The sequence below is a fragment of the Pseudomonas sp. NPDC087615 genome (genome assembly GCF_044743445.1).
GTDB lineage: Bacteria > Pseudomonadota > Gammaproteobacteria > Pseudomonadales > Pseudomonadaceae > Aquipseudomonas > Aquipseudomonas baetica_A.
In genome coordinates, this window is the sequence record NZ_JBIUWM010000044.1 from 1 (window position 1) to 45,968 (window position 45,968).

General features: G+C 59.8%; 46 protein-coding genes, 2 pseudogenes and 1 riboswitch. Of the genes and pseudogenes, 25 read left to right on the forward strand and 23 right to left on the reverse strand.

Annotation, left to right across the window (positions count from 1 at the left end):
* Positions 1-535: pseudogene (locus ACIOU6_RS20200) on the forward strand (calcium-binding protein); the annotation flags it as partial.
* A gap of 96 nt (positions 536-631) precedes the next feature.
* Here the strand turns inward: ACIOU6_RS20200 and ACIOU6_RS20205 are convergent.
* From ACIOU6_RS20205 to ACIOU6_RS20225, 5 genes are all read right to left on the reverse strand, one after another.
* Positions 632-3,364 carry a LuxR C-terminal-related transcriptional regulator gene (locus ACIOU6_RS20205; protein WP_401138718.1) on the reverse strand — a complete coding sequence of 911 codons (2,733 nt, stop codon included), beginning with the start codon at positions 3,362-3,364 and terminating at the stop codon, positions 632-634.
* Positions 3,365-3,539: 175 nt separating this feature from the next.
* On the reverse strand, positions 3,540-4,904 hold the full coding sequence (locus tag ACIOU6_RS20210) for a DUF1329 domain-containing protein (RefSeq protein ID WP_221731528.1): 1,365 nt from the start codon (positions 4,902-4,904) through the stop codon (positions 3,540-3,542).
* A gap of 27 nt (positions 4,905-4,931) precedes the next feature.
* The gene (locus tag ACIOU6_RS20215; RefSeq protein ID WP_221731529.1) at positions 4,932-6,821 is read right to left on the reverse strand and encodes a DUF1302 domain-containing protein; all 1,890 of its coding nucleotides are present in this window, start codon (positions 6,819-6,821) and stop codon (positions 4,932-4,934) included.
* Positions 6,822-7,158: 337 nt separating this feature from the next.
* Complete coding sequence (locus ACIOU6_RS20220) at positions 7,159-8,841, reverse strand: fatty acid--CoA ligase (RefSeq protein ID WP_401138719.1); 1,683 nt, start codon at positions 8,839-8,841, stop codon at positions 7,159-7,161.
* Positions 8,842-8,986: 145 nt separating this feature from the next.
* Positions 8,987-10,171 carry an MFS transporter gene (locus tag ACIOU6_RS20225; protein WP_401138720.1) on the reverse strand — a complete coding sequence of 395 codons (1,185 nt, stop codon included), beginning with the start codon at positions 10,169-10,171 and terminating at the stop codon, positions 8,987-8,989.
* Between the two features lie 85 nt (positions 10,172-10,256).
* Between ACIOU6_RS20225 and ACIOU6_RS20230 the strand changes: the two genes are divergently transcribed.
* Positions 10,257-11,021 carry a helix-turn-helix domain-containing protein gene (locus ACIOU6_RS20230; RefSeq protein WP_221731602.1) on the forward strand — a complete coding sequence of 255 codons (765 nt, stop codon included), beginning with the start codon at positions 10,257-10,259 and terminating at the stop codon, positions 11,019-11,021.
* Between the two features lie 117 nt (positions 11,022-11,138).
* Here ACIOU6_RS20230 and ACIOU6_RS20235 read toward each other — a convergent pair whose 3' ends face one another.
* A complete protein-coding gene (locus tag ACIOU6_RS20235; protein WP_221731532.1) occupies positions 11,139-11,768 on the reverse strand; it encodes a LysE family translocator in 630 nt (209 codons plus the stop codon).
* Positions 11,769-11,859: 91 nt separating this feature from the next.
* Here ACIOU6_RS20235 and ACIOU6_RS20240 point away from each other — a divergent pair, with 91 nt between their 5' ends.
* From ACIOU6_RS20240 to ACIOU6_RS20250, 3 genes are all read left to right on the forward strand, one after another.
* On the forward strand, positions 11,860-12,825 hold the full coding sequence (locus ACIOU6_RS20240) for a 2-hydroxyacid dehydrogenase (RefSeq protein WP_221731533.1): 966 nt from the start codon (positions 11,860-11,862) through the stop codon (positions 12,823-12,825).
* A 32-nt stretch (positions 12,826-12,857) separates the two neighbouring features.
* Positions 12,858-13,856: a class I SAM-dependent methyltransferase gene (locus tag ACIOU6_RS20245; protein ID WP_221731534.1), complete on the forward strand. Its 999-nt coding sequence runs from the start codon at positions 12,858-12,860 to the stop codon at positions 13,854-13,856.
* Positions 13,857-13,896: 40 nt separating this feature from the next.
* Positions 13,897-14,019: riboswitch (yybP-ykoY riboswitch) on the forward strand.
* An 88-nt stretch (positions 14,020-14,107) separates the two neighbouring features.
* The gene (locus ACIOU6_RS20250; RefSeq protein ID WP_221731535.1) at positions 14,108-14,692 is read left to right on the forward strand and encodes a TMEM165/GDT1 family protein; all 585 of its coding nucleotides are present in this window, start codon (positions 14,108-14,110) and stop codon (positions 14,690-14,692) included.
* A 122-nt stretch (positions 14,693-14,814) separates the two neighbouring features.
* On the opposite strand, the gene ACIOU6_RS20255 is transcribed toward ACIOU6_RS20250, so the two are convergent.
* Entirely contained in the window at positions 14,815-15,633 is an 819-nt protein-coding gene (locus tag ACIOU6_RS20255) for a M48 family metallopeptidase (protein ID WP_221731536.1), read from the reverse strand.
* A 1,350-nt stretch (positions 15,634-16,983) separates the two neighbouring features.
* Between ACIOU6_RS20255 and ACIOU6_RS20260 the strand changes: the two are divergent.
* Together ACIOU6_RS20260 and ACIOU6_RS20265 are read left to right on the forward strand one after the other, a co-directional pair.
* Positions 16,984-17,181: pseudogene (locus ACIOU6_RS20260) on the forward strand (HAMP domain-containing protein); the annotation flags it as partial.
* Between the two features lie 111 nt (positions 17,182-17,292).
* The gene (locus tag ACIOU6_RS20265) at positions 17,293-18,036 is read left to right on the forward strand and encodes a methyl-accepting chemotaxis protein (RefSeq protein ID WP_401138739.1); all 744 of its coding nucleotides are present in this window, start codon (positions 17,293-17,295) and stop codon (positions 18,034-18,036) included.
* A gap of 111 nt (positions 18,037-18,147) precedes the next feature.
* Here the strand turns inward: ACIOU6_RS20265 and ACIOU6_RS20270 are convergent, their stop codons facing one another.
* From ACIOU6_RS20270 to ACIOU6_RS20280, 3 genes are read right to left on the reverse strand one after another with little or no spacing between them, the layout of a single operon-like run.
* A complete protein-coding gene (locus ACIOU6_RS20270; RefSeq protein ID WP_401138721.1) occupies positions 18,148-18,771 on the reverse strand; it encodes an SOS response-associated peptidase in 624 nt (207 codons plus the stop codon).
* Between the two features lie 36 nt (positions 18,772-18,807).
* A complete protein-coding gene (locus ACIOU6_RS20275; protein WP_221731539.1) occupies positions 18,808-19,068 on the reverse strand; it encodes a putative signal transducing protein in 261 nt (86 codons plus the stop codon).
* Positions 19,069-19,077: 9 nt separating this feature from the next.
* Positions 19,078-19,260, reverse strand: a complete 183-nt coding sequence (locus ACIOU6_RS20280; protein WP_221731540.1) for a CPXCG motif-containing cysteine-rich protein — start codon at positions 19,258-19,260, stop codon at positions 19,078-19,080.
* 139 nt (positions 19,261-19,399) lie between these two features.
* On the opposite strand from ACIOU6_RS20280, the gene ACIOU6_RS20285 reads away from it, so the two are divergent.
* Positions 19,400-20,566, forward strand: a complete 1,167-nt coding sequence (locus ACIOU6_RS20285; protein WP_401138722.1) for a 1-acyl-sn-glycerol-3-phosphate acyltransferase — start codon at positions 19,400-19,402, stop codon at positions 20,564-20,566.
* A gap of 61 nt (positions 20,567-20,627) precedes the next feature.
* Here the strand turns inward: ACIOU6_RS20285 and ACIOU6_RS20290 are convergent, their stop codons facing one another.
* Positions 20,628-20,906: a hypothetical protein gene (locus tag ACIOU6_RS20290; protein ID WP_221731542.1), complete on the reverse strand. Its 279-nt coding sequence runs from the start codon at positions 20,904-20,906 to the stop codon at positions 20,628-20,630.
* A gap of 194 nt (positions 20,907-21,100) precedes the next feature.
* Between ACIOU6_RS20290 and ACIOU6_RS20295 the strand changes: the two genes are divergently transcribed.
* Positions 21,101-21,307 (forward strand): hypothetical protein, encoded by a 207-nt coding sequence (locus ACIOU6_RS20295; protein WP_016770662.1) that lies wholly within the window; start codon positions 21,101-21,103, stop codon positions 21,305-21,307.
* 191 nt (positions 21,308-21,498) lie between these two features.
* Here the strand turns inward: ACIOU6_RS20295 and ACIOU6_RS20300 are convergent, their stop codons facing one another.
* On the reverse strand, positions 21,499-22,083 hold the full coding sequence (locus tag ACIOU6_RS20300; protein ID WP_221731543.1) for a YajG family lipoprotein: 585 nt from the start codon (positions 22,081-22,083) through the stop codon (positions 21,499-21,501).
* Between the two features lie 204 nt (positions 22,084-22,287).
* Between ACIOU6_RS20300 and ACIOU6_RS20305 the strand changes: the two genes are divergently transcribed.
* Entirely contained in the window at positions 22,288-22,521 is a 234-nt protein-coding gene (locus ACIOU6_RS20305) for a hypothetical protein (RefSeq protein ID WP_221731544.1), read from the forward strand.
* A gap of 705 nt (positions 22,522-23,226) precedes the next feature.
* Positions 23,227-24,735 carry a malate dehydrogenase (quinone) gene (mqo, locus tag ACIOU6_RS20310; RefSeq protein ID WP_221731545.1) on the forward strand — a complete coding sequence of 503 codons (1,509 nt, stop codon included), beginning with the start codon at positions 23,227-23,229 and terminating at the stop codon, positions 24,733-24,735.
* A 64-nt stretch (positions 24,736-24,799) separates the two neighbouring features.
* Here the strand turns inward: mqo and ACIOU6_RS20315 are convergent, their stop codons facing one another.
* From ACIOU6_RS20315 to ACIOU6_RS20325, 3 genes are all read right to left on the reverse strand, one after another.
* Positions 24,800-25,087, reverse strand: coding sequence for a PA4642 family protein (locus ACIOU6_RS20315; RefSeq protein ID WP_221731546.1), 288 nt, complete (start codon positions 25,085-25,087; stop codon positions 24,800-24,802).
* A gap of 63 nt (positions 25,088-25,150) precedes the next feature.
* On the reverse strand, positions 25,151-25,630 hold the full coding sequence (locus ACIOU6_RS20320) for a hypothetical protein (RefSeq protein ID WP_401138723.1): 480 nt from the start codon (positions 25,628-25,630) through the stop codon (positions 25,151-25,153).
* 180 nt (positions 25,631-25,810) lie between these two features.
* Entirely contained in the window at positions 25,811-26,368 is a 558-nt protein-coding gene (locus tag ACIOU6_RS20325) for a hypoxanthine-guanine phosphoribosyltransferase (protein WP_221731548.1), read from the reverse strand.
* Between the two features lie 165 nt (positions 26,369-26,533).
* On the opposite strand from ACIOU6_RS20325, the gene upp reads away from it, so the two are divergent.
* Positions 26,534-27,172 carry a uracil phosphoribosyltransferase gene (gene upp, locus ACIOU6_RS20330; protein WP_007912842.1) on the forward strand — a complete coding sequence of 213 codons (639 nt, stop codon included), beginning with the start codon at positions 26,534-26,536 and terminating at the stop codon, positions 27,170-27,172.
* Between the two features lie 2 nt (positions 27,173-27,174).
* Positions 27,175-28,449, forward strand: coding sequence for a uracil-xanthine permease family protein (locus tag ACIOU6_RS20335; protein ID WP_401138724.1), 1,275 nt, complete (start codon positions 27,175-27,177; stop codon positions 28,447-28,449).
* A gap of 126 nt (positions 28,450-28,575) precedes the next feature.
* Here ACIOU6_RS20335 and hemH read toward each other — a convergent pair whose 3' ends face one another.
* Entirely contained in the window at positions 28,576-29,601 is a 1,026-nt protein-coding gene (gene hemH / locus ACIOU6_RS20340) for a ferrochelatase (RefSeq protein WP_401138725.1), read from the reverse strand.
* A gap of 13 nt (positions 29,602-29,614) precedes the next feature.
* Positions 29,615-30,517: a TIGR01777 family oxidoreductase gene (locus tag ACIOU6_RS20345; protein WP_401138726.1), complete on the reverse strand. Its 903-nt coding sequence runs from the start codon at positions 30,515-30,517 to the stop codon at positions 29,615-29,617.
* Between the two features lie 202 nt (positions 30,518-30,719).
* On the opposite strand from ACIOU6_RS20345, the gene ACIOU6_RS20350 reads away from it, so the two are divergent.
* The 12 genes from ACIOU6_RS20350 to ACIOU6_RS20405 all read left to right on the forward strand — a co-directional run bounded on the left by ACIOU6_RS20350 (position 30,720) and on the right by ACIOU6_RS20405 (position 40,746).
* The gene (locus ACIOU6_RS20350; protein ID WP_401138727.1) at positions 30,720-31,706 is read left to right on the forward strand and encodes an NAD(P)/FAD-dependent oxidoreductase; all 987 of its coding nucleotides are present in this window, start codon (positions 30,720-30,722) and stop codon (positions 31,704-31,706) included.
* Entirely contained in the window at positions 31,703-31,918 is a 216-nt protein-coding gene (locus ACIOU6_RS20355; RefSeq protein ID WP_221731553.1) for a TIGR02450 family Trp-rich protein, read from the forward strand. The genes ACIOU6_RS20350 and ACIOU6_RS20355 overlap by 4 nt, the downstream gene beginning before the upstream one ends.
* A 113-nt stretch (positions 31,919-32,031) precedes the next feature.
* Complete coding sequence (locus ACIOU6_RS20360; RefSeq protein ID WP_401138728.1) at positions 32,032-32,994, forward strand: YbgA family protein; 963 nt, start codon at positions 32,032-32,034, stop codon at positions 32,992-32,994.
* Positions 32,994-33,935, forward strand: a complete 942-nt coding sequence (locus ACIOU6_RS20365; RefSeq protein ID WP_221731555.1) for a MerR family transcriptional regulator — start codon at positions 32,994-32,996, stop codon at positions 33,933-33,935. Before ACIOU6_RS20360 ends, ACIOU6_RS20365 begins: the two co-directional genes overlap by 1 nt.
* A gap of 20 nt (positions 33,936-33,955) precedes the next feature.
* Positions 33,956-35,401, forward strand: coding sequence for a deoxyribodipyrimidine photo-lyase (phrB, locus tag ACIOU6_RS20370; protein WP_401138740.1), 1,446 nt, complete (start codon positions 33,956-33,958; stop codon positions 35,399-35,401).
* Positions 35,394-35,816: a nuclear transport factor 2 family protein gene (locus tag ACIOU6_RS20375; protein ID WP_401138729.1), complete on the forward strand. Its 423-nt coding sequence runs from the start codon at positions 35,394-35,396 to the stop codon at positions 35,814-35,816. The genes phrB and ACIOU6_RS20375 overlap by 8 nt, the downstream gene beginning before the upstream one ends.
* A complete protein-coding gene (locus ACIOU6_RS20380) occupies positions 35,813-36,595 on the forward strand; it encodes an SDR family NAD(P)-dependent oxidoreductase (protein WP_401138730.1) in 783 nt (260 codons plus the stop codon). The genes ACIOU6_RS20375 and ACIOU6_RS20380 overlap by 4 nt, the downstream gene beginning before the upstream one ends.
* Positions 36,592-37,839 (forward strand): NAD(P)/FAD-dependent oxidoreductase, encoded by a 1,248-nt coding sequence (locus ACIOU6_RS20385; RefSeq protein ID WP_401138731.1) that lies wholly within the window; start codon positions 36,592-36,594, stop codon positions 37,837-37,839. The genes ACIOU6_RS20380 and ACIOU6_RS20385 overlap by 4 nt, the downstream gene beginning before the upstream one ends.
* Positions 37,836-38,651, forward strand: coding sequence for a DUF1365 domain-containing protein (locus ACIOU6_RS20390; RefSeq protein WP_221731559.1), 816 nt, complete (start codon positions 37,836-37,838; stop codon positions 38,649-38,651). The genes ACIOU6_RS20385 and ACIOU6_RS20390 overlap by 4 nt, the downstream gene beginning before the upstream one ends.
* On the forward strand, positions 38,638-39,903 hold the full coding sequence (locus ACIOU6_RS20395) for a class I SAM-dependent methyltransferase (protein ID WP_401138732.1): 1,266 nt from the start codon (positions 38,638-38,640) through the stop codon (positions 39,901-39,903). The genes ACIOU6_RS20390 and ACIOU6_RS20395 overlap by 14 nt, the downstream gene beginning before the upstream one ends.
* On the forward strand, positions 39,896-40,387 hold the full coding sequence (locus ACIOU6_RS20400; RefSeq protein WP_401138733.1) for a DUF2878 domain-containing protein: 492 nt from the start codon (positions 39,896-39,898) through the stop codon (positions 40,385-40,387). The genes ACIOU6_RS20395 and ACIOU6_RS20400 overlap by 8 nt, the downstream gene beginning before the upstream one ends.
* Before the next feature lie 53 nt (positions 40,388-40,440).
* Entirely contained in the window at positions 40,441-40,746 is a 306-nt protein-coding gene (locus ACIOU6_RS20405) for a YkgJ family cysteine cluster protein (protein WP_221731562.1), read from the forward strand.
* 143 nt (positions 40,747-40,889) lie between these two features.
* On the opposite strand, the gene ACIOU6_RS20410 is transcribed toward ACIOU6_RS20405, so the two are convergent.
* From ACIOU6_RS20410 to hemA, 6 genes are all read right to left on the reverse strand, one after another.
* Complete coding sequence (locus tag ACIOU6_RS20410) at positions 40,890-41,408, reverse strand: acyloxyacyl hydrolase (RefSeq protein WP_221731563.1); 519 nt, start codon at positions 41,406-41,408, stop codon at positions 40,890-40,892.
* A 111-nt stretch (positions 41,409-41,519) separates the two neighbouring features.
* Positions 41,520-42,311: a glutamate racemase gene (gene murI / locus ACIOU6_RS20415; protein ID WP_401138734.1), complete on the reverse strand. Its 792-nt coding sequence runs from the start codon at positions 42,309-42,311 to the stop codon at positions 41,520-41,522.
* Entirely contained in the window at positions 42,304-43,059 is a 756-nt protein-coding gene (locus ACIOU6_RS20420; RefSeq protein ID WP_401138735.1) for a molybdopterin-synthase adenylyltransferase MoeB, read from the reverse strand. The genes murI and ACIOU6_RS20420 overlap by 8 nt, the downstream gene beginning before the upstream one ends.
* Complete coding sequence (gene prmC / locus ACIOU6_RS20425; protein WP_221731566.1) at positions 43,053-43,883, reverse strand: peptide chain release factor N(5)-glutamine methyltransferase; 831 nt, start codon at positions 43,881-43,883, stop codon at positions 43,053-43,055. The genes ACIOU6_RS20420 and prmC overlap by 7 nt, the downstream gene beginning before the upstream one ends.
* Positions 43,884-44,966 (reverse strand): peptide chain release factor 1, encoded by a 1,083-nt coding sequence (prfA, locus tag ACIOU6_RS20430; RefSeq protein ID WP_221731567.1) that lies wholly within the window; start codon positions 44,964-44,966, stop codon positions 43,884-43,886.
* On the reverse strand, positions 44,963-45,968 hold a 1,006-nt coding region (hemA, locus tag ACIOU6_RS20435), incomplete at its 5' end, for a glutamyl-tRNA reductase (RefSeq protein WP_401138736.1). The genes hemA and prfA, both read right to left, overlap by 4 nt.

The window sequence follows — 45,968 nt, forward strand, 5'->3', positions numbered from 1 at the left end:
CGAGACCAGCACCCTGATCAACGAAATCGACACCGTTCGCTCCTCGATCAATTACAGCCTGGGTGCCAATCTGGAAAACCTCGTGTTGACCGGCAGTGCCAACCTGTTGGGCTACGGCAACGCCCTGAACAACGTCCTTGCCGGCAATGATGGCAACAACGTTCTCAATGGCGGAGCCGGCAACGACACCTTAATAGGTGGCCGAGGCGTGGACATGCTCACCGGTGGCTCCGGAGCTGATACGTTTGTCTTCAACGACATTAGCGAAGTGGGTAAAGGCTCCCAACGTGACGTCATCTATGACTTCAACAGCCTGCAGGGCGACAAGATCGACCTGTCGGCATTTGACGCCAATCTCGGCACTGCCGGCCTTGATTCCTTCACCTTTATCGGTTCGGGCGACTTCACGGGCGCCGGTCAACTGCGTTTTATCGATCAGGTGCTCTCGGGCAACGTCTCCGGCAATGCCGGTGCGGACTTCGAGATTCATCTGGTCGGTGTGAACACGTTCTCCGCCCAGGACCTAGTGGCCTGAGTGAGATGAAATAACCGTTCTGCGCAATGCAGAATGGTGCAAAGAAAACGCCCCGAATTTATCGGGGCGTTTTCTTATGCAACGTGTACCCCATCGTTATCCCAGCACACCCAATTCTTTGGCCCGCGCCACCGCCTGCGTGCGTCGTTCCACCCCCAGCTTGCTGTTGATATGGCTGGCATGGGTTTTAACGGTATGCAGCGAAATGAACAGCTGTTCGCTGATTTCCTGATTCGAACAGCCTTGGGCGATCAGGCGCAGTACCGCCAGCTCCCGACTACTGAGCTGTTCGGCAGTGCAAAACTCGACAGCTGGGCGGACTGCAGCAGGCGGTATGTACTCGAGCAATTGTTGCCCAGACAACGAGGGTGAAGTCTGCAATTGCCCGCGCAACCAGTCTGCATGCCCTTTCACCAACACATCGAACGGTTGCAGCACGCCCCCCGCCGCCGCGTCCAGCGCCTGACTCAATGCCTTGCGTGCTTCTGGCTCTCGACCACCCGCTATTAGCAACGCCACTTTCTGCGTCAACGCCATCACGCTGAGCAATTGCCGCCCGGTTTGCTGTCCATTCTCATGCAGCACATTCAACCGACCTTCGGCGAGCATCGGCTGCCCTTTGATCACATCAAGCAACGCCTGTTGCAGCTCAACATGCAACGGCAACTGTGGATGAAATTCCGGCGGAGCCGCGGCGCGTTCACCCGTGTAAGTCTGGCCCAGTCGCGCCAGCCAGGCTTCAGCCAGATCAGTACGCCCCTGCGCCAGCCACAGTTCACATTTGACCAGCGTGATCATCGCCAGATAGTAGATGGGCGGTACGTCCCAGATGTGCATCAGGCGTTCGGCTTCGGCGAGTTCGGCGAAGGCTTTGGCGAATTCGCCGCTCGCGCCGTCCAGGCGTGCGATCACGCAGTGACCGATCAACACGCTGATATCACGACAGGCGCGCGCCTCGCCAATACCAGCCAGTAACCGCGCGCGCGCGGCCTGTGGCTGCAAGCGCATCGCCAGCAGAAAACCTTCGTACAGCGTCAGCCGTGCGCGCACCGCGTACAAGCGTTGCGGTGACAGGCCGCGCAGGCGCTCCAGGCCCTGGTGCACTTCATCCAATGCCCGCAGGATTTCGCCGCGCGCCTGCAACACGCGGGCTCGGTCGTAATGCGCCAAGGCTTCGAAGAGGGGATTGCCGACGCGTTGCGCCAGCTCAAGGGATTCGCGGTTCAGGCCACGGGCACGCCAAAGATCGCCGTCAGCGATTGCCAGATTGGACAGCGTCGACAAACACATCAGCCGTTGGCCATAACGCTTGGCCGGCAGGCTCTCCAGCGCTTCGGTGCAATACCTGAGGGTTAACTCACGATGGCCGCGGCCACGGGCAATGATTCCGCTCAGCGCCAGCCATTGCGCCAGCATCGACTTTTGCGCCGTGGCGGACGGGGCCGGCAGGAAACGACTCAAGTGGCTGGACAATTCTTCGGCCGCGTCGAGCTGACAGGCCAGCCCAAGCGCCCAGCTGTAAAGGACGATCAAGCGCGGTGTGCTGATCAGCAGACTATCGGGCAAGTCCATTTTCCAGCGCAGCAGCATGCCGACGTTTTGCTCGGCCAGCAGTTGTTCTTCTGAAAGGTTCTGTACCAGATTCGCCGCCACATCGAGGTGACCGGCGCGCAAGGCCTGTTCCACCGCTTCGTCGAGCAGGCCCTGGGCATTGAACCAGCGACAGGCACGCAGGTGCAGCGTGGCGGTCGGCACCATCGCCTGGGCAATCGGCCGGCTGCGCAACAGATCAGAAAACAAATGGTGATAGCGATACCAATGCCCGTGCTCATCCAGCGGCACCAGAAACACCTGATGCGCCAGCAGGAAACGCAGGATCTCGGCACTGTCATGGGCTTCACGCACCGCATCGCAGAGTTCGCTGCAAAAGCGTTCCTGCGGGGCAGTGTCGTAGAGAAACGCCTGCACTTCGGTGGGCAGACAATCGATGACTTCTTCGAGCAGATAGTCGCGGATCAGCCCTTCCCCGCCGTTCAGTGCCTGAGGCAAAGCGGCATCGCCGCCGGCTTCGGACACCGCCAGTAGCCAGAAACGCAATCCCGCCACCCAGCCTTCACTGCGCAGGATCAGATTCTCCAAGGCTTCGCCGCGCAATGAAGTGCTGTGGCGATCAAGTAACGTCAGGGCTTCGTCGTGGGTCAGGCGCAGATCCTGCTCATGCAGTTCAAGCAATTGCCGGGACAGGCGCAAGCGCGCCAGATGCCAGTCCGGGCGCTGCCGACTGGTGACCATCACCAGCAAGCCGTCGGGCAGGTGATTGAGGAAAAACTGCAGGCAACGGTCCAGGACCGGCCCTTGGGCGAGATGGTAATCGTCGAGCACCAACAACAATGGGCTCAGCGGATCGAGGTGCAACGCCAGCTCATCGAGCAGACCGTCGAGCCACTCTTCGAAGGCGAAGGGCTGATGGCGTTGACGCATTTTCAGCAGGCCGAGGGCGCGACTGCCCAATTGCGGAAAATAGTCCTGCAAGCCTTCGAGCAGGCGCTCGAGAAACCGCCCAGGGTCACTGTCGCGAGGGCTCAAACCCAGCCACAGACTTTGCCAGTGCGCAGGTAGGCTCTGACAGAACTCCACCGCCAACGAGCTTTTGCCGAACCCGGCGGGAGCGCTGACCAGCAACAGCCGTCCACCGAGCCCGGCTTGCAGGCGCTCGCAAAGGCGTGGTCGCAACACGTAGCCATCAGGCAACGGCGGGCGAAAAAAACGCCCGGCCAGTGCCGCGACAGCAACGCTTGCGGGGCCCGGAAGTGGGGACAGATCAGTCATGGCCGGCTCTTGTTCGAATTGCAGTTGGCGGCGTTGCAGATGTCCGCAGACTAGCCTTAAACGATCCGGTTATGAAGGTTGCTGCTACAAATGGCTACAAAAAAGCTACAGACAAAAAAACGCCCCGAACCAGTCGGGGCGTTTTCACGAGGATGCGGCCTCGCTTTACAACGGTTTAGCGAACGCCTTCCTGGCGCAAAGCAGCAGGGGTGAAGTCGCTGGTGGTGGCGGTGAAGCCGAAGTCATAGGCCTGTTTCTCTTCGTTCTTCATGCCCAGCGCCAGATAGCGGCCGGATTGCAGGTCGTAGAGCGTTTCCAGCGCGTACCACGGCACTTGCTTGTCGTAGTAGTTCTCGGCATGCGCCTCGGCTACACGCCACAGTTGGCCACGACCATCGTAATGGTCGATGACGGCTGCTTGCCAGGTGTCTTCATCGATGTAGAAGTCACGCTTGGCGTAGATGTGGCGCTGACCTTCCTTGAGAGTCGCCACTACGTGCCAGACGCGACGCAACTCGTAACGCGCCAGATCCTGGTTGATATGGCCAGCCTTGATGATGTCGGTGTATTTCAGTTTCGGATCGTCGAGCTTGTAGCTGTCGGAGGCGATGTACATCTCTTTCTTGCCTTCGAGTTTCCAGTCGTAGCGATCCGGCGCACCGTTGTACATATCGAGGTTGTCGGAGGTACGCAGACCATCCGCCGCAGTACCCGGGCCGTCATAGGACACTTGTGGCGCGCGACGCACACGACGCTGACCGGCGTTGTAGACCCACGCCGAACGTGGCTCTTTCACTTGGTCAAGGGTTTCGTGCACCAGCAGCACGCCACCGGCCAGACGCGCCGGCGCGGTCACTTTCTGTTTGAAGTAGAACAGGATGTTGCCCGGGTTCTTCGGATCGTAGTCCTTCATCTTGTCGCGGAACACGAACTGGTCCTGGAAGTACACTAGGCTGAACGAGCCATTCGGTTGCGGCGTCGCCTGGGTCACCAGACGGGTCACGCTGCCGCCGCGATAGCGGGTGATATGGTTCCAGATGACTTCCACACCGCTTTTCGGGATCGGGAACGGTACGGCCGTTTCGAAGTTCTCCAGCCCGTTGCCGCCGGACACCAGATTGGTATTGGTGGCGTTTTTCTTGATTGCGGCAAACACGTCATCCGGCACGGTAGCACCGCGATGGGACGGGTAAACCGGCATCTTGAAGCTATCCGGGTAGCGCTTGAACATCGCGTACTGCCCCGGGGCGAGCTTGTCCTTGTATTGATCCACGTTCTGCGCAGTGATGGTGAACAGCGGTTTCTCGCTTGCATAGGGGTCAGACAGGAACCCCTTGCTGTCGACTGTGCCTGCATTTTTCGGCAGCGGTTTCCAGGCCGGAATCGAACCGTCGGCATTACCGGCCATTTCGGCGCCCATCGGGGTCAGGCTCTTGCCCAGTTTGTCGGCTTCGGCAGCAGGCACCGCGGCCATGACACCGGTCGCCAGCAGCGACAGGCCCAGAACGCTGGCATGGAACAGACTCTTTGTTATTTTCATAAATTCGTTCGTCCTGAAATGCAGTGCTTAGAAGTTCACGCCGAAGCTGAGCGCTACGAAATCGCGGTCATCCACCGTGGTGTACTTGCCGTCGAAGAAGTTGGTGTACGCCAGGCTCGCGGTGTAGGTGTTCTGGTACTCGGCATCGACGCCCAGGCTGACGGCTTTGCGACCTTCCTCGAAGTTGCCGCCAGGGCCTGGCGAGTAGCCGCTGACGTCATGAGACCAAGCCACGTTCGGCTTGAGGTTCACGCCAGCGAATACATCGTTGTATTCCCAGATGGCGCGACCGCGGTAGCCCCAGGACGCGGCAGTGGTGAAACCTTCGTTGGTGCAATTGCGACTGCGGTTGTTCTGCGGCGAGCCTGGCCCCGCACCGTTGATGGTGCCGTTGTTGAGAATGTTGGCGCAGGTGTCGACGCCACCGGTGGCTGGCAGTTCACCCGGGCCGTAGACCGGATCACGGCCATAACGCTTGTCGGACTTGCTTTCCAGACCGCCCACGTAAGTCATGCCCACCTCACCCACCAGGGTCAGACGGCTGGCGCCCATCACCTGATCGAAGAAGTGCGTGAAGGTGGTTTGCAGTTGGGTGATTTCCTTGCGCTCGTAACCATGCAGATCCTGGCCTGGAACGCCGTCGAGCAGCGATGCATTGCTGTACGGGCCACCCAGCGGACGCACACCGGCGAACAGGATGTCGGTGGAGTTCAGTTGTACCGGCGCGTTCGGGCGATAGCTGATTTCACCGCTCCACGCCGTACCGGTAGGCAGGGTGGTGGAGAAACTCAAGCCGTAGAGACGGATGTCTTCAGGGTATTCGACAAAGTACTTCGAGTTACCCGCGACCAACAGCGGCCCGAGTGCACGAAATGCCGCAGGTAGTGCCGCCACGCCGTTATAGACCGATTGTGGCGCGCCCGTGGCGCTGAAGATCGGCGCACGGCTGTGGTAGTTCATGAAATAAGCACCGAATTCGGTGTCCAGCGGCTCGTACATGTACCGGAAGGACGCGCCCCACTGACCACTGTCACGGGCATCGCGGTCGGCGCCGCGGCGCACCAGAACGCCCTCTTCGTTGACATTGACCCCGTTGGCAGCCAAAGGCCCCAAGGCGACCCCCGGGATCTGCGAGCGCTTGTTCAGCACCCGCAGGTTGTCGGTGCAGCCGTCGGCAATGATGTCCGGCTGCGCGAAGAAGGTGCCGCAGTTGTCGACGACGGTCTGGTCCCATTCCAACTGATAGAACGCTTCGGCCGACAGGTTTTCAGTCAGGCTCTGGGACACGTAGAACATGTTGACCGGGATCAGGCCTTCCTTGATCTCGGCGCCCGGACGACGGAAGGCAGACACGTCGATCGGGTTGATCGAGTTGATACCGCCACCGATGAAGGTACTTTCACCCCAGCTTACGACCTGCTTGCCCAGACGCACGGAGCCTGGTTCATCGGCAATGGAGTAGTTGTGGTAGACGAAAGCATCGAGGATCTGACCGCCCGAAGATTTGGCACCCTCCTTGCGGTTGTTGTCGCTGATGTCCTTGAACTGGCGGCTTTCATCCTTGAGTTCAAAGTCGTACCAGTATTTGCCACGAACGAAAACGCCGGTGTCGCCGTATTTCAGTTCGAGATCATGGATACCCTTGAAGATCTTCGAGAACGTCTCACCGCTCTTGAAGTTGGCGTGACCGTCGTCTGATGTCTGCGACAGGCCATGGCCGCCGTTGTTGACGCCGATGAGGTTCTTGTTCGGCTGCTGAGTAGACCAACTGGCACCGACCGACAGGGACGAGTCGAACTGGCCCTCGATTTCACCGACGTTGAAACTGACGCCGAATGCGGGCCCGGCGAGCGAAGAGGCAAGACTGACCGCCAAAGGCAGTTTTGCCCGGCGCCAGAACTGGTTTACTGAGGTCATCGACGCTACTCCATGTGCATTATTGTTATGGCAGTGAGTACTTTTAAAAACGCCTGAAGGACCGGCTGCCAAAGGCTGACCGAAATCACTCCAAAGATGCATCGCCCCGTTTTGTGCGTGTGCCCCGTTCTTAAAAATCCTTGAGTGGACTATAGCCAGCAGGTTGTAGAGCTTGATCCCTCTAAAGTGTGATTTGCAGCTGCCGGCCACTCTGGAACAGTCCTTTTGCCAGTCCGACAAATGTCGGCACGGCAAGGATGGCTGATTTTTTCGATTTCACAAGCCAAGCGCTTGCTTGGTGGGCCTGACGCGCCGTTTTCGGCGCGCCGGCAGACACTCAGAGTGTCGAGAGGAAGGTGCTGTTGTTGGCCTGCCATTCGGTGATGTCGAGGCGGATGCGCTTCTTGTCGAGCTTGCCAACGCTGGTCTTGGGAATTTCGGTAACAAGGGCAATCTGGCTCGGAATCGCCCACTTGCTCAGGTGCCCCAGTTCCACAAATGGCTTGAGGTGTTCCTTGAGCTCACGCGCCCCGATCTCGTGCCCTTCACGGATCACCAGTAGGGCAAACGGACGCTCCCCCCACTGCGGATCGGCGATGCCCACCACTGCTACTTCGCGTACCGCGACATGGCGGCTGATCAGGTCTTCGAGGTCCAGCGAGGAAATCCATTCGCCACCGGTCTTGATCACGTCCTTGATGCGGTCACGGATGTCGATCACGCCCATGCTGTCGAGCGTTGCCACGTCACCGGTGTGCAGCCAGCCGCCGGTCCAGAGCTCAGCGCCCTTCTGCGGCTCGTTGAAATAGCCTTCGGTCAGCCATGGTGCGCGCAGCACCAGTTCACCCTGCGTCTCGCCGTCGGCCGGGAGGAAATTGCCCTCGGCGTCGATGATCGCGGCTTCCACCAGCGGTCCAGGGACACCGGCCTTGATCCGATAAGTGGTGCGTTCATCCTCGGTACCGGCCATCAACTCATCGTTGAGGTGTGCGCAGGAAATCAGCGGCCCGGTTTCCGACATGCCGTACGCCGCCGTGAGCTGAATGCCGCGCGCCTTGGCGGTTTCATACAAGGTGCGGTTGAGGGCGCTGCCGCCAATGACGATTTTCCAGCCACCGAAATCGGTGTCCTGCGCACCTTTGGCGTTGAGCAGCATTTGCAGGATGGTCGGCACGCAATGGGAGAACGTGACCTTCTCCTTGCGCCACAACTCCACCAGAAACTCCGGATCGTAACGCCCCGGGTAAACCTGTTTGAGCCCGAGCATGGTCGCCACATACGGCAGGCCCCAGGCGTGTACGTGGAACATCGGGGTGATCGGCATGTACACGTCGTTGGTGCCAAGCAGGCGCACGCTGTCGATGGAGCCCATTATCGTCGACACGCCCATGGTGTGCAGCACCAGTTGCCGATGGGTGAAATACACGCCTTTCGGGTTGCCGGTGGTGCCAGTGGTATAGAACGTGGTGGCAACCGAATTTTCGTCGAAATCCTGGAAGTCGTACTGCGGGCTCGCGGCGGCCAGCAGGTGTTCGTACTCGCCTACCAGATTCGGCAGCTCGGCGGTTTTCTCCGGCAAGTCAGTCAGTAGCAGGGTTTTCTCGACCGTGGTCAGGTGCGGCGCGATCGCTTGGTACAGCCCGACGAACTCGCTGTTGACCAGCACAAAGCGGTCCTCGGCATGGTTCATGGTGTAAAGGATCTGTTCCGGCGACAGACGCACGTTGATCGTGTGGATCACCGCGCCGATCATCGGAACGGCAAACATGCACTCCAGATAACGATGGCTGTCCCAGTCCATCACCGCCACGGTGTCACCGGCCTTGACGCCCGCCGCCGTCAGCACGTTGGCCAGTCGCGCCACACGCTCGATCAGGGTCGGATAGCTGTAGCGCAACTGGTCTCGGTAGACGATCTCGCGGGTTTTCTCGTAACGGGCGCCGGACATCAGCAGCCGTTTAATCAGCAATGGATACTGGTAGGCCCCATCGGCCGGGGGAATGACGCGAGTCTGCAACATAAGAATCCCTTTTCTGACTGCACGGTGTTGGCGTAGAGATTTGCACTCTAGAACCCTTATACGCCAGCCAAATCAGCCGAAGGAATGATTTGCACAGCCGTACAAATGCTAGCTTTGCGCCAGCATTTGCGGTTTTCGCCATCGATCAGGCGGTTTGTCCTACAGCCTCTTCAGAAGGCGTCCGAGGGAAAACCACCGCTGCGAGGAAGGTCAAAGCGCCGAAACCCGCAAGAATCAAGTACAGGCCTACGAAACCATGACGCGGTTCGACATAGGAAATCAGCGGAATCGCCGTCGCACTGGCACCGAACGATAAGCAGTAACGCAGGGCGAAGACGCGCGATTGCCACTGCGGGGCAACGAAGTTGGCAACCATCGCATCGTTGACTGTTACCTGACCGAACACCACGAACATGAATGCCGCACCCAGCGCGATCACTGCCCAGCCCTCGGCATAGGCCAGCGCAATCAACAGTGGCGCCTGGCACAACGTCAACACAATGAACGGCCATTTCAGACTGATCCGGTGCAGCACTCGACCGATGCTCAACTGCGCGACCGCGCCAAAGGCATAAGCCAGGCTGACCACCACACCGAGGGTTTGCGGCGAAGCGAACAGGTCATGCAAACGCTCCTGAAACAGTTTCGGATAAGTCATGGTGGTGGCGTTGAACACTACGCCGCCGGTGGCTGTGGCCAATGCCAGAACGCCGAACACCATAACCATGGAAATGCGCTGGCCGGCGGCCCCTTTGAGTGGCGTGTGCGGGCGTTTCGGAATCGGTTCTTCGCGTACCTGCAAAGCGAAACCCACACCTAAAATAATCGCCACTGCACCCGGCAGCAGAAACGCCGAGCGCCAACCGAATTGCGCCACCAGCAACCCGGTGATCAGTGCCGAAAACGCCACGCCAAGATTGCCCCACATGCCGTTGATGCCGATTTCACGGCCACGGTTTTGTGCGTAGGCCACCAGCATCGCCGTACCGACCGGGTGATAAATCGCCGCAAAAATACCGATCAGGGTCAGACCGATCACCAGCATGGTCGGACTGCTGCTCAGGCCGGTGAAAATCGCCGAAGCGCCGATGCCGAAGAAAAACACCCTCATCATCTGCCGCCGACGCCAGTGATCGCCCAGCCAACCAGCGGGTAGCGAACAGGCGCCGAAGGCAATGAAACCGCCCAGCGACAGGCCGATCAGCGCGGCGTAATCGAGACCGAACGCCTGAGTCATGCCGAGCACAGCGGCGGGAAAAATCAGCATGAACATGTGGTCGATCACATGCGCGGCGTTGATATAGCGAATGACGTTTCTGGATTGATTCATGGCGGCACGCTTTACGTTGTTGTGTGGCGCTTATGCTAAGTTGGCCATAAAGCGCATTCCTGCCAAGCAAGTCATCGAAACAGACATGTTGATCAGCCACTTCGGACATGGCCCGGTGAGTGCCTATCCACGGGATTATCTGGATGGCGCGCACCAGCCGCTGCACATGCATCGAGAGGCGCAGCTGCTGTATGCCGTCCGCGGGATCATGCGCGTGGTCACGGAATCGGGAGCGTGGGTGATTCCGCCGAGTCGCGCGGTGTGGATTCCACCCGAGGTGGCGCACGAGATTTTCATGAGCGGCGACGTGCAGATGCGCTCGCTGTTCATCGCGCCTGCACTGTCGCCCGCCAGCCTGCAAAAGTGCTGCGTTTTGGCCGTGACACCGCTGCTGCGCGAGCTGATCCTGCGCGCGGTGCAAGGGCCGCCGCACGCCGACAACCCGCTGATTCAGCAGTTGATGCTCGAAGAACTCGCCAGTCTGGAAAACCTGCCGTTGCACATTCCGATGCCCACCGACCGGCGCCTGCAAAATATTTGTCTGGCGCTGCTGCACACCCCGGATCATGCCAATACGCTGGAGGATTGGGCACAGCAGGTCGGCGCCAGCTCACGCACGTTGGCGCGGCTGTTTCAGCAACAGTTGAAGATGAGTTTCAACGCCTGGCGCCAGCAACTGCGCCTGATGGAAGCTCTGCCCCGCCTGCTCGCCGGGGACAGCGTGCAGCGTGTGGCGCAGGATTTGGGCTATGGCAGCGCGCGGGCATTCAGTGCGATGTTTCGCCGTTTGCTCGGGGAAAATCCCCGCGACTACCTCAATAATCTGAGCAAACTCAGCGAACTGGTGTAAGACCCTGTGGGAGCGAGCCTGCTCGCGAAAGCGGTCTTTCAGCCACCAATAATGTCGACTGACCCAACGCCTTCGCGAGCAGGCTCGCTCCCACAGGTTTAAGTCGCGGTTCTGAGATCAGTGCATCTCGGTGAACGCCAGTTTCACGCCGATGGCGATCAGCACCGCGCCCATGGTGCGGTCGAACCAGTGGCCCATGCGGGCGAAACCGGCGCGCACGCGTTGCTGGCTGAAAAGCATCGCCACGAGGCAGAACCACACAGCAGTTGCAACCGCCAGGTAAACCCCGTAACCGGCCTGCACCGACAGCGGCGTGTGCGGGTTGATCACCACGGTGAACAGCGACAGGAAAAACAGCGTGGCTTTCGGGTTCAGGCCGTTAGTCACGAAGCCCGAAGTGAAAGCGCCGCGCGCAGTGCGCTCACCGGCCTCTTTGTGCAGATCATCGGTGACGGTTTTCGCCGGTTGCGCGCGCAAGGCCTTGAAGCCGATGTACAGCAAGTAAGCCGCCGCCGCCCATTTCAACGCGTTGAACAGCACGATCGATTGCGACACGATCAGGCCGATACCGAGCAACGAATAGCCAACGTGCAGGAAAATCGCCGTGCCCACACCCAGCGCCGTCCATGTACCGGCGCGGCGACCGTGGGTCACGCTTTCACGCACGACGACGGCAAAGTCCGGGCCGGGGCTGGCGACGGCCAGCAGGTGGATCAATGCAACGGTCAAGAACTCGGTCCAGTACATGGGGGCTCCTTTCGGCCAGGCGTAACGCTTTGTTTCATCTGATAGGCTCGGCAGATTACGCCTTCCGTTCAACGCACAAAAGGTACAGTTGATGACGAACCCGCGCCGCGCCGTATTCCTCGATCACCCTTCGCTGGATCTCGGCGACCTTGACCTCAGCCCTTTGCGCGCCTGCTTCAGCGACTTGCAACTGTTCGCCCAGACCCTGCCTGAACACGTCGCCGAACGCTTGCAAGGCGCCACGGTGGCCATCTCCAACAAGATCCTGATCGACGACGCAGCGATGGCCGCCAGCCCGGATCTGAAACTGATCCTGATCACCGCCACCGGCACCAATAACGTTGATCTGGCCGCCGCCCGTGCTCGTGGCATCACCGTGTGCAACTGCCAGGGTTACGGCACGCCATCGGTGGCGCAGCATACGATCATGCTGCTGCTCAATCTCGCCACGCGCTTGGCCGATTACCAGCAAGCGGTGGGCGAAGGTCGCTGGCAGCAAGCAAAACAGTTCTGCCTGCTGGACTACCCGATTGTCGAACTGGAAGGCAAAACCCTCGGTCTGCTCGGGCATGGCGAACTCGGCGGTGCCGTTGCCAGGTTGGCCGAAGCGTTCGGCATGCGCGTGCTGCTTGGGCAGATTCCCGGCCGCCCGGCCCGGCCGGATCGTCTGCCACTGGATCAATTGCTGCCGCAAATCGATGCCCTCACCCTGCACTGTCCGCTCAACGAGCACACCCGCCACTTCATCGGCGCCCGCGAACTGGCGTCGATGAAGCCCGGCGCGTTCGTGGTCAATACCGCCCGTGGCGGACTGATCGACGAACAGGCCTTGGCCGACGCCTTGCGCAATGGCCATCTCGGCGGCGCCGCTACCGATGTGCTCAGCGTCGAGCCGCCCACCCAGGGCAATCCACTGCTGGCCGCCGACATCCCGCGCCTGATCGTCACCCCGCACAACGCTTGGGGCAGTCGCGAGGCCCGGCAACGTATCGTGGGTCAATTGACTGAAAACGCTCAGGCGTTTTTCAGCGCTAAGGCGCTGCGAGTCGTCAGTTGATAAACTGCGGCACTTTTTTTTGAGGAGCAGTTATGGATCCGCGCAGTGAAGTACTGCTTCGTCAGGCCGAGTTATTCCAGGGTTCGCTATTGCTGGCCGGTTTGCCTGCCGACGATTTGCTCGCACGTCTGCCCAACGCGTTTGGCTGGTGCTGGCACGCCGGCGATCAAGCCGCGCTCGACGCTCGTTTCGAAGGCCGCAGCCACTTTGGCGTGAATATCCCGGAGCGCGAATTCGACAGCGCCGTGGTGTTTCTGCCCAAATCCAAAGACCTGACCGATTACATCCTCAACGCTGTGGCCGCACGTCTGCCGGGGCGTGAGGTGTTTCTGGTCGGGGAAAAACGCAGCGGCATCGAGGGTGCGTCCAAGCAACTCAACCCGTTCGGCAAGCCGCGCAAACTCGACAGCGCCCGTCACTGCCAACTGTGGCAAGTGACCGTGGCCAACGCGCCTGAAGCGAAATCGCTGGAAAGCCTGGCGCAGACTTACGAATTGCCACTGGCTGAAGGCCCGTTGAAAGTCATCAGCCTGCCGGGCGTGTTCAGCCACGGCCGACTGGATCGCGGCAGTGCCCTGCTGCTGGAACATCTGGACAAACTGCCGAGCGGTCATCTGCTCGACTTCGGTTGTGGCGCGGGGGTGTTGGGAGCAGCGGTCAAACGTCGTTACCCGCACAACCAGGTCACGTTGCTGGACGTCGATGCGTTTGCTGCGGCCAGCAGTCGTCTGACCTTGGCGGCCAACGGCCTGGAAGGCGAGGTGCTGACCGGTGACGGAATCGATGCGGCACCAATGGGTTTGAGCGCGATTCTGAGCAACCCGCCGTTCCACGTTGGCGTGCACACCGATTATTTCGCCACCGAGAACTTGCTGCGAAAAGCGGCAAAACATCTGAAAAACGGCGGCGAACTGCGCTTGGTGGCGAACAGCTTCCTGAAGTATCAGCCACTGATCGAAGAGCATCTGGGCGTGTGCGCGATCAAGGCCGAAGGCAACGGTTTCCGGATTTACCGGGCCAAGCGTGGCTAGAAATTTGTGCTTGCTCTATCGGATTTGCCTAGGCAGAATCCGCTCCGTCCTAGGGGAGTAGTCTCCCACGAGCGCCAAGCTCGTCCGGCATACGTCAACATACTTGATCCTCAGATCATGGCGTATGCGACCCAAGCGTCCGCACCAGACGGATAGCAGGGTTTGACAAGACCTATGACACGCACACCTTACCCGGGGCGGGAAGGCTGTACGTGTCATAGCCGTGTCGACCCGCCCCTTAGGAAATCCTGATGCTGGACTCGTTACTCGTTCCCACCGCAATCGTTGCCTTGGCCGAAATCGGCGACAAGACGCAACTGCTCGCGCTGATTCTCGCCGCTCGCTTCCGCAAACCCTGGCCGATCATTGCCGGTATTGTCGCCGCAACGCTGGCCAACCACGCAGCAGCCGGTGCGGTCGGTGCCTGGTTCGGCAGCTTCTTCTCCGATTCTGTCCTGCACTGGATCCTTGCCGCCAGCTTCACAGCCACGGCGTTGTGGACGCTGGTCCCAGACAAGATGGACGACGATGAAGCGAGCACGGCACGCAAATTCGGGCCCTTCCTGACCACGCTGATCGCGTTCTTCCTGGCGGAAATCGGTGACAAGACCCAAATCGCCACGGTGATGCTGGCTGCGCAATATCCGGAATTGTGGCTGGTGATTATCGGCACCACCCTGGGCATGTTGATTGCCAACGTGCCGGTGGTATTGGCGGGTAATTTTGCGGCGGAGAAACTGCCACTGACATTGATCCGTCGCTTGGCGGCTTCGGCATTCCTGATTTTGGCAGTCGTTGCGGTGTACAAGGCGATGCAGAGCAGTGGCTGGGTTTGACGACGTAAGTCTATAGACCCTGTCATCGTTCTTCGCGAACAAGCCCGCTCCCACCATGGAATGCATTCCAAAGTCGGAGCGGGCTTGTTCGCGAAGGGGCAATCAGCCTCGCTGCATAACCATCAGGACTTCGGCGCTTTCTCGTACAGCGGCATGACTTTCGGAATCGCCGCCTGCAACGAGGCAATACGGCTGGTCGACGCCGGGTGAGTGCTCATGAACTCCGGTGGAGAACCTTCCGAAGCCTTGCTCATCTTGTTCCACAAGGTGATCGCCGCGTTCGGGTTGTAACCGGCGCGAGCGGCCAGTTCCAGACCAATCAGGTCGGCTTCGTTTTCGTTGGCACGGCTGTTGGGCAAGGTCATGCCGTAGTTGGCCACGGTGTCGGCCAGCGCCAGGCTGTCCTGCCCCAGACCAAACAGTGCACCCGCGCCCTGCTTGGCCATTTCAACGCCATAGGCCTTGGACATCGCTTCACGACCGTGCTCGCGCAGGGCGTGGGCAATTTCATGGCCCATGACCGCCGCGATTTCATCGTCGGTGAGTTTCAGGCTGTCGATCAGCCCGGTGTAGAAGATGATCTTGCCGCCGGGGCCGCAGTTGGCGTTGAGCTCATCGCTCTTGATCAGATTGACTTCCCATTGCCATTGCGCGGCATCCGGGCGGAAGTTCGGCGCCTGAGCGATCAAGCGGTTAGCAATCGCCTGAACGCGCTTGGCCTCAGGACTGGTTTTGTCCAGTACGCCTTTGCTCGAAGCCTCGCCGACGGTTTTCTGATACGACTGGGCATACATCTGGTCGACCTCTTGCGAGGACAGCATGCTGAACATGTACTGCTTGCGCTCCACCCCTACGGCTCCGCCGCTGGTGGTGTTGACCGACTGACAACCGGCCAGCAACAGCGCTGCGCTCAGTGCACTTACAACCAATGTCTTGTTCATTCAAAAGCTCCCTGAAAACGTGCGCGTATCGTAGGCGGGTAATTGTATCCGCGCCAGATACAACAGACGTGTTGCAGCAGCTTTCAGATATTTCCCGCCCGCACTGTCGTAAAAAATTCACAGCGACCGCAAGCCCCCGACAACTGCGCCGCGCACGCATCCATTTGCGACATCCCCACCCAATTGCGCCTCGCGCCACTCATGGCTCATTGCCCGCTGCCGATACATCACCGCAGACGTCCTCTTGCGTGCGGAGCTCCCATGAAGTTCAAGTCGATCCAGTTTTCCGTCGCCGCCCTGGCCGGCGCTATCGTACTCAGCGTGGTTGCCGCGCTGGTGCTGTACGCGCTGTTCTCCGGCGCCCGCACTCAGGAAATGGTGCAGCAACGCACCCAGGCCCAGTTTGAACAAGTCATCGAACAGCGACTGACCTCACTGGCACAAACCCAGGTCAGCCAGATTCAGCGCGAACTCGAAGCGCCGTTACTGATTGCCGGCGGACTGGTGCGGGTCAACGCCTTGCTCGGCACGCCCGGCGCCGATGGCCAGCCACGCCTGAGCGTCAGCCGTGAACAGTTGATCAGCCTGATCAAAGAGAACGTCGAAAAGAACCCGAAGATTCTCGGCACCTACATCGCGTGGGAAAAAAACGCACTGGACCACAATGACGCAGCCTATGTCGGCACCCGCGTCGTCGGTATCGACGCGGCCAACGGGCGCTTCCTGCCATGGTGGTTCCGCAACGACGATGGCACCCTGGGCCTGGACAAACTGGTGGACGTCGACGACCAGAAAGTCCTCTCTACCGGTGTGCGTGCCAGCGAGTATTACTTGTGCTCGAAAGAGAGCAAAAAATCCTGCGTGATTGATCCTGCGCCCTACAAGGTCGGCGACAAGATCGTCATGCTCGCCTCCTTTATCGAACCGATCATGCTCAACGGTGCATTCCAGGGCATCGTCGGCGCCGACCTGTCGGTGAACTTCATCCAGGAAATGCTTCTGGGCGCCAATCAGAAACTCTACAGCGGCGCCGGAGAAATGGCCCTGATCGGCAGCAATGGCCGGATCGTCGCCTACACCAAGGATCCGAGCAAATTCGGCGAAAAGGTCAGCGACATTCTCGACGCCGAACAGATTGCCAACATGGCCAACCTCAAGCGCGGCGAAGTCACCTACTCCGTCAATAAGGACAAGGGGCGCATCGAATTGTACTTGCCGTTCGGCATTGGCCAGACCGACGCGCGCTGGACGTTGATGCTGCAACTGCCGCTCAACGCGGTGATGGCTGATCTGCAAAAACTGCAGGGAGACCTCGATGCCCAGCGCAAGTCCGACACCTTCGGCATGGCCATGGTCGGTCTGATCATCGCGGGCGTCGGCCTGCTGGTGATCTGGCTGGTGGGCCACGGCATTGCCCGGCCACTCAAGCAGATGGTCGCGATGCTGGATGACATTGCTCAGGGCGAAGGTGATCTGACCCGTCGCTTGAGCAGTGATCGCAGCGACGAATTGGGTTCGATTGCCAAGGGTTTCAACACCTTCCTGAGCAAGTTGCAGGCGATGATTACCCAAGTGGTGACGTCGGTGCAGAGCGTCAGCGACTCGTCGGAACACACCGCCGACATCGCGATTCGCACCAACATCGGCATCCAGAAACAAATGGCCGAGATCGATCAGGTCGCCACCGCCGTGCAGGAAATGACCGCCACCGCGCAAGATGTGGCGCGCAACGCGACCCAAGCGGCGCAAGCGGCGAGCCATGCCGATCAAGCCGCCAGCCAGGGCATGCAGATTGTCCGCGACACCTCCCACTCGATTGGCGTGCTGGCGGTGGAAATCGGCAAGGCTGTGGGGGTGGTGCAAACCCTGGCCAAGGACAGCGAGAACATCAACGCGATCCTCACCGCGATTCGCGGGATCGCCGAACAGACCAACCTGCTGGCGCTGAACGCGGCGATCGAAGCGGCGCGCGCCGGCGAACAGGGCCGTGGCTTTGCTGTGGTGGCGGACGAGGTGCGCAATCTGGCGCAGAAGACCCAAAAAGCCACCGAAGAAATCCAGACCATGATCCAACAACTGCAACAGGGCACCCGCGATGTGGTGCGGGTCATGGAAGACAGCCAGAACCGCACCGACGAAAGCGTGCAGCACGCCTCGAAAGCGGCCGAGGCGCTGGAGACGATTACCCAAGCGGTGTCGGTGATCAACGACATGAATACGCAGATTGCCAGTGCGGCCGAAGAGCAGAGCGCGGTGGCCGATGACATCAACCGCAACGTGATCAATATCGGGCAAGTAGCCAATGAAGTGGCGGGCGGTGCGGATGAGTCGAGTTCGGCCAGTGCCGACCTGACTAAATTGGCGGAGCAGCAGCGGCGGTTGATCAATCAGTTCAAGGTTTAGGACGCTGGAAGGCTCTTCAAACCTTTTCGCGAGCAGGCTCGCTCCCACCGTTGCAATGCATTCGAATGTGGGAGCCAGCCTGCTCGCGAAGGGGCTGGCACTGACAACCCATTAACCCGGAGTCAGACACTCCGGCCCGTTGAGCTTCGGATCATTGACCAGGTTCGCCAGCACCCGCTCGCGCAACGCCGTGGGTTCACTGGCGAGCAACGCCTGCAGCACATGCAGCGGCGTCTCGGGATTGAGCCAGGCCGCCTGCCCCGCTTCATCCAGAATCAACGGCCGGCGCTGACTGGCCGCCGCCTGAGTGATCACCGCCGTGCTCAGCCATACCTGTTCCTGAACCGGATACGCTTCCCAGATCGCCGCAAAAAACAGCGAAGAGCCCTCCCCCGGCGTCAGCCAGTACGGGCGCTTGCGCTGGGTCCCGCGCCATTCGTAAAAGCCGTTGGCCGGCAGCAGGCAGCGACGCAGGCGCAGTGCTTCGCGAAACATTGGCTGCTCGGCCACTGTTTCTGCCCGAGCATGAGCAGGCGTGCGGGACAGATCGGTCAGCCACGGCGGCGTCAGCCCCCAACGGGCACGGGCCAGCGAGCGCTGACCGTCCGGCTCGGCACGCAGCATCAACACCGAATCATTGGGGGAAATGTTCCACTGGGCCAGTTGATCGGCAGGAAAACCTGGCAGGGCCGCGAAGTCGCGGTTCCAGCGAAACAGGGCATAACGTCCACACATGGGGCAACACGACTCAGAAATAAAACGAACGTCAGCCTAACAGACCAGCGTACCGGGGAAGCTCTCCGGTTCATCGCCGGGCAGCGGCAGCGCGGCATTGTACGCGGTGATCAGTTCGCGGGCGTATTGCGCCTGATCGTTGTCCACCGACAACCCCAGCAGGCCAAAGATCGGCAACTCGCCCGTGCCGCCGAGCAAATCCCGGCCCACCAAGTGCGCTTCGATGCCTTCGCTGGCGAGCATGCCTTTGAGCATTTCGCCTTCCATCAGGCTCTCCGGTTCGTAGATTCGCTGCATGGGCGCCCCTCACTCGTTTTCGCTGAAGACTTCCAGGTGCCATTCTTCTTCGTGAACCTGCAATACGAATGTGATCGGCCGACAACACACCTGACAGTCCTCGATGTAGGTCTGATCGCCGCCGGACAGGTCCAGCGTCGTCTCGACACCTTCACCACAATACGGACATTCATACAGTGCGCTTTCCAGCATCGCGGTCTCCCAAGTGACTTGTGCGTATAATCGCCGGTCTATTTGCAGGGCTATTTTTGTCTGGCTGACTTTTCAGACCGTGCCCCGTTGGTTTTCGATCAAAACCTTTACTAACCCTAGCCGTTTCCAACAAGAGAGCATGAAGGGCGAAAACGATGCCATCCGACCTTACGACGACAGCGAAGTACCTGCGGTACTGGCAAGACTGCTCGGCGACAAGGCGTTTCTAGATATCCTCACCCACTTCCGCTTCCCGCGTTTTGCCGGTGCTTTCGGCTGGATGCTCAAACCCCTTATAGCCCATCGGCTGCGTCGTGAGTTCGCCGGCGTCAACTCGGTAGCTACCTTACAAGATAAAGTCGAGTTCTACGTCGACCACACCATTGAACGCGCCACCGATGGCGTGACCTACACCGGTGTCGAGCAATTCAAGTCCGGCAGCGCCTATCTGTTCATCGCCAACCACCGTGACATCGTGATGGACCCGGCCTTCGTCAACTACGCCGTCTACCACGCCGGCCTGCCGACCCCGCGTATCGCCATCGGCGACAACCTGCTGCAAAAGCCGTTCGTCAGCGATCTGATGCGCCTGAACAAGAGTTTTATCGTTCACCGTTCGATCACCGGGCGCCGCGAGAAGATGGCCGCGTACCAGTTACTGTCGGCCTACATCAACCACTCGATCCGCAACGATTGCGCGTCGATCTGGATCGCTCAGGCCGAAGGCCGGGCGAAGGATGGCGACGACCGCACCGAGTCGGCGATCCTCAAGATGTTCCACATGAGCCGCAAGGACGAACCGTTCGGCGAAGTGATTCAGTCCCTGAACGTCACTCCGGTGTCGATCAGCTACGAATACGACCCGTGCGACCAGGCCAAGGCCCGCGAGCTGTACATCCGCGCCACCACCGGCACCTACGCCAAAGTGCCGGGCGAAGATGACGTGAGCATTGCCAAGGGCATCACCGGCTACAAGGGCCGGGTGCATGTGAACTTTGCCGCACCGATCACCGAGTGCTTCGAAGACACCAAGCAATTGGCGATCGAGATGGACAAGCAGATTCTGGGCGGTTATCGCCTGTTCCCGGTGCATTACCTGGCGTATGCGCAGTGGGCGGACGCTGATCCACAACTGAACGTGCCGAAGGCTGCCGAGGTATTCCCGGCCGATGAGCTGGCCAAGGCGCAAGAAGAGTGGCAGAACCGACTGGACGCTTGCCCTGAAGCGCATCGCCCGTATCTGGTGCTGCAATATGCGACGCCGGTGCGCAATCAGTACCGGGTCAAAGCGGGTTTACCGCTGTAAGCGGTGTCGGCCAGATACAGAAACGGCGCTCTCGAGCGCCGTTTTTTATGCCTGAAAATTATCAGTAGCGCGTGCTGATCCACGAAATGAGCAGCGCCAGGCCCAGGCAGGCAAAGCCAAAGCGATAGAAAAACCGGTTCATACGCAGAGTCGCCCAATCCAGAATCGGTTCGGCGTTGGGCTGAGCCTGACGCTGGGCCGCGATACTGGCCATGGCGCGCTGTTCACGGCGGCGGGTCGCGTGCAGCAACCAACTGCCCGGAAACGCGAGCAACAGTGCCAGCAGATTGATCAATTTGGCGGGATGGGCGGTAAACAGCGTCATCAAGTGCAGCGACATCACAGACCCTCAAACTTAATCGGTGTGGCAGGCGCCAGACGCGACGACCGCGGCGCGGATTTTACCGAAACATACCTTCGACGCCTCACCTTTACGACAAATAACGCATCAATCGACCGATGGCTGTCCTGTGTCACGGCTTCGTCATGTGGATGCACCACCATGCGCGCCTCGAAACCGACACGGAACACGTCATGCTTCACGCTGAAAACCAGGATCGCCTGTACCTCATCACCCCATACGACGATCAGCAAAGCCTCGTCGGCAGCCTTGCCTTCAATGTTCAGGATCGCCACTGGCTGGTGTATTGCGCCCTCGGCGGGCATCAGCATGCGGATTTGCCCGAAACGGATTTGCTGACGGGTGTGAGCGTCCTCGACTTCTATTCGCAAGCCGCCTGACCCGCCGCTGTTCACTGCGGGAGGGGGCTGGCTCCCGAAGACTGAGTATCAATCAACTTCCAGATTGACTGATCCAGCGCTTTCGCGAGCAAGCCCGCTCCCACAGGGGATTTGTGCAAGGTTCAAAATAGCGGCCACAAAAAAGCCCGGAGCCATCACTGGCACCGGGCTTTTTTATCTGCGCCGAAAGCTTACTCGGCGAGGACCTGACCCACGGTCGGATCCTTGAACAGACGCGTCAGCGCATCGCTCAACACGTCGCTGACCAGTTTGGTGTTGGTTTCCTGGTTGGGCGCCATGCCGAAGCGCTGGTCAAGCGAAGCGCCGTAACGGCCGCTGTAGCGACGGTTGGCGTTCTGCACGTCGGAGCGGAAGGTCGCACCGATCGTCGCTTCGGTCACGTACATGCCTTCTTTCGGCGACTGGTATTTCAGCTCCGCCAGGGTCACGGTCAACTGCGGCGCGTTCGGTGCGTTGTTGGTCGGGGTGAACCCGAGCAGACGCACGGCGGCTTCAGCCTGAGCCTGCAACTTGGGCAGGATCTGCTCGCGCTGCACGCTGATGACGCTGGTTTCCGGGTACAGACCGCCACGGGTACCCAAGGTTGGCGACGGACGACCGTCGACCACACGCACCACCACCGGCTGGCCACGGCCGACCGCCGCCAGTTGCGTGGTCAGCTTCGGCTCCGGACTCAGTTGTTGCGGGCTGTGGGCGCAGCCGGCCAGAGTCAAACCGGCCACAGTGATCAAACCGAACAACAGGCGTTGCAACATGCTCTTCTCTCCAGAATCAGGCACAAACAGGCCGGCAGTATAGCGGTGGGCCACTGCGCGGAACCAGCACCGCACAATGAATACTGAAATGTCTGACAAACCCTGATGAAAGCGGTTCCTGTCACAGATTGTTCACCGCCCATACACCTTGACGTCACGGCCTGCGGGCAACCTTGAACCAGTCCTCCAACAAGGTACTCGGCCATGCGCTATTTGATCTCGTTGTTCGCCCCACGCCCGCTGCACCGCTGCTTTGCGCTGCTCGACCGCAACGGCCACTGCCAGGCGTTCAAGCAGTGCAGCCTGCAGCCAATGGGCGACGGATGGGTGGAAATCGAAGAAATCCGCCTTAATTGGTTGCATAAGCCGCTGCCTGCCAGCGCCCGGATCGCCCAGCGTCAACCGCGCGCAAACGCTCAGGTACAGTTGAGCATCTGACCGGATGCCTAATAAAAGTCATTAAACACAACCAACTCCGCGCATTTCTTCGATACAATCTCCCCCCGATTATAAGGACGTCTCCTGATCGGGCCCCGCAACAGCGTCAATGCGCATGCATCGACATCCAAATCGCCCACAGAGAGCCGCCCACACAGATCGAGTGAAGTTGGCGTGCTTGCCTGTTCTTGCGGCAAAAACCCGCTTTTCGCGAATCTGCAGAGCTGTCATTACGCTCGGCCACCGAGATGTTTTGCCCCTTCGGGCAGGTTGCCAGGCTTGGACAGCCCTTTTTTGAGGTTCACGTCTTCAAAAGAGCGTGAAAAAAACGGGTTTTCACAACTTCACAAGAGTGTGGCGAGCAAATGAATAGTTTTGCGTCTGAACATGCACCATTAGCGTCTGAAACAGCCCAACGACACAGGACCGGATATACCTCGAATACCGGAGCCTGAAGCCTGTCCGCTACGGATTTGGTTGCACAAAACGGATGTCTCGACCATAAGTCGAATTGCCAGCCGCGCGCTGAAATGAGTTCATGGAACTCGTAAAGCCAGGCCGCATGCGTCCGTCGAAGTTGCGAAAAATTGCGAAGATTCGGACATGGCGAACCTGACCATGGGTATCCAGGGTTTACTGACCTGCCCTTGAATGCCTGGCAGCCATGCCGACAATTTGGTGCTGCAGATTTTGGAGACGCGTTAAATGGCGCATAACGAAGCAGTCGATGTAGTTCTGGTTGGGGCCGGCATCATGAGTGCCACCCTTGCCGTACTGCTCAAAGAGCTCGATCCGGCGATCAAGCTGGAAGTTGTCGAGCTGATGGATTCCGGTGCTGCCGAGAGTTCCAACCCATGGAACAACGCCGGTACCGGCCACGCCGGCCTGTGTGAGCTGAACTACACGCCGCAAGCGGCTGATGGCACCGTCGACATCAAGAAAGCCGTGCACATCAACACCCAGTTCGAGGTGTCCAAGCAGTTCTGGTCGTACCTGACCAAGAAAGGCACCTTCGGTTCGTGCAAATCCTTCATCAGCCCGGTACCGCATCTGAGCTTCGTGCAGGGCGACAAAGGCGTTTCCTTCCTCAAGGAACGCTTTGACGTGCTGCACAAGCACCACGCGTTTTCCGACATGGAATACACCGAAGACAAGGCCACAATGGCCGAGTGGATGCCGTTGATGATGCCGGGGCGCTCGCCGGACGAAGTGCTCGCCGCAACCCGCGTGATGAACGGCACCGACGTCAACTTCGGCGCCCTGACCAATCAATTGCTCAAGCACCTGACCAGCGCCCCCGACGCTCAAGTCAAATACTGCAAACGCGTCACCGGCCTCAAGCGTAACGGCGCCGGCTGGACCGTCAGCATCAAGGACGTCAACAGCGGCAGCAGCCGTGAAGTCGACGCCAAATTCGTTTTCCTCGGCGCGGGTGGCGCGGCACTGCCGTTGCTGCAGGCTTCGGGTATCGAAGAAAGCAAAGGTTTCGGCGGTTTCCCGATCAGCGGCCAGTGGCTGCGTTGCGATAATCCGGAAGTGGTCAAACACCACCAGGCCAAGGTCTACAGCCAGGCAGCGGTGGGTTCGCCACCGATGTCGGTGCCGCACCTGGACACCCGCGTGGTCGATGGCAAGAAATCCCTGCTGTTCGGGCCATACGCCGGTTTCACCACCAAGTTCCTCAAGCACGGTTCCTTCATGGACCTGCCGCTGTCGGTCCGCGCCGGCAACATCGGCCCGATGCTGGCGGTAGCAAAAAACAACATGGACCTGACCAAGTACCTGGTCAGCGAAGTGATGCAATCGATGGAGCAGCGCCTGGATTCCCTGCGCCGTTTCTACCCGGAGGCGAAAGCCGAAGACTGGCGCCTGGAAGTGGCCGGCCAACGCGTGCAGATCATCAAGAAAGACCCGAAAAAGGGCGGCATCCTGCAATTCGGTACCGAGCTGGTTTCGGCCAAGGACGGCTCCCTCGCCGCCCTGCTCGGAGCCTCGCCGGGTGCGTCGGTGACCGTTTCGATCATGCTAGAACTGATCGAGAAATGCTTCCCGGCCAAGGCCAAGGGTGAGTGGGCGGCCAAACTGGCGGAAATCTTCCCGGCCCGTGAAAAAGTCCTGGAAACCGACGCTGCGCTGTATCGCAAGATCAACACGCAGAACAACATCGCTCTGGAATTGGTTGAAGAAAGCAGCGAGACCCCAAGCTACGCTTGATCTTGCCGCATAAAAAACGCCCCGCACTCAGTGAGTACGGGGCGTTTTTTTGTGCCTTGGGTTTTTAGCCGCGGGCTTTTTCGATCAGTTCGATGTAGTCAGGAGCGTTGCGCTGATCCTTGATGTGGTCAACAAACGTCTGGCCCTGCTCATCCTTGCCATCCACGTCGTAACCCGCCGCGACAAAGAACGTCAGAAAACGCTCGAAGTCATCGATGCGCAGGCCACGGTACGCCTTGATCAATTTGTGCAGCGACGGCGAAGTGGCATCGATCGGTTCAAAATCGAGGAACAGCTTGATCTGCTCATCGCCAATCTCGTCACCAATCACTTGTTTCTTATCTTTACGCATTGCCGACTCCAACTCGCAGACATGACACGGGGTCGGCAGTTTACCCCTGCCCCGCCGCCGGGCTCAACGCGATCGAACAGCCCCGGTGTGCAAATCGGCCCAGATATGGCCGTTGGCGTAGCTGAGGAACTGCACATACACGGTGTCGTTTCGCAGCAAGTCGATCACCACGCGGTACTGCGCCAGCGGGTAAAACAGGGTGAGGGTTTTGCTCTTGTCGTCGTAAACCGGTTTTTTCAAGCTTTTGCTTTCACCATCAAAACTCACCAGCACCTGAGCGATCGTCGCGCCCTTGTTCAGGGGTTTGCCCTTGAGGCGAATCATCAGGGACGAGGTGACCGGAATCGGCTGCTGATTGGATTGGCGTTGCGCCCCCACGACGACCGAATAGTCGATGACTTGCAGCAGTTGCTGCTGTTCGGGCGGGGCATCGCGCAGGGTCAGGTCGTCCGGCGGCAGGAATTGACTGTGCATCGGCGCGGCGGCCAGAGGCAGGCTTAGGGTCAGCAACAGGGCGGCAAAGCTGCGGATCAAAAGGCTCATGACAGGCTCCGGGTGCGGGGCCGAGCACTCTAGCATGGGGTGTATGAAAATCGATCAGCGCACACCAAACAACTGTGGGAGCGAGCCTGCTCGCGAAAGCGATGTGTCAGTTTTCAATGATGCTACTGACACGACGCCTTCGCGAGCAGGCTCGCTCCCACAGGGGATAGTGCAGGGTTCTTACATGCCTTTAACGGCAAAGATCCCGTTGGCGTTGCGCCAGTAGCCTTTGTAGTCCATGCCGTAACCGAAGATGTAACGGTCGATGCACGGCAGGCCGACGAAATCGGCTTTCAGGTCAGGACGCGCTTTGCGGTCGTGATCCTTGTCGATCAGCACGGCGGTGTGCACTTTGCGCGCGCCAGCGTGTTTGCAGAAGTCGATGATCGCGCCCAGGGTATGACCCTCGTCGAGGATGTCGTCGATGATCAGCACGTCACGGTCGATGAACGAGACTTCCGGCTTGGCTTTCCAGAACAGGTCGCCGCCACTGGTTTCGTTGCGATAGCGGGTGGCGTGCAGGTAGGACGCTTCCAGCGGGAAATTCAGATGAGTCAGCAGTTTGCCGGAGAAGATCAGGCCGCCGTTCATCACGCAGAACACCACCGGATTGCTATCAGCCAGTTGTTCGTTGATTTGTGCACCGACGCGAGCGATGGCCGCCTCGACTTCAGACTCGGTGTACAGGCAGTCAGCCTCTCGCATGATTTGACGGATATGCTCGAGATCAGCGGACATGGTGCTCTCCAAGGGGTGGCGGAATCAGGAAAAGCGGGCAAAGGTACGCATCAAGCGAGGCCAGATCAAGCCTTTATGGACTAACGTACTCGATGTCCTATAGGACATCACCCTCGGATAGATTAATCTAGGCCGGTTTTTTTGCCCGCCGCCGGAGCCTTTCCCATGCCCATCCTCGAGATCCGCCATCCGCTGATCCGTCATAAACTCGGTCTTATGCGCCGCGCCGACATCAGCACCAAGAATTTCCGCGAGCTTGCTCAGGAAGTCGGCGCACTGTTGACCTACGAAGCTACAAAAGATTTGCCGCTGGAATCCTACGACATTGCCGGTTGGTGCGGCACGGTGTCGGTGGAGAAAATCGCTGGCAAGAAAATCACCGTGGTGCCGATCCTGCGCGCCGGCATCGGCATGCTTGAAGGCGTGCTGAGCCTGATCCCGGGCGCCAAGGTCAGCGCTGTGGGCGTTGCCCGCAACGAAGAAACCCTGCAAGCGCACACCTATCTGGAAAAACTGGTTCCGGAAATCGACGAACGTTTGGCCATGATCATCGACCCGATGCTCGCCACCGGCAGTTCCATGGTCGCGACCATCGACCTGCTGAAGAAGGCCGGTTGCAAGGATATCCGCGCCATGGTGCTGGTGGCCGCGCCGGAAGGCATCGCTGCCGTAGAAAAAGCTCACCCGGACGTGACCATCTATACCGCGTCCATCGATGAACGTTTGAACGAACACGGTTACATCATCCCAGGGCTGGGCGATGCCGGTGACAAGATCTTCGGCACCAAGCAGAAGGACGCGTGACCATGCAGCAAGAGTTCAACGATCCGCTCTGGCGCACGGTGTTGTCCGGCGCACAGATGCTGTTCGTGGCTTTCGGCGCCCTGGTGCTGATGCCGCTGATCACGGGCCTTGACCCGAACGTGGCACTGTTTACCGCGGGTCTTGGGACGATTCTGTTCCAGATCGTCACTGGCCGTCAGGTGCCGGTGTTCCTTGCGTCGAGCTTTGCGTTCATCACGCCGATCATTCTCGCCAAGGGCCAGTTCGGCCTCGCCGCGACCATGGGCGGCGTGATGGCGGCCGGTTTCGTCTACACCTTCCTGGGCCTGGCCGTGAAGATCAAAGGCACCGGGTTCATCGACCGTCTGCTGCCGCCGGTGGTGATTGGCCCGGTGATCATTTCGATCGGCCTGGCCATGGCGCCGATTGCCGCGAACATGGCGATGGGCAAGGCCGGCGACGGTTCCGAACTGATCCACTACCAGACCGCCATGCTGATCTCGATGCCCGCACTGCTGACCACGTTGATCGTGGCGGTGTTCGGCAAAGGCATCTTCCGCCTGGTGCCGATCATTTCCGGCGTACTGATCGGTTTTGCCATGGCGTTCTATTTCGGCGTGGTCGATACCGCGAAGATTGCCGCTGCGCCATGGTTTGCGATCCCGCACTTCACTGCGCCGGAGTTCAACTGGCAGGCGATTCTGTTCATCGTTCCGGTCGCGTTGGCACCTGCGATTGAACACATCGGCGGCGTGATTGCAGTCGGCAGCGTGACCGGTCGCGACTATCTGAAGAAGCCGGGCCTGCACCGCACCCTGCTCGGTGATGGCATCGCCACTACCGCTGCGGGCCTGTTCGGCGGCCCGCCGAATACCACCTACGCCGAAGTGACTGGCGCGGTGATGCTGACCAAGAACTACAACCCGAAAATCATGACCTGGGCGGCGATTTTCGCCATCAGCCTGGCGTTTGTCGGCAAGTTCGGCGCGCTGCTGCAGAGCATTCCGGTACCGGTGATGGGCGGGATCCTGTGCCTGCTGTTCGGTTCGATCGCGGCGGTGGGCATGAACACCCTGATCCGTCACAAGATCGACCTAGGTGAGGCGCGCAATCTGGTGATCGTTTCGGTGACGCTGGTGTTCGGGATTGGCGGCGTGCTGGTCGGCACGGGCACCGGGCCGGACGACTTTGGCCTCAAAGGCATCGCGCTGTGCGCGGTGGTGGCGATTGCGCTGAACCTGATTCTGCCGGGCAATGACAGCTGGAAGCACAAGAAGGCGGATGAGCCGCTGGTCTGACGGCTGAAAATCTTTATTGCCTGAAGGACCGCTTTCGCGACCAAGCCCGCTCCCACAGCGGATCTTCTGAGTACACAACATTGTGGCAACAGAAACCCTGTGGGAACGAGCTTGCTCGCGAAGCTTTTAAAGCGCCAAAGGCGATCTTTCACACAGAGTGGCCAACGCCTTCGCCCATTGCGGGTCGTCATTGAGGCACGGCACCAGCACCAGATCCTCTCCCCCGGCTTCGCAGAACTGCTCCTTGCCGCGATCACCAATCTCTTCCAGTGTCTCGATGCAGTCAGCGACAAACGCCGGGCACATCACCAGAATCTTCTTCACGCCGCTTTTCGCCAACTCATCCAGCCGCGCCTCGGTGTAGGGCTCGATCCACTTCGCTCGGCCCAGACGCGACTGAAACGACACCGACCATTTGCCATCCGCCAGCCCCATGCGCTCAGCGAACAACGCCGCCGTGCGAAGGCATTGTGCGCGATAACAGGTGGCCAAGACCTCAGGCGATGCGTTCTTGCAGCAATCTTCATTCTTGAGGCAATGATTGCCGGTCGGATCGAGTTTGGTCAGGTGCCGCTCGGGCAAGCCATGGAAGCTCAGCAGCAGGTGATCGTAATGCTGCTGCAAATGCGGCTTGGCGCTTTCGACCAGCGCTTCAATGTATTCCGGCTGATCGTAGAACGGTTGCAGCAACGAGAGCTGCACATTGAGATTTTTGGTGCGAATGACACGCTTCGCCTCTTCGATCACCGTGGTAGTGGTGCTGTCGGCGAACTGGGGATAAAGCGGCGCCAGCGTGATGCGTTTGTGCCCCGCCGCGACCAATCGCAACAGGCAGGTTTCAATCGACGGCTCGCCGTAACGCATCGCCAAATCAACCGGGCCACGGTTCCACTGTTGGGTCATCTGCTGCTGCAAACGACGGCTGAGCACCACCAACGGCGAACCCTCATCCCACCAGATCGAGGCATAGGCGTGGGCCGATTGCTCGGGGCGCTTGATCAGGATCAACGACACCAGCAAACGCCTTACCGGCCACGGCAGGTCAATCACGTACGGGTCCATCAAAAACTGATTGAGGTAGCTGCGCACATCGGCCACCGAGGTGGAGGCCGGGGAGCCCAGGTTGACCAGAAGCAAGGCGTGATCGGTCATGCAACGTCCTATTTCAGAGGCGGCTGGAGAGATCATCCAGGGCCGCGCGTAAATCCGTGAACTGGAAAGTGAAGCCCGCTTCAAGCAAGCGTGCCGGCGTGGCCCGTTGGCCGCCCAGCAACAACAAAGACATCTCGCCGAGGCCGACTTTCAGTGCGAGCGTCGGCATCGGCATGAACGCCGGGCGATGCAGTACGCTGCCCAACGTCTTGGCAAATTCGCGATTGCGCACAGGGTTCGGCGCGCACGCATTATAAGGACCACTCGCCTGATCGCGGAGCAGAAGAAAATCAATCAAGGCGATTTGATCGTCGATATGAATCCACGGCATCCACTGCCGGCCATTGCCCAGCGGCCCGCCCAACCCGAGCTTGAAAGGCAGTAACAGCCGCGACAAAAAACCGCCCTCAGCCGACAGCACCAGACCGGTTCGCACCAGCACCACGCGAATGCCCTGAGACTCGGCACGCAGGGCCGTTTCTTCCCAGGCGATGCACAACTGACTGGCGAAATCGTCGATGACCGGCGGCGACTCTTCCGTCAGCTCACGTTCACCACCGTCGCCATACCAACCGATGGCTGACCCGCAGATCAGCAGCGACGGTTTCTGCGCCCGCGTTTCGAGCCATGCCAACAACGTTTCCGTCAGCGTGATACGGCTGCTCCACAGCAACGCTTTGCGTCGATGCGTCCAGAGTCGGTCGGCAATCGGTGCGCCAGCAAGATTGATGATGGCGTCGACAGTTTCTTCGCCGAGGTCCTCCAGGCACGCAACTCCACGCACTTGGGCACCACAGGTTTTCGCGACCGTTTCCGGACGTCGACTCCACACCGTCAGACGATGGCCCTGCCCAGACCAATGTCGGCAGAGCTGACGTCCTATCAAACCAGTACCGCCGGTCAGCAATATATGCATGACATCTTCCTCGCGTGGCGTTTTACCCGGATCACTAGTCTATTTTTAGAAGCAGGGATCTTTTCTATCGGGCAGGCTCTATTGTTTAACCATAGGCCAAGCTGTCCGAACGAGAATGCTAGAAGTTATACCAAAAAACAAAATTGTACAGGTTTCATCAGCAGCGTAGTCTGTTCTGTACAGAAAGGTAAACGAGGCCCCTATGACTGTACCTATCGCAATCATCGGCACCGGCATCGCCGGGCTCTCGGCGGCCCAGGCTCTGACAGAGACCGGGTACACCGTCCAGTTGTTCGATAAAAGTCGCGGCAGCGGCGGACGCATGTCGAGCAAACGCAGCGACGCCGGTTCGCTGGACATGGGCGCGCAATACTTCACCGCCCGCGACCGGCGCTTCGTCACCGAGGTGCAGCGCTGGCAAAGCCAGGGCTGGGTCGCCGAGTGGACGCCGCAGCTCTACACCTACCAGGCCGGGCAACTCAACCTTTCCCCGGACGAGCAGACCCGTTGGGTTGGCGCGCCACGCATGAGCGCAATCACACGCGGCTTGCTGGATGGCATGGAAGTGCATTTCGCTTGCCGGATCACCGAGGTCTTCCGTGGCGAAGAACACTGGCATCTGCAAGACGCCGAGGGTTTCACCCACGGGCCTTTCAGTCATGTCGTGATCGCTACGCCCGCGCCGCAGGCCACCGCACTGCTGGCCGCCGCGCCGAAACTCGCCGGGGCCGCTGCCGGGGTGAAAATGGACCCCACCTGGGCCGTTGCCCTCGCCTTCGATACGCCGTTGGATACCCCCATCGAAGGCTGCTTCGTGCAAGACAGCCCACTCGACTGGCTGGCGCGCAACCGCAGCAAGCCCGGGCGCGACAACACCCTCGACACTTGGGTGTTGCATGCCACGAGCGCGTGGAGCCGGCAGCACATCGACCTGTCCAAAGAGGCGGTCATTGAGCAACTGCACGGTGCTTTCGCCGAATTGCTGCACTGCGCGATGCCCGCCCCGACCTTCAGCCTCGCCCATCGCTGGCTCTATGCCCGCCCGGCGACCGGCCACGAATGGGGCACGCTGGCCGATGCCGATCTGGGCTTGTACGCCTGCGGCGACTGGTGCCTGTCTGGACGTGTCGAAGGTGCATGGCTCAGTGGTCAGGAAGCCGCGCGACGCTTGCACGAGCACCTGCAATGAACCGCATCAATCCGCGCAAGTTGCTGCTGTCGAAATGGACAGCAGCCCAGCCGAAAAACCGCGAGAAGCATTTTCTGGTGACCGAACTCTTCTGCGATGAGGAAGGCACAGTGCTCGAGATTGAGTTGCAGGCGGTGCTGACCCAGCGCGCCGAGCGACTCGATTGGCAAATCCTGAAAAACCCGGCTGAATGGCATTTGGGCTGGAAGTGAGCCCGCTCCCACAAAAACCTATACAAAACATTTGACTTGTACACCCCACAATCTATGCTGAGGAAAAATTGTACAGAGGTAAACCTCTGTACAGGTATAGATTCGAGGTGCTCATGTCCGAACCTTCTGCGCTTAAACCCAAAATCGCCATCAGCGCCTGCCTGCTGGGTGCCGAGGTGCGCTACAACGGTGGTCACAAGGAGTCGCGACTGTGCAGCCGCACTCTCTCAGAATATTTCGAGTTTGTCCCGCTGTGCCCGGAGGTCGCCATTGGCCTGGGCATTCCTCGCGAACCGATTCGCCTGGTCGGTGACCCGGAGCATCCCGAAGCTATCGGCACCGTCAACCCCGCAATCAACGTCACCCAGCCACTGGCCGAGTACGGCGAGAAGATGGCCGCCGAACTGAATGACATCTGCGGCTACATCTTCATGCAGCAGTCACCGTCCTGCGGACTGGAACGGGTCAAGGTCTATCACGCCAACGGCGCCCCGGTGAACGGCGGCGGACGCGGCATCTATGCTCAAGCCTTCTGTGCACGGCACCCGGACTTGCCGGTGGAGGAAGCCGGCCGCCTGAACGATCCGGTGCTGCGCGAGAACTTCATTACCCGCGTGCTCGCCTACCGCGACTGGCAGCAGTTGCTTGCCCACGGCCTGAGCCGCCGAGCCCTCACGGAATTCCATTCGCGCTACAAATATCAGCTGATGGCCCATAACCCTCTGCAATACAAGGCACTGGGGCAGTTGTTAGGCAACATGGCGCAGAGCGACCCTGCGCAACTGGGCCCACGCTACTTCAGCGAACTGATGGCGGCGCTTAAAAAATGCGCCACCCGCGGCACGCACAGCAACGTCCTGTTACACATCAGCGGCTATCTGAAACAGGCGATCAGCGCCGAAGACAAACAAGAGATGCAACATGTCATCGGCCAGTACCGCCTCGGCATCGTGCCGCTGGTCGTGCCGTTGACCCTGCTCAAGCATCACTTTCGCCTCCATCCGGACCCGTACATTGCGCAGCAGGTTTACCTGCAACCGCATCCGGAAAATCTCAGCCTGCGAAACGCCATCTAATGACCGAAAAGACCGATAGCAGCGCCCAGGAAGACTTGGGCGCGGACTTTAAAAAAGCCCTCGACGAAGGCTGGCTGCCGATCCGCGAAGTAGCGCGGCAAACCGGCGTCAACGCGATCACTCTGCGCGCATGGGAACGCCGTTATGGGCTGATCGTGCCGCAGCGCACACCCAAGGGGCATCGGCTGTATTCGGCCGAGCATGTGCAACGGATCATGACCATCCTCACCTGGCTCAACCGCGGCGTTGCGGTCAGTCAGGTCAAGCCGTTGCTCGATACCCCGCAAGCGTTCAGCGAAACGGTGGAAAACGACTGGCAACGATTGCGTCAGACACTGTTGATGGCCGTCACGCAACTCAATGAACGCAACCTCGACGACAGCGTTAATCAAGCCATGGCGCTGTATCCGCCGCGCACCCTGTGCGAGCAATTGCTGATGCCGCTGCTGGCCGATCTTGAGCAACGCTGGCAGGGCCAGTTCGGTGCGCAGATGGAGCGCGTGTTCTTTTATTCATGGTTACGCAGCAAATTCGGCGCGCGCATCTACCATAACAATCGTCAGTTGCACTCCGCGCCCCTGCTGCTGATCAATCACTCCGACCTGCCACTGGAACCTCATCTGTGGCTATGCGCGTGGCTGATCAGCAGCAACGATTGTCCGGTGCAAGTCTTTGACTGGCCATTGCCAGCCGGGGAACTGGCATTGGCGGTCGAACATCTGCAATCGCGTGGCGTACTGCTGTATTCCAGCAAAGCCATGCAACTCGCACAGTTGCCGAAACTTCTGGCGGGGGTCAGTGGCCCAAAAATAATTGTCGGACCAACGGTATGCATCCACCACGCCGAGTTGTCCGTAAGAACTTGCGAGATGGCTGATTTGTACCTGGCTGAAGATCCGCTTTCAGCGCAACAGGTGCTCATTCAGCGCGGGCTGATTTGATGAACCCAGTGAAGACCGACATGCAATTGATCTGGCTGCGCACTGACTTGCGCCAACATGACAACACCGCCCTTGCGGCCGCCGCCGCACGCGGCCCGACGGTCGCCGTGTACCTGTTGAGCCCCCAGCAATGGCAAGAACATGACGACGCGCCGTGCAAGGTCGATTTCTGGCTACGCAATCTGCGCGAACTGAGCAAAAGCCTCAGCGAGCTGAACATTCCCTTGCTGATCCGCACCGCTGCGCACTGGGATCAGGCCCCAGCGCAGCTGCTCAAACTCTGCCAACAACTGAAGATCGCCGCCGTTCACGTCAACGAAGAGTACGGTGTTCATGAGAGCCGTCGCGATGCGGCGGTGGCCGACACGCTGAAAGGTGAAGGCGTCGAATTTCACAGCTATCTTGATCAACTGCTGTTCAAGCCCGGCACGGTACTGACCAAAACCGGCACTTATTTTCAGGTGTTCAGCCAGTTCCGCAAGGTCTGCTATGAACGCCTGCATCGCTCGATGCCGGCCTTGGTGAAAACCCCAGGCAAGCAAACCGCACTGGCGCTCGAGAGCGATTCGGTGCCTGACTGCGTCGACGGTTTCGCCGCACCCAGCGAGTCCCTGCGCGCCCTGTGGCCGGCGGAGGAAGAGGAAGCTCAACGCCGCCTCGATACCTTCGCCGATGCGCAAATCGACTACTACAAAAGCGAAAGAGACTTCCCGGCCAAACCGGGCACCAGTCAGCTTTCTGCTTACCTTGCCGCCGGGGTGATATCGCCCCGCCAATGCCTGCACGCGGCCCTGCAGAGCAATCAGGGCGAATTCGAAAGCGGCAAGGTTGGCGCGGTCACCTGGATCAACGAACTGCTGTGGCGTGAGTTCTACAAACACATCCTGGTCGGCTATCCACGGGTATCGCGCCACCGCGCCTTCCGCCCGGAAACCGAGGCCTTGGCCTGGCGCCATGCACCGGATGATCTCGCGGCGTGGCAAGAAGCGCGCACCGGGCTGCCGATCATCGATGCAGCGATGCGCCAATTGCTCGAAACCGGCTGGATGCACAACCGTCTGCGGATGGTGGTAGCGATGTTCCTGACCAAAAACCTGCTGATCGACTGGCGTGAAGGCGAACGCTTTTTCATGCGCCACCTGATCGACGGCGATCTGGCGGCCAACAACGGTGGCTGGCAGTGGAGCTCATCGACCGGGACCGATTCGGCGCCGTACTTCCGCATTTTCAATCCGCTGAGCCAGTCGGAGAAATTCGACAGCGAAGGGCTGTTCATCAAGCACTGGCTGCCTGAACTGGCCGGGCTCAATAAAAAAGAAGTGCACAACCCGGCCAGCGCCGGTGGGCTGTTCGGTGTCGCCGACTATCCCGCGCCAATCGTTAATCTAAGCGCGTCACGGGAGCGCGCGTTGGCCGCCTTCAAGAACCTGCCTGCCCGCCAAGCGGCCGGAGGCGATCATGAGTGAATTCCTGCGCAGCTTCGCCCGGCAATTTTGCGAATTGAACAAAGACAATTTGCAACGCTTGAGCGAGTTCTACAGCGATGACATTCACTTCACCGACCCGTTGCACGACGTGCAGGGGTTGACGCAACTGCGCAACTACTTTGCCCAGATGTACGCCAACGTCAGCGAACTGCGCTTCGACTTCCGCGGTTTCGACCAGATCAGCGACGGTGAAGGCTACCTGCGCTGGGTCATGAGTTATCGCCACCCACGGCTGGCCAGCGGCCGGGAAATACGCGTCAGCGGCTGCTCGCATTTGCTTTGGCGCGACAAGGTTTATCGCCACCGGGATTATTTCGATGCCGGGGCGCTGCTGTACGAACATTTGCCCGTATTGGGCCGAGTAATTGCTTGGTTGAAAAGGAGAATGGGATGAGTCGTACACATCCACGGCGCTATTGGTTGACCGGTGCCAGCAGTGGTATCGGCGCGGCACTGGCTGAGGAAATTCTGAAATCCGGTGCGCACCTGGCGGTCAGTTCACGTCAGGTCGCCCCGCTCAAGGCCTTGTCGCAACGTTATCCGGGACAAGTGCTGGTGGTGCCGGGCGATTTGACCAACAGCCAGACCGTGCGCGAAATCGGTGAGCAGATCACTCAGGACTGGGGATCGCTCGATAGCGTGATTCTCAATGCCGGGACGTGCGAGTACGTCGATGCCCGCCAGTTCGACGCTTCGATCGTCGAGCATGTGGTGCGCACCAATCTGCTCGCCAGCAGCTACTGCATTGAAGCCGCCCTGCCCTTGCTGCGTAAAGGCACCGCACCGCATTTGGTCGGGGTTGCCAGCTCCGTGACCTATCTGCCGTTGCCTCGGGCCGAAGCCTACGGTGCGTCGAAGGCCGGGCTGCGTTACCTGTTCGAATCGTTGCGCATTGACCTGGCGGATGAAGGCATTGAAGTCACGGTCGTCAGCCCCGGTTTTGTCGAGACACCGCTGACCGCCAAGAACGATTTTCCGATGCCTCTGAGCTGGCCTGTGGATAAAGCCGCACGGCACATCTACGCCAAACTCAAGGACCGGCCACTGGAAATCGCCTTTCCCGCGCTGTTCATGGCCGCCCTGTGGCCGTTGTCGAAATTGCCCGCCCGTGCGCAACTCGCCATTGGCAAACGCATGGTGCGACGCAATCCACCGCAGCAGGAACCAACGTGAAAATTGCCATCATCGGCAGCGGGATCTCCGGGCTTACCTGCGCCTACCTGCTCAATCGCCGACACGACATCACGGTGTTCGAGGCCAGCGACTGGGTCGGTGGTCACACGCACACCGTAGAGGTGACCGTCGACGGCCGATCCTACGCGGTGGACACCGGCTTCATCGTATTCAATGACTGGACGTACCCCCACTTCATTCGCTTGCTGGGACAGCTCGGCGTGAGCTTCAAAGCGACCGAAATGAGCTTCTCCGTGACCGATCCGGACACGGGGCTGGAATACAACGGCAACAACCTCAACAGCCTGTTCGCCCAGCGCCGCAATCTGCTGTCGCCGGGATTCTGGGGCATGCTGCGCGACATTCTGCGCTTCAACAAAGAAGCGCAACGCGACCTCGCAGAACAGCGGATCGCCGCCGACACCACGCTGGACGACTACCTCAAGGCTGGCGGCTACGGCGAGCGTTTCATCCTGCATTACATCGTGCCGATGGGAGCCGCAATCTGGTCGATGCCGATGGCGGAGATGCTCAATTTTCCTCTGCAGTTTTTTGTCCGTTTCTTCAAGAACCATGGGCTGCTATCGGTCAGTAATCGTCCGCAATGGCGGGTCATCGAGGGCGGTTCCAGCGCCTATGTCGCGCCACTGACCGCTTCGTTCAAAGAGAACATCCGCCTGAACTGCCCGGTGACCCGTGTTGATCGCAACGAACATGGCGTGGTTATCCACAGCCCGGCAGGCAGCGAACATTTCGACCAAGTCGTGTTTGCCTGTCACAGCGATCAGGCCTTGCAACTGCTCGCCAGCCCCAGCGATGCCGAACGCGCAATCCTCGGCGCCCTGCCCTACGCCGACAATGAAGTGGTGTTGCACACCGACACGCGTCTGCTGCCCGCTCGCAAACTGGCGTGGGCGAGCTGGAACTATCGGCTTGGCGGATCCGGCCACACTCAGGCTGCGGTCACTTATGACATGAACATCCTGCAAGGTATCCAGAGCGACACCACGTTTTGCGTCAGCCTCAACCAGAGCGCGGGCATCAGCCCATTCAAAGTGCTCGCCAAATACACCTACGCCCACCCGCAATTCAGCCTCGCGGCAGTGGCGGCGCAGAATCGCTGGGCAGAACTGGACGGCGCACAACACACACATTATTGCGGCGCCTACTGGGCCAACGGTTTCCATGAAGACGGTGTGGTCAGCGCAATGCGCGTGGCTGCTTCGTTCGGGGAAACCTTATGAACAGCGCCCTGTACAGCGGCTGGATCGGTCATCGGCGCTTTTCGCCGCGCAAGCACGCGTTCCGTTACAAGATCGGCTTGCTCTATCTTGATCTGAGCGAACAGGACGCTGTACTGGCGCTGTCGCCACTGGCGGGGCGTAGCCGCTTCGCGCCGTTCTCCTTTCGCGAAACCGACTATCTGAAGACCTTCACCGGGCGCGGCATTCGCCTGATCGATGCCGTGCGCCAGCAGGTCGCTGCCGCCATCGGCCATGAACCGCAAGGCTCGATCTGCCTGCTGACCCAGGCGCGCAGTTGGGGCTTGTCGTTCAACCCGGTGAGTTTCTTTTACTGCCACGAAGCCGACGGGCAACTGGCCGCGATTGTCTGCGAAGTGACCAACACCCCATGGCGCGAGCGTTATCACTACGTGCTGCCTGCGCGCACGCCGGCCAATCTGCAGGATTTTCACCAGCATTTCGCGGTGGCCAAGGCGTTCCATGTCTCGCCGTTTCTGCCGCGCGATCTTGAATACCGCATGAGCTTCAGCCCCGCCGCCAAAACCCTTGGCGTGCACATGGCCGACTGGCAGGGCGAACACAAGCTGTTCGACGCCACGCTCAATCTGCAACGCGAAACCCTCAACCGGCAAAGCCTTCATCGCTACCTGCGGCGCTTCCCGTGGATGACTGCAAAAACCGCGTTGGCGATTTACTGGCAAGCGTTGCGACTGCTGTTCAAACGCGCGCCCATCTTTGCTCATCAGGCTGCCGACGGCAGCTTTCAAACCGCCACTGTGCCTCCCAAGGAGCAACGCCATGAAATCCTCTAGCCCGTCGCTCAGTCGGCTCAGCACCCATGGTTTGACCGGATCGCTGCTGCGCCGTGGTGTATTACGCCAATTGGCTCAACTCAAACACGGGCAACTGCTGGTAATCGAGGATGGCGAACGCTTGATGTTCGGCGCGCCGGGCAGTGCCTTGCTCGGGGAAATCCACATTCAGGACCCGGCAGTCTGGGGCATGGTGGCCGGCAATGGCTCGATCGGTGCCGGCGAGGCGTTCATCCATGGTTACTGGAGTTCGCCAGACCTGACCGCCGTGGTACGTGTGTTCGTCAGCAACCTTGAGGTGCTCGACGCGATGGAGGGCGGTCTGGCCCGCCTCGGCCGGCCGCTGGTGCAAGGCCTGCACTGGCTCAACCGCAACACACGCAAGGGCTCGCAGAAAAACATCGCCGCGCACTATGACCTGGGCAACGATCTGTTCGAGCAGTTTCTCGACCCGACCATGATGTATTCGGCGGCACAGTTCCTCACCCCCGAAGACAGTCTGGAACAGGCGCAACTGAACAAGCTCGAGCGGATCTGCCAGAAACTCGCGCTCACGCCCAGGGATCACCTGCTGGAAATTGGCACCGGTTGGGGCAGCATGGCGCTCTACGCGGCGCAAAATTATGGCTGCCGCGTGACCACCACAACCCTGTCGAAAGAGCAGTACGCGTTTACCGCACAGCGCATCGAACAACTGGGCTTGCAGGATCAGGTCACGCTGCTGCTCAAGGACTACCGCGACCTCACCGGCGAGTACGACAAACTGGTGTCGATCGAGATGATCGAAGCCGTAGGTCATCGCTTCCTGCCGACCTACTTCAAGCAATGTGCACACCTGCTCAAGCGCAATGGTCTGATGCTGATTCAAGCCATCACCATCCGCGAACAGCGCTACGAGCAAGCCAAGCGCGGCGTCGACTTCATCCAGCGCTACATCTTCCCCGGCGGCGCCCTGCCCTCTGTGCAGAAGATGCTTGAAGTGGTCAGCCGCGAAACCGACATGAACTTGCTGCACATGGAAGATTTCGGCCTGCATTACGCACGCACCCTGCGTCTGTGGCACGAAAACTTTCGCCGTGCACACGGCCGCTTGAGCGAATTGGGCTACGACGATTACTTCCTGCGGTTGTGGGAATTCTATCTGTGCTACTGCGAGGGCGGATTCCTGGAGCGCACCATCGGCACCGCGCAATTGCTGCTGGCCAAACCCGCTGCCATGCCCGCGCCACTGCTCGGCCGCTTCGATGCTTGAGCGGATCGCCAATGCCGTGTTGTTCCAGATCGGCTGGCTGGTCTGTGTGCTCGGCGGCAACAGTTTGTGGCTGCTGCTGGCGCTGGCGGTGCTGGTGATTCATCTGTGCTGGATCAGCAGTTGGACGGCTGAGGGCCGTTTGGTACTCAGTGTGGTGCTGGTCGGTACGGCGGTGGACAGCGTTTTGCGTGGCCTAGGCGTGTTTGAGTTCCAGGATCAGTCACCATTGATTCCGCTGTGGCTGATGCTGCTCTGGGCCTTGCTCGCCACGACCCTGCGTCACTGCCTTGCGTGGACTGCCCGGCCATGGTGGCTGGCCAGCGCACTGGGCGCCGTCGGCGGCGCATTGTCGTACTACGGCGGCGGACGACTGGCCGGGGTGCAATTTCCCTACGGCGAATTACCGACCCTGATCGGCATCGGCCTGCTTTGGGCACTGCTGTTTCCGTTGTTGCACACCATGGCGCGACGCCTGAACCACTGAGCGTCCGTCAGAGCTTTCACACACTCGACGAGCTCTGCCTTACACTGCCGGCCATGAAAAACATTCCCCACCAGCAAATCACCGAACCGGCGGTCACCTGTTCGACTTGCGCAGCGTGCTGCTGCCAGCTCGAAGTGATGCTGATCACCGACACCGGCGTGCCTGATCGCTTTATCGATACCGATGAGTGGGGCGGCGAAGTGATGCTGCGTCTGGACGACGGCTGGTGTGCGGCACTGGATCGCGACACGATGATGTGCACGATCTATGAGAAGCGTCCGCTGATTTGTCGCGAGTTCGAGATGGGCTCACCCGAGTGCATCGAAGAGCGCCAGGGTATCGCCACGGTATACCGCTGATCCCGAAAACACCCCAAAACCAAATGTGGGAGCGGGCTTGCTCGCGAAAGCGGTGGGTCAATCAACTCACATGTCGACTGATACACCATATTCGCGAGCAAGCCCGCTCCCACAAGGTTTTCTGCAAGCAGTTAAATCTGTGCTTACAGTGGCATCGTGTAATGCAGTGAGTAACTTTCTACCCCGTCGTTGTCGCTGGCAAGACCGGCGTTGGAATAGTGCATCGCACGAATCCCGACTTCATGCCCACCGTTGAAACGCAGACCAAAACCCAGGCGGTCTTCGAACTGGAAGGCGCCGCCCAGATTGTTCGATTCGTACTGGGTATTGGAGAATACCGCCACACCAATCCCGGCCTCGACATACGGTTTGACCGACTGCCCGGCAAACTCGTAAACGAACACCGGCGAGAACGACAGGCTGTTGTTGCTGGAGGTCTTGTCGCCTTCCCAATAGGTGTAGGCACCGCTCCAGTAACCGGTCAGGCGACCGACGTCACTCTGCAGCCAGCTCTTGTCCCAATCGAAATTCATCCCCAGGCGATACGTCATGGTTGAATCGCTGGTTGCCCCGACCCCGAACTCAACACCTGCTGCTTGTGCGGTAAAACTGTGCCCCATCAGTGCGGCCGCAATCGCGGCCAAACAGAATAGTCGCTTCACTTTGAAACTTCCTTTTCCGGAACGATCGTTTGGTTTTCTAGATAACTCACGCTATAGAAGGCGGCGGTTGATCAGAAGTTCAGCCAATTTTTTAGTTATTTCACACTTTTTTTACAATCCGAAGTGATGCACTTCGCTTGCGGTTTGCCCCAGCAGCGGCAGGATGTTTTTGAAGTACTGCGGGCTGGCACTGGTCCAGAATCTGACCGACCGGTTCGGCCCTTGGGCAAGCAAATCGCGTTCGGCCAGAAGACGCTGAAGTTGCCGTGCCACGGCAGCGCCCGTGTCGATCAGGCTGATGTTTTCGGGGAGCATCGACTTGAGCATCGTTTTAAGAAAGGGATAGTGCGTGCAGCCGAGAATAATGGTGTCGCAACCATTGGCCAGCAGCGGATCGACGTAGCTTTGCAGCAACTGGCGCAACGCGGCGCTGTGCAGATCGCCGCTCTCGATCAACTCGACCAGCCCCGGGCACGGCTGGGTGATCACCCGCACATCGGTGGCGAAGCGATCCAGCAGCGCTGCAAACTTGGCACTCTGCAAGGTGCCAGTGGTGGCGAGTACACCGACCACACCGCTGCGGGTGGCAGCAGCGGCAGGCTTGACCGCTGGCTCCATGCCGACAATCGGCCAGTCGGGAAAGTCCCGGCGCAGATCAGCCACAGCGGCCACCGTCGCGGTATTGCAGGCGACCACCAAAGCCTTGGCGCCCTGCTCGCGGAAAAACCCGGCCATCACGCTGCAGCGCTGGCGGATGAACGCAGGGGTTTTCTCGCCGTAAGGAATGTGCCCGCAATCGGCAAAGTACAGCAGCGACTCTCGGGGCAACAATCGCTGGATTTCCGCCAATACCGACAAGCCGCCGACACCGGAATCAAACACGCCGATCGGCGCTTCACGCATGGCGCGAACCACAGACACTGCAACCCGGATCACGCTTGACCCGCAACTCGCGAAAGCGCGAGCCCAAAGCGTCGATCAACAGCAAGCGCCCCACCAGCGGTTCGCCGAACCCGACCAGCACCTTCAACGCTTCGAGTGCCTGAAGGCTGCCGACCAGCCCCACCAGCGGCCCCACTACGCCAGCCTCGCTACACGTCAGTTCGGCTTCGCTACCGTGGCCGTACAGACAGTGGTAGCAAGGACTTTCGGCACGACGCGGATCGAACACCGACAGCTGCCCTTCAAGACGAATCGCTGCGCCGCTGACCAAGGGTTTGCCAGCGGCCACACACGCGGCGTTGACCGCTTCGCGCGTGGAAAAATTATCGGAACAGTCGAGGACCAGATCCACCGCCGAAACGGCAGCGGCAAGAGAGTCCTCGTCCAGTGCCTGACGATGAGGCACCAGTAGAATCTCGGGGTTGATCACACTCAAACGCTTGAGCGCCGAGTCGACCTTGCTCATGCCGACGCTGTCGGTGTCGTGGATGATTTGGCGTTGCAGGTTGGTCAGATCGACCGTGTCGAAATCCGCCAAATGCAATTCGCCCACACCTGCTGCCGCCAGATACAAGGCAACCGGCGCACCGAGACCGCCGAGGCCGACGATCAGGACGCGACTGTCCTTGAGCTTCAACTGGCCATCGATGTCGATGTGTTGCAGCAGAATCTGTCGGCTGTAGCGCAGCAATTCCTGATCATTCAGCACGGCAGGCGCCCCAGGCTGATGCGTTGATGGCCGCCCAGGTCGGTGCGGCTGTGGACTTCTTCGAAACCGCGTGTGCTCAACAAATCGCGAACGGCCTCGGCTTGATCATAGCCGTGTTCGAGCATCAGCCAGCCGCCGGCCTGCAGGTGATCCGGCGCTTGGGCGACGATCAGACGCAAGTCGTCGAGCCCGTCCTCACCGGCCACCAGTGCGCTGGCCGGTTCGAAGCGCACATCACCTTCGACCAGATGCGGGTCAGCGGACGCAATGTAGGGCGGATTGCTGATGATCAGATCAAAACGCTGACCTTGCAGAGCGCTGAACCAATGGCTGCTCAGCACCGTGGCATTGTTGAGATGCAGACGCTGACGATTGCGCTCCGCCAGGGCCACGGCTTCCAGAACACGATCCACGGCAGTGACTTGCCACGCGGCACGCTCACTGGCCAGGGCCAAGGCAATCGCGCCGCTACCCGTACCGAGGTCTAGAACGTTGGCCGCGGTCGCGGGCAATAACTCCAGCGCGGCTTCCACCAGCAACTCAGTGTCCGGGCGCGGAATCAGTGTGTGCGGCGCGACCTCCAGATCGAGCTTCCAGAACCCCTGCTGACCCAGAATGTAGGCCACTGGCTCACCGCCGCGACGACGTTGCAGGTACTCGGCAAAGGTCAGCGCCGCGTCACTGGGCACGATGCGCTCGGGCCAGGTGTGCAGAAAACTGCGCGACTTGCCCAGCGCCGCCGCGAGGAGCAATTCGGCGTCCAGACGCGCGGTGGGCGAATCCGGCAGTTCGGCGGCACGCAACAGGCTGGCAATGATGGTCATTTATTCACCTATCGCAGCGAGTTGGTCGGCCTGGTATTCGGCCAGCAAAGGCTCGATCACGGCCTCAACGCCACCGGCGAGAATTTCATCGAGGGAGTACAAGGTCAGGTTGACGCGATGGTCGGTGACCCGGCCCTGAGCAAAGTTGTAGGTGCGAATCCGCTCGGAACGATCACCGGAACCGACGAGCAATTTTCGCTCGCTGGCAATCGCATTGGCCGCCGCTGCGGTTTGCTGATCGTTGAGCTTGGCTGCGAGCCACGCCATCGCCCGCGCACGGTTCTTGTGCTGGGAACGTTCTTCCTGGCACTCAACAACGGTGCCGGTCGGTATGTGCGTGATGCGGATCGCCGAGTCGGTGGTGTTGACGTGCTGACCACCGGCCCCGGAGGAGCGGTAAGTGTCGACGCGCAAATCCGCCGGGTTGATCTCGATGGCTTCGCGCTCGTCTGGCTCGGGCAACACCGCCACGGTGCAGGCCGAGGTGTGGATACGGCCTTGGGATTCGGTGGCCGGCACACGCTGGACACGATGGGCGCCGGACTCGAATTTCAGCTTGCCGTAAACGTTATCGCCTTCAATGCGGGCGATGACTTCTTTATAGCCACCGTGTTCGCCTTCGTTTTCCGAGAGGATCTCCACACGCCAGCCACGACGTTCGGCGTAACGCGAGTACATGCGGAACAGGTCGCCGGAGAAAATCGCCGCCTCGTCGCCACCGGTGCCGGCGCGAATTTCGAGGAAGACGTTGCGGCCGTCGTTGGGATCCTTGGGCAGCAACATGCGCTGCAGATCGCCTTCCAGCGTGATCAGCAATTCCTTGGCTTCGTGGACTTCTTCCACGGCCATTTCACGCATGTCCGGGTCGCTGTCCTTGAGCAGCGCCTGCGCGCCTTCAAGATCGCTTTGTACGCCGAGCAGTTTTTTATAGGCTTGCACGACCGGTTCAAGTTCGGCGTATTCCTTGGAATAGGCGCGGAACCTGGTCTGATCGGCAATGACTTCGCCGTCGCCGAGCAGCGCGGTCAGTTCCTCGAAACGGTCCTGGAGGATGTCCAGCTTATTGAGCAGTGACGCTTTCATTGCGGTTTTTTATCCGAAAAGCTATCCGGTGAGCCCTCGAGGGCAAAGAGTTCCTGGGCCATGGCCAGCGCATCGAGGCGGCCTTCGGCAGAAAGCTTTTTGAGCTGCACGCTGGGTGCATGCAACAGTTTGTTCGTCAGACCGCGAGCCAGTTGCCCCAGCACCTCTTCGGCATTGCCGCCATTGGCCAGCAGGCGCAGGGCTTTTTGCAGTTCTTCGTCGCGCAGGCGTTCGCTCTGTTGACGATAGGCCTTGAGCACATCGACCGCCGCCAGTTCGCGCAGGCGCACCATGAAATCATCGGCGCCGACCGAGACCATTTCTTCCGCCGCTTGCGCAGCGCCTTGGCGGCTCTTGAGGTTTTCGGCGACCACTTCATGGAGGTCGTCGACGCTATAGAGATAAACGTCGTCCAACTCGCCGACTTCCGGTTCGATATCCCGGGGAACAGCAATGTCGACCATGAAGATCGGTTTGTGCTTGCGCAGCTTCAGTGCACTCTCGACCGCGCCTTTGCCTAGGATCGGCAACTGACTGGCCGTAGAGCTGATGACGATATCGCTGCGCACCAACTCCGCCGGAATGTCCGACAGCAACACCGCGTGGGCGCCAAACTGCTCAGCGAGCAAGCTGGCGCGTTCGAGCGTGCGGTTGGCGACGACGATGCGCCTGACCCCCAACTCGTGCAAGTGACGGGCAACCAGAGTGATGGTCTCGCCGGCGCCGATCAGCAGGGCCTGGCTGCGTTGCAAATCGCTGAAAATCTGTTTCGCCAGGCTGACGGCCGCAAATGCCACGGAGACCGGGTTTTCGCCGATCGCGGTGTCGGTGCGCACCTGTTTGGCGGCATTGAACGTGGCCTGGAACAGTCGCCCCAGCAGCGGCCCGATGGTCCCGGCCTCGCGGGCCACGGCGTAGGCCGATTTCATCTGGCCGAGAATCTGTGGTTCGCCCAGCACCAACGAGTCGAGCCCGGAGGCGACACGCATCATGTGACGAACT

Coding starts and splice junctions, on each gene's coding strand:
- mqo (WP_221731545.1), top strand. CDS start 23,227: ATGGCGCATAACGAAGCAGTCGATGTAGTTCTGGTTGGGGCCGGCATC.
- ACIOU6_RS20390 (WP_221731559.1), top strand. CDS start 37,836: ATGAACAGCGCCCTGTACAGCGGCTGGATCGGTCATCGGCGCTTTTCG.
- ACIOU6_RS20230 (WP_221731602.1), top strand. CDS start 10,257: ATGTTGATCAGCCACTTCGGACATGGCCCGGTGAGTGCCTATCCACGG.
- ACIOU6_RS20400 (WP_401138733.1), top strand. CDS start 39,896: ATGCTTGAGCGGATCGCCAATGCCGTGTTGTTCCAGATCGGCTGGCTG.
- ACIOU6_RS20270 (WP_401138721.1), bottom strand. CDS start 18,771: ATGTGTGGACGTTATGCCCTGTTTCGCTGGAACCGCGACTTCGCGGCC.
- ACIOU6_RS20335 (WP_401138724.1), top strand. CDS start 27,175: ATGCAGCAAGAGTTCAACGATCCGCTCTGGCGCACGGTGTTGTCCGGC.
- ACIOU6_RS20205 (WP_401138718.1), bottom strand. CDS start 3,364: ATGACTGATCTGTCCCCACTTCCGGGCCCCGCAAGCGTTGCTGTCGCG.
- ACIOU6_RS20405 (WP_221731562.1), top strand. CDS start 40,441: ATGAAAAACATTCCCCACCAGCAAATCACCGAACCGGCGGTCACCTGT.
- ACIOU6_RS20235 (WP_221731532.1), bottom strand. CDS start 11,768: ATGTACTGGACCGAGTTCTTGACCGTTGCATTGATCCACCTGCTGGCC.
- ACIOU6_RS20375 (WP_401138729.1), top strand. CDS start 35,394: ATGAGTGAATTCCTGCGCAGCTTCGCCCGGCAATTTTGCGAATTGAAC.
- ACIOU6_RS20275 (WP_221731539.1), bottom strand. CDS start 19,068: ATGCAGCGAATCTACGAACCGGAGAGCCTGATGGAAGGCGAAATGCTC.
- ACIOU6_RS20245 (WP_221731534.1), top strand. CDS start 12,858: ATGGATCCGCGCAGTGAAGTACTGCTTCGTCAGGCCGAGTTATTCCAG.
- upp (WP_007912842.1), top strand. CDS start 26,534: ATGCCCATCCTCGAGATCCGCCATCCGCTGATCCGTCATAAACTCGGT.
- ACIOU6_RS20265 (WP_401138739.1), top strand. CDS start 17,293: ATGGCCGAGATCGATCAGGTCGCCACCGCCGTGCAGGAAATGACCGCC.
- ACIOU6_RS20255 (WP_221731536.1), bottom strand. CDS start 15,633: ATGAACAAGACATTGGTTGTAAGTGCACTGAGCGCAGCGCTGTTGCTG.
- ACIOU6_RS20225 (WP_401138720.1), bottom strand. CDS start 10,171: ATGAATCAATCCAGAAACGTCATTCGCTATATCAACGCCGCGCATGTG.
- ACIOU6_RS20210 (WP_221731528.1), bottom strand. CDS start 4,904: ATGAAAATAACAAAGAGTCTGTTCCATGCCAGCGTTCTGGGCCTGTCG.
- ACIOU6_RS20295 (WP_016770662.1), top strand. CDS start 21,101: ATGCTTCACGCTGAAAACCAGGATCGCCTGTACCTCATCACCCCATAC.
- ACIOU6_RS20380 (WP_401138730.1), top strand. CDS start 35,813: ATGAGTCGTACACATCCACGGCGCTATTGGTTGACCGGTGCCAGCAGT.
- ACIOU6_RS20395 (WP_401138732.1), top strand. CDS start 38,638: ATGAAATCCTCTAGCCCGTCGCTCAGTCGGCTCAGCACCCATGGTTTG.
- ACIOU6_RS20285 (WP_401138722.1), top strand. CDS start 19,400: ATGAAGGGCGAAAACGATGCCATCCGACCTTACGACGACAGCGAAGTA.
- murI (WP_401138734.1), bottom strand. CDS start 42,311: ATGCGTGAAGCGCCGATCGGCGTGTTTGATTCCGGTGTCGGCGGCTTG.
- ACIOU6_RS20305 (WP_221731544.1), top strand. CDS start 22,288: ATGCGCTATTTGATCTCGTTGTTCGCCCCACGCCCGCTGCACCGCTGC.
- ACIOU6_RS20280 (WP_221731540.1), bottom strand. CDS start 19,260: ATGCTGGAAAGCGCACTGTATGAATGTCCGTATTGTGGTGAAGGTGTC.
- prmC (WP_221731566.1), bottom strand. CDS start 43,883: ATGACCATCATTGCCAGCCTGTTGCGTGCCGCCGAACTGCCGGATTCG.
- ACIOU6_RS20365 (WP_221731555.1), top strand. CDS start 32,994: ATGACCGAAAAGACCGATAGCAGCGCCCAGGAAGACTTGGGCGCGGAC.
- ACIOU6_RS20350 (WP_401138727.1), top strand. CDS start 30,720: ATGACTGTACCTATCGCAATCATCGGCACCGGCATCGCCGGGCTCTCG.
- hemH (WP_401138725.1), bottom strand. CDS start 29,601: ATGACCGATCACGCCTTGCTTCTGGTCAACCTGGGCTCCCCGGCCTCC.
- ACIOU6_RS20325 (WP_221731548.1), bottom strand. CDS start 26,368: ATGTCCGCTGATCTCGAGCATATCCGTCAAATCATGCGAGAGGCTGAC.
- prfA (WP_221731567.1), bottom strand. CDS start 44,966: ATGAAAGCGTCACTGCTCAATAAGCTGGACATCCTCCAGGACCGTTTC.
- ACIOU6_RS20220 (WP_401138719.1), bottom strand. CDS start 8,841: ATGTTGCAGACTCGCGTCATTCCCCCGGCCGATGGGGCCTACCAGTAT.
- ACIOU6_RS20300 (WP_221731543.1), bottom strand. CDS start 22,083: ATGTTGCAACGCCTGTTGTTCGGTTTGATCACTGTGGCCGGTTTGACT.
- ACIOU6_RS20320 (WP_401138723.1), bottom strand. CDS start 25,630: ATGAGCCTTTTGATCCGCAGCTTTGCCGCCCTGTTGCTGACCCTAAGC.
- ACIOU6_RS20360 (WP_401138728.1), top strand. CDS start 32,032: ATGTCCGAACCTTCTGCGCTTAAACCCAAAATCGCCATCAGCGCCTGC.
- ACIOU6_RS20215 (WP_221731529.1), bottom strand. CDS start 6,821: ATGACCTCAGTAAACCAGTTCTGGCGCCGGGCAAAACTGCCTTTGGCG.
- ACIOU6_RS20240 (WP_221731533.1), top strand. CDS start 11,860: ATGACGAACCCGCGCCGCGCCGTATTCCTCGATCACCCTTCGCTGGAT.
- ACIOU6_RS20290 (WP_221731542.1), bottom strand. CDS start 20,906: ATGTCGCTGCACTTGATGACGCTGTTTACCGCCCATCCCGCCAAATTG.
- phrB (WP_401138740.1), top strand. CDS start 33,956: ATGCAATTGATCTGGCTGCGCACTGACTTGCGCCAACATGACAACACC.
- ACIOU6_RS20315 (WP_221731546.1), bottom strand. CDS start 25,087: ATGCGTAAAGATAAGAAACAAGTGATTGGTGACGAGATTGGCGATGAG.
- ACIOU6_RS20250 (WP_221731535.1), top strand. CDS start 14,108: ATGCTGGACTCGTTACTCGTTCCCACCGCAATCGTTGCCTTGGCCGAA.
- ACIOU6_RS20355 (WP_221731553.1), top strand. CDS start 31,703: ATGAACCGCATCAATCCGCGCAAGTTGCTGCTGTCGAAATGGACAGCA.
- ACIOU6_RS20345 (WP_401138726.1), bottom strand. CDS start 30,517: ATGCATATATTGCTGACCGGCGGTACTGGTTTGATAGGACGTCAGCTC.